The sequence below is a fragment of the Bradyrhizobium sp. CSA112 genome (assembly GCF_029051645.1).
In the GTDB taxonomy this organism is placed as follows: Bacteria; Pseudomonadota; Alphaproteobacteria; order Rhizobiales; family Xanthobacteraceae; genus Bradyrhizobium.
Genome location: NZ_JAACFS010000025.1, coordinates 1 through 57671, shown reverse-complemented (window position 1 = coordinate 57671; position 57671 = coordinate 1). Strand labels below are relative to the sequence as shown.

Sequence of the window (57671 nt, the reverse complement as noted above, 5' to 3'; positions counted from 1 at the left end):
GCATCCGAAAATGCCGCGGCATCCGCGACCAGCCGCATGCCGCGCCCGCCGCCGCCCGCAACCGCCTTGATCATGACAGGGAAGCCGATCTTCCTGGCCTCCGCCAACATCACGGCATCGCTCTGATCCGCACCCTGGTAGCCGGGCACGACAGGTACGCCCGCCTTCTGCATGATGTCCTTGGCACCGGCCTTGTTGCCCATCGCCCGGATCGCTTCCGGCGACGGACCGATGAAAACCAGTCCGGCATCACGGCAGCCTTGCGCGAAATCCTCGTTCTCGGCGAGGAAGCCATAGCCCGGATGCACCGCGCCGGCGCCGCTGGCTTTGGCAGCGCCGATGATCGCATCGATCCGCAAGTACGATTGCGCCGGCAGCGCCTCCCCGATCCGCACGGCCTGATCGGCTTCACGGACATGCAGCGCGTCGCGGTCGGCGTCGGAATAGACGGCCACCACGCCATAGCCGAGCCGGCGCGCGGTGCGCATGATCCGCAGCGCGATCTCGCCGCGGTTGGCGACCAGGATCTTGAAGTACGGCGTCCGCTTCACTGGCGCACTGCTCATGGCCGGGCGACCGAGAATTGCATGCGCTGGGGCGTGCGGGCCTCGGCCTCGCGGCAGATTGCCAGCACCTCGGAAAGCACGCTGCGGGTGTCGCGTGGATCGATCACGCCGTCGTCGAGCACGCGTGCGCTGGTCGAGAACACATCCATCTGGCTATCGAACACGCCGGTGATCTGCGCCTTCATGGCGTCGAGCTTTTCCTTCTCGATCGGCTTGCCGCGCCGCGCAGCGGCGGCCTCGGTCACGATCGCCATGGTTTCCGCCGCCTGCTCGCCGCCCATCACGGCGGTCTTGGCGTTCGGCCAGGAGAAGCAGAAGCGCGGATGGAAGCCGCGTCCGCACATGCCGTAGTTACCGGCGCCGAACGACGCCCCGCAATAGATCGTAATCTGCGGCACGGTCGCCGACGTCACCGCCTGGATCATCTTGGAGCCGTGCTTGATCATGCCGGCTTCCTCGTAAGCTTTCCCGACCATATAGCCCGTGGTGTTGTTCATGTAGAGCAGCGGCGTTCGCGACTGGCAGCAGGCCTGGATGAAGTGCGTCGCCTTGTTGGCGCCGGGCACATCGAGCGGGCCGTTGTTGGTGATGATGCCGATCGCCTGCCCTTCGATGCGGGCATGACCGCACACGGTTGCGGGACCGTAATTCGCGCCGAACTCGGTGAAGTCGGAATCGTCGACAAAGCGCGCGATGGCCTGGCGCATGTCGACGGGACGCTTGTGGTCCATCGGCATGATGCCGAGCAGTTCCTCGGCGTCATAGCGCGGCGGCTTGAAGGACTCGGCCGCAGCCTTTGGTCGATCCCATTCGAGATTGGCCATGATGTCGCGAGCGATGCGCAGCGCGTCGCGATCGTCTTCGGCCAAATAATCGCCGAGGCCTGAAATGGAGGTATGCATCTCGGCGCCGCCGAGTTCCTCCTCCGTCGCAATCTCGCCTGTCGCCGCCTTCAGGAGCGGCGGGCCGGCCAGGAACGCGCGGGTACGGCCGCGGACCATCACGATGTAATCGGAGAGTCCGGTCTGGTAGGCGCCGCCTGCCGTCGACGATCCATGCGTCACCGTGACGACGGGCAGCCCGGCCGCTGACAGCCGCGCCAGGTTTCGAAAGATGTTGCCGCCGCGGATGAAGTCCTCGACGCGGTAGCGCAAAAGATTGGCGCCGGCGCTTTCGACCAGTTGCACATAAGGCAGCTTGTTTTCCAGCGCGAGTTCCTGCACCCGCAACGTCTTGTCGAGGCCGAACGGCTGCAGCGCGCCGGCGTCGATGCCGGAATCATTGGCGCTGACCATGCAGCGGATGCCGGCAACGAAGCCGATGCCCGCGATCACGCCGCCGCCAGGCACGCTCTTCTCCGCATCCGGCACGTCGAACATGTAGCCCGCGAGCGTCGATAGCTCGATGAAGGGCGCGCCGGGATCGAGCACCAGCGCCACGCGCTCGCGCGGCAGCAACTGCCCGCGCTTGTGAAAACGGTCCTTGGCCGCGGCCGATGCGGCGCGTGTGCGATCTTCAAGGACGCGCAGACGTGTGATCAGCGCCAGCATGCCGTCGCGGTTGACCTTGAAGGCAGCGCTGGAGGGAACGATGGTCGATTCGATTACAGCCATAAACTAAATTCACTCCGTCATTCCGGGGCGATGCGCAGCATCGAACCCGGAATCTCGAGATTCCGGGTTCGCTTCGCGCCCCGGAATGACAGCTTCAATGCCTTGTCCCAAATATCTGCCGCGCTTCGGCGGGGCTTGCGATTTCGCGGCCCGCTCGCCGCGCGCAGGCGGCAATGGCTTCAATCAACTGGCCGTTCGAAGTCACCTTCGTGCCATCAGCCAGATAGAACGTGTCCTCGAGGCCAGTACGCAGGTGGCCGCCGAGGTCGGCGCAGCGCTGGTGCAGCGGCCAGATTTCGGCGCGGCCGATCGCGGTGACCTGCCAATGCGCTTCCGGCAGTTTCAGCTTCAACAGAATCGGCAACAGTTCCGGATCGGCCGGCATGCCGGAGGCGACGCCCATCACGAAATTATACTCCAGCGGTCCGGAATACATTCCGGTCTGCCGGTACATGCCGACGCAGCGCACGATGCCGACGTCGAAACATTCGAACTCCGGAATCGTGCCCGCGTCCTTCATCACGTCGAGATAGTCCTGTATCTTCTCGACCGCATTATCGAACATCATCGGCGGCCAGGCCCAAGTGTTGTCGGACTTTACCTTGAGATAGTTCAGCGAGCCGGCGTTGCAGGCCGCGATCTCCGGCTTCGTCTCGCGCACGCAGTCGAGCGCGCCCTGATATTTCGGACCCGACGTGCCCGTGGTGTGATTGATGATGATGCCGGGACAGGCTTCGCGGATCGCCTGCTGAATCTCCTTGCTGATGTTGACGTCCCAGGACGGCAGGTGGCCCTTGTTCGGCTCCTGCTGGCGCAGATGGACGTGCATGATGCTGGCGCCGGCATTGAACGCGGCCTTGGCCTCGCGCGCCATCTGCTCCGGCGTCACAGGCACGTTGTGCTGCTTCGGATCGGTCAGCACGCCGTTCAGCGCGCAGGTGATGACGGCCTTGTCGCCCATGGATCAACCTTCGAAAGCGGGACGCGAGGGATCGCGAAAATACCCAGCGCGATCATGCGTCCCGCATCAGCCGGCTTCTTGCGTCCACCCGCTATTGTCGGCGGCGGCACGGCGGTGGCTATAGATCGCCAGATCGCGCGAACCTGAAAAGATCGCGCGCGGCTTCAAGCCATAGAAGCGACGGATCGAATGGCTGAAATGCGTGGAGTCGGGATAGCCGATATCCTGCGCGAGATGCGCAAGGTTAATGTCCTGGTTGGCGAAGTGCAGCAGATGCCGCGCGCGCTTCCAGGCGCGGAACGAACGGAATGATATTCCGGTCTCTTCCTTGAACAGGTGCAGGAAGCGCGACGGCGACAATCCCGCCTCCGCGGCGCAGCTCGCCGCCGTCACCGGCTCGCCGGAGAACCTTCCGATCTGCACGATCGCACCCGCCACGCGGGGATCGAGTTCGCGCTGCGGCAAGGCCTCGCCAAGACATAGAGAATCGAATTCGGCACTGGAGAAATCATTGCCGGCGTGATGCTCACGCAGTTCGTTATAGGCGGCGCGAATGCGACTGGTAAACGCCGCACCTTCAGGTCCCGCGAGGCGCCTGGCGAGATCCTCGAGCACGCCCGGGCGAACGCTCTCCGGCTCGATCACGACGCTGAGCACCGAACGATAATCGCTGGCGATGGTGTGCCTGATGTTCGGCAACAGGGCGATCATTTCGCCGTGGGTTTCCTGGCCATCGGCGGTAGTGAGCCAGAGACCGCCTTCGAGTGCGACATAGATGTTGAACCCGCCCGAGCAGCGTTGCCGGGGCCGGCCGAGCAGGCCGGCGTAGAACACGCGTTCCGGGGTGATCAGCATCAGATGGCCGGATTTGTGGCCGGTATCGTCCATGGCGCGTCCTCCTCGCGCGGCTCTCTGGCCGCTGCGACGGGGTCAACCATAGCGGAAATTTAGGGACTGACTACGGCGGAATCCGTCATTCCGGGGCGTCCGAAGGACGAACTACGGGGCGCCCTTGCGCCCCTGAGAATCTCGAGATTCCGGGTCTGGTGCTAACGCACCATCTCGGAATGACACACCGCTCAAGCCCGTATCCGCGGCGCCACGTTCTGCTCGACGCCCGCCTTACGTTCCGCCGCAACCGCCCGCTGGTAGCCTTCGCGTTCCTGCAACCGGGCCCAATAGGCGGTGACATTCGGCCCGAAATCCTTGGCCAGGCCGATAGTGCCTGCCAGCCGTAGCGCATAGCCGTTGACGATATCGGCCGCAGTAAACCGCCCGGCGCAGAGGAATTCCGCGTTCGCGGTCGCTGCTTCGACGGCCCGCAGCCGGCCCAGGAACCATTTCGCGTAGTCGCCGGCAACTTGCGGGTTCCGTCGGTCTTCCGGTTCGAGCTGGCTGTATCTCAGCACCAACGTCTGCGGAAAGGTCAGCGTGGCGTCGCTGAAATACATCCAGTTCAGGAAGGCGCCGTAAGCCGGGTCGTCCTGCCCGATAACCAGCGGCGACGGGCCATATTTGGTCCCGAGGTAATAACAGATGCCAGAGGACTCCGTCATCTTGGTCTCGCCGTCGATCATGAACGGAATGGTGCCGAGCGGATTGATCGCGAGATATTCCTTGGCGAATACCCGCGGCGGGAACGGCAGCATCTTGAGCTCGTAGGCCAGGCCCATCTCCTCCAGCATCCAGAGCGGACGGAACGAGCGCGCGCCGTCGCAGTGATAGAGCGTGATCATCAGCCGTTCCTCGTCATTACCCTGATTTCTCTTATTGGATTTTCGGCAGCGTGCCCATCATCTTGCATAGCACCGTCAGCATTACCTCGTCGGCGCCGCCCCCGATCGAGGTGAGGCGGCTGTCGCGATAGGCGCGGCTGACCGGCGTCTCGTTCATGAAGCCCATGCCGCCCCAGAACTGCAGGCAGGCGTCGGTGAGTTCGCGCCCAAGACGCCCCGCCTTGAGCTTGGCCATGGTGGCAAGCCGCGTAACGTCCTCGCCTGCGATCAACGCTTCGGCGGCACGATAGACCAGCGCGCGGAGCAGTTCGACCTCGGTCTGCATCTCCGCGAGCTTGAAATGGACGGTCTGGTTGTCGAGGATCGACTTTCCGAACGCCTTGCGGTTTCGCGTGTATTCGATGGTCTCGCCGATGATGAATTCATGCGCCTTGAGGCAGGCGGCCGCGCCCCACAGCCGCTCCTCCTGGAACTGCACCATCTGATAGGTAAAGCCCTTGCCTTCCTCGCCGATCCGGTTGCGCTTGGGCACCCGGACATTGTCGAAGAAGATCTGCGCCGTATCGGAAGAGCGCATGCCCATCTTGTCGAGCTTGCGCGCGACCTGCACGCCTTTGCTCTTCATCGGCACGCAGATGAGGGACTTGTTGCGATGGACCTGGTCGTCGCTGGTATTGGCGAGCAGGCAGATCCAGTCGGCCTGCACGCCGTTGGTGATCCACATCTTGCCGCCATTGATGACATAGTCGTCGCCGTCGGAACGCGCCTGGGTCTTGATCGAGGCGACGTCGGAGCCTGCGCCCGGCTCCGACACGCCGACGCAGGCCACCGCGTCGCCGGCGATCGCGGGGCCAAGAAACTCGCCGCGCACTTCATCCGATCCGAACCGCGCCAGCGCGGGCGTCGCCATATCGGTCTGCACCCCGATCGCCATCGGCACGCCGCCGCATTTGATGGCGCCTAGCTCTTCGGCCATCATCAGGGCATAGGAGTAATCCAGCCCCTGACCGCCGAATTCGACCGGCTTGTTGAGGCCGAGGAAGCCGAGGCCGCCGAGCTTCTTGAACAGTTCATGCGCCGGGAAGATCTCGTTCTTCTCCCATTCGTCGACGAACGGGTTGATCTCGGCGGCGATGAACTTTTGCAGGATACGGCGGGGTTCGTCGTGGTCGGCGGTGAAGAGCATGTTTTCATCTATCCTTCGTCATTCCGGGACGCGCGCAGCGCGGGCCCGGAATCCATTTCGCTACAGTGCTCGGGGCCCAATAGATTCCGGGCTCGCTCGCTTCGCTCGCGCCCCGGAATGACGCGGGCTAGGAGAAATTGTCACAACCCCATCTGCCGCGAGGCGAGATCCTTCATGATCTCCTCGGTGCCGCCGCCGATGGCGTTGACCTTGACCTCGCGGTAGATGCGCTCGACCTTGACGCCGCGCATGAAGCCGGCGCCGCCGAAGATCTGCACCGCCTCGGAGGCACAGAACGCCATGGTCTGGGTCGCCTGGTTCTTCATCATGCAGATTTCGGCGACCGGGCTCTCGCCCTGCCCGAGTCGCCACGCCAACATTTCCAGCATGGCCTGCGACGCCGCCACCTTCTGCGCCATGTCGACCAGCTTGTGCCGGATCACCTGATGCTGCGCGATCGGCTTGCCGAACGTCCTGCGCTCCTTGGCGTAGGCGATCGCCTCCTCGACGCAGACACGGGCGTAAGCCGTGCAGCTCGCCGCCATGCCCATGCGCTCGCTGTTGAAGTTGTGCATGATGATCTTGAAACCCTGCCCCTCCTCGCCGATCAGGTTCACCACCGGCACCCGGCATTCATCGAAGTGCAGCGTGGCGGTATCCGACGCCCACCAGCCCATTTTCTTCAGCTTCGTCCGCGACAGGCCCGGGGTGTCGCCCTCGATCAGGAGCAGGCTAACCCCGCCCGGTCCCTCGCCGCCGGTACGCACCGCGACCGTCAGATAGTCGGCCCGCATGCCAGACGTGATGAAAGTCTTCTCGCCGCTGACGACATAATGATCGCCATCGCGCCGCGCCTTGGTGCGCAAATTGGCGACGTCGGAGCCGCCGCTCGGCTCGGTAATCGCGAGCGCCGAAATCCTCTCGCCCGACAGCACCTGTGGCAGCACCCGCGCCTTGACCTCGGGCCGCGCGGCCCGCGCGATCGGCGGCGAACCGATGGTGTGGCTCATCAGGCTCGAACTGACCCCGCCGGCGCCGGCGCGCGCCAGCTCCTGCGACGCCACGATTTTCATGAACTGGTCGGCAGCCACCCCGCCGTATTCTTCCGGAAAGCCGAGCCCAAGCAGCCCGATCTCGGACGCTTTGCGATAAAGCTCGCGCGGAAATTCGCCGGCCTCGTCCCATTCATGGGCGTAAGGTTCGATCTCGCGCGCCACGAAGCGGCGCATCACGTCGCAGAACGCTTCATGGTCGGCCGTGTAGAACGGGCTTTGCACTTTCGTTCGCTCCAGCATGGTCTCCTCCCGAGGGATTACGATGCCCCGATTTGGCTCGCTCAACTTGCGTTGAGCGGCTGGCATTACGTTGCAGACAATCTGTTGCACCCACCGTTCCGACGCATGCTGCGTCCAGCAACTGAACGCAAGATCGGCTCAATGAGCATGCCCTATATGGTCGAGTTTCGCGACAACCAGTTCAACGTGATCCGCGAACTGCTGCGCGGCTCGTGAGCTGGCGAGCTGTTCCGATTGTCGGGCGCGCTACTCGGCGAAGCCGTGGCCGCGCACCGGGTCAGCGAATCCCGCCACTTTCGCGGCAAGCTGGTTTTTCTAGTACGTTGAAGCGGCCTTCTTTGGATTGTCGCTCGATTTGGTGGCGCGAGCTTGACAGGCTTCCTTACCAATCTGCGTGGTCGATCTCAAAAATTTGCATCCGCCGATGTGAGCCGGTTCACATCGGCGCCGCACGGTTGGTCCCAGCGTGAACTGGGGCACTTCAATGTGGGAGAGAAAAATGCGTACCCTCTTTCTTGCCCTCGCGGCGTCTGCCACCATCTTCGCAACCAGCGTCGCTCCGGTCGTAGCTAGCGAGTACCGGTATTGCCTGCAGGGCGACGACTATGCTGGCGCGGGCGATTGTGGATTCACTAGCTACCAGCAATGTCAGGCCACCGCATCGGGACGCACGGCCTACTGCGGGGTCAATCCTTATCTTGCGAACGCCGTCATCCTGACAATTCCTGCCAGGCCGCGTCGTCGGTGAAGCCCTCGTGCCTCACGAGCTAATCAGATGGCTTGGTCCGGGATAAATTTCCGCCGAGGCACTAGCTATGCCGGCGGTCTGGTCGCAATTGGAGTGATCTATTTCGCCCTGGCAAAAGCCGGCCTTGCTCTCGCCTCTATTCATCCCAGCGCAACGCCAATTTGGCCACCGACGGGTGTCGCGCTGGCGGCGGTGCTGTTGTGGGGATATCGGACCTGGCCCGCAATTTTCGCGGCGGCGGTGATCGCCAATGCGATGACCGCCGGCTCGGTTGCCACCGCAATTGCGATTGCGACCGGTAATTCTCTTGAAGCGGTTGTTGGCGCTTACCTGATCAATCGATGGTCGAGCGGATGTAATACGTTTTCGACGCCAAATTCTGTCGCGAAGTTTGCTCTGATTTGTTTCGTGATCGCGACACCGATCAGCGCCAGCATTGGACTGACCAGCCTGGCAACCGCCGGGTACATCGAACGGACGAATTTCGCGAACGCCTGGGTCACATGGTGGCTGGGAGATGTGACCGGCGCGCTGGTCATCGCCCCCGTTATCGTGCTTTGGGCGTCAAGCCATTACCATGCTTTCAACCGCAATGAATCTTTGGAGACGGTCGGCGTCCTCGCAACAGCGGCGGCTATTGGACTCATTGCTTTCAGCCCCCTGATCGAGCAAACGCCGAGTCGAGATCCACTGGGTTTTCTTGCGATCCTGCCAATGTTGTGGGCGGCGCTCCGCCGCGGTCCACGTGACACCGCAACGGTTGCGCTGGTGCTTGCGGGCATCACGATTTGGGGGACGCTCACGGGCGGCGGCCCCTTCACGACCGCGGATCTCAACGTTTCATTCCTGCTGGTGTTGATGTTCTTGATCAGTATTACCGTTCCAAGCTTGTTACTGAGCGCCGACGTCGAGGTGCGCAAGAAAGGGGAGGAAAGTCTGCGCCGCGCGCAGATCGAACTCGAACGGAAGGTCGCAGAGCGTACGCAAGAGCTCGAGCTCGCCAATGCAGCAAAATCGCGCTTTCTTGCCATGGCAAGCCATGATTTGCGGCAGCCATTACATGCACTAGGCCTGTTCGTTGCACAGCTGCGCACGCCGCTCAAATCGGGGGAAAGGACAAAGACGCTCGAGCAGGTCGATGCAACGCGCAAAGAAATGGATGAAATGGTCAATTCGCTCCTGGATATTTCCAGGCTCGACGCTGGGATCCTTACACCCAAAATTACCGAATTCCCGATCGCGCGCCTGTTGCAAAAAATTGAGACGACGTTTGATCAGGCAACGCGAGAAAAAGGCTTGCGTCTACGCATTAGGCGAAGTGACGCCTGGGTGCGGAGTGACGTCATGCTGCTCGAACGCATACTGCTCAATCTGGTATGCAATGCTGTGCGCTTTACATTGCGGGGCGGGATCATCGTCGGATGTCGTCGGCGCGGTGAAATGTTGCGTATCGAAGTATGGGATAGCGGTTGCGGCATTCCTGAGGATCAGAAGCAGAATATCTTTGGCGAGTTTTTTCAACTTCCTGCCCCAGAACTTAGCCGGTACGGCGGCCTGGGGCTCGGCTTGGCTATTGTCGACAGGCTTCGCTTGCTTCTCAACCATCAAATCGACTTAGCTTCGACTGTGGGCCGAGGTTCGCGCTTCGCAATCCTGGTTCCGATGGCCGATGAGTGCGTCACGTCCACCGAGCCCGTCGATGCACCTCGCCCAGCGGCCTTTGCGGTCGAAGGCAAGCTAGTTCTTGTTATTGCCGATGCTCCAATTGTGCAGGAAGGAACGGGCGGATTGCTTGGCCGATGGGGATACTCCGTCCTTACCGCCGGATCCGACGAAGCGGCCCTTATCCGATTTGCTGAGCGCCAACAACGCCCCGATCTTATAATTTCGGATTATCATCTTGCGAGCGGAAAGACCGGGATCCACGCAATTGAGCAAATTAATGCCGCGTTTGGTTCATCAATTCCAGCTATTCTCATCAGCGGCGATACGGCAGCTGAACCACTACGTGACGCAAAGGATAGAGGATACATTTTGCTGCACAAGCCTGTCGACCCAATGCGGCTCCGCGCTGTCATGCACGAGCTCTTTAGGGATCATGACGATAACAGAGACACCGGTGCGGCTTTATGACTCAGATTTCGGCGACGATTCCCAGCCCATTTTTCCTACTTTTATTACTGCCTCGGTGCGGCTCGTTACGCCGAGCGCTTTGAGAACGACCGTGATGTGGTTCTTCACTGTCGGCACTGCCATATTGAGGGTCTTGGCAATGACCTTGTTGCTTTTTCCCTTCATCAGCAGCGCAAGCACTTCAATCTGCCGATCGGTCAATCCGAGACCCTTAAGAGAGTCGCGCGCCGCTGGCTTATCTGTAAGCTGCGCAGACGTTGTTTCCTCCAGAATTTCCGAGGGAATGTAAATACCGCCGGAGAAAACCAACTTGATGGCGTTGAGCATGACCTCACGTTCGGTAGTTTTCGGAATGAATCCCAGAGCGCCAAGTTTGAAAGCGCGCTTGACTGTGTCTTGATCACCTGAGGACGAGAGGATGATGATGGCAATGGTCGGATAGCGGTCTCGCAGTTCGCGGAGGACAGAGAAGCCGTCTCGATCAGGCAAATTGATATCAAGTAAAATGAGGCTGATGTCGGGATGTTCCTCGACTATGTGCATTGCCTGACGGCTGTTCGAAGCTTCAAATATGACGGCTTCCGGCTTCAGTTGTTTCAGGACAGCCTGCAACGCCTCGCGAATCAATGCATGGTCGTCGACAATAAGAACTTTCATGAAAAGCTCTCCGTCATCCCATTGCACGGAGATCCAAATAAAAGAAAATCATACACCCACCTTCGGGTCTTTGGCGAGGAAGAGGCTGTCGACCGGCTCCCGAAACCGTCCGGCCTCCATCGTGGGCCCAACCAGCGGTTCACCGTCAGGCACTCAAGGTAGGAGTCGAATGCGGTTGCGTGCTGTAATTGCAATCACCGGGGACTCAGAGTCTCCTTTGCCTATGCGCAATAGTGAAGGTCCATGATGTGTCTGACGGATGGAGATCTGTGCGGTACCTTGATCATAGGACCTAGGAACCTGTCTGTTTGGACCTCCGGCTGATTTACCGCTGTGCCGTTGAAGGATAATCATCAACGGACAGCCTCCTTGCGCCAGGAGGTTCTACCGAGGGCCGCCATATAATCATTATCGCAATAGCTTTCGTGGCCGGGTTCGGCGTGAAGCAGCTCTAGACTGCGGCGTCGTCACGATCCGGCAGTGCGGCGATGTTTTTTGTCAAATTCGGTCCCTCTTGAAGCGTGCTCGCACGCCGGACGGGCAACCAGATGGATTATCGAACTGCCACCCCGAAGCCATTGGCAGGCGCGCTGCCGGAGCTGAAAGGCCAGGGCCGCGACCTGCGAATAGATGCCTGCCGGGGCATTGCGCTCTGGGGCATCTTTCTTGACCACGTCCCCAACAACATCGGGTGCTGGCTGACGCTGCGGAACTACGGCTTCAGCGATGCCGCGGAAGTGTTCATGTTCGTCTCGGGCGTAACCTGCGCGCTGGCCTACGGCAAGGCACAGCGCACCGAGGGCTGGACCGGAGTGATCAGCCGGACGCTGCGGCGGAGCTGGGACATTTATGTCGCATTTCTGCTGCTCACGCTCGCCTGCGCCATCTTGGTTCACCTCACAGGCGGTGGCCGTCTTGCTGACGAGAGCAACACGCGTATCTTGCTGGACCATCCGGGCGCAACGTTCGCGCGCGCGGCGGTCCTGCAATACCGACCCGTCAACACCGACGTGTTGCCGGTCTTCGTGCTTCTTCACCTCCTGTTCGCGCCGCTGCTGTGGCTGCTGCTGCGAGTGCCGAACGTGACGCTTGGCGCCTCACTGGCGCTTTATGTGCTGGTGCATGCCTTCGGCTGGACCGTCCCGGCATGGCCGAACAACCACTGGTTCTTCAATCCGCTGGCCTGGCAGCTGCTGGTCGTGCTTGGCGCGTGGTGGATCATCGAGGGCAAGAGAGCCCGGCCGTGGGTGACCTCGCGCACCGCGCTTGTGGCTGCCGCTCTCTATCTGGTGTTCAGCCTCAGCATCGCATTGAGCTGGCGCATCAAACCGCTGGAGGCGCTGGTCCCGCAGGCGCTGCTGACGCTGCTTTTCCCGTTGGACAAATCGAATCTCGATCCATTGCGACTGATGCATTTTTTGGCCCTTGCGGTCCTGGCGGCATGGTTCGTGCCTCGCAATTGGCGGGGCCTGACGACGCCGGTGATGCGCGGCGCCATTCTCTGTGGCCAGAACTCGCTGCCAATCTACTGCCTCGGCGTTCTCCTGACGTTCGCCAGCCACCTGGCGCTGCTCGACATCTCGGAGGGGCTGACGATGCAGATCGCGCTCAGTGTTGGTGGCGTCCTGGCGATGATCCTGGCGGCGACGCTGCTGAACTTGATCAAGATCAAACCCCGGCAGCAGCCGCACGCGAAGCCCGCCGACCTGCCCGTCGAGCAGCCAACCAAATTTGAGCTGGTCATCAATCTCAAGACAGCCAAAGCGCTCGGCGTTGACATTCCGCCCACGCTGCTTGCCCGTGCCGACGAGGTTGATCGAATAAAGATGCTGTTTGCTCCGGTGCGCAAGTCCGGCTGCGGCTCTGATCCAGTGCCAGTAATCGCGCACGCCTTCGGACCACCAGCGAAAAATGTGGATCAGGATGTGAATTAGATCACAAGGGGGCCATCGTACAGGAGCCAGGCCATGATTTCCCACCCAAGGACCCACAAGGTAACGCTGCTGATCGCGGCGTACGTGATGTTTGCCTGCGTAGCGGCATTACTGTCGGTCAACCTGACATCACCCACCAGCGCGGCGCTCGGCGCTGACTGGCAGTGCAGCCGGTTTGCGCTCGTAGTCACGACCTGCACCCCGGTGCGTGCACACGAGACCGCTTCCACTGGCGTGCGCAAGCGGACCTAGTACACGACAAACCGAACACCGTCCGTTCATGAAACTTCTCGGCCTGACGCGATGTGCTCGGTCGCCTCAACCAATTTCTGATTTTCCGAAATTCGCTTGACGACCGACCCAAATCAGCAATATATCGATTTCGTCCCGTCCCGGTACGAGGGGCGTTTCGCGATCGTCACAAGCGCGGGATGGGATGCGGTGGACGCCGCTGTTGCGACAGACGAGCGTGACAGAAGCGTACGGCGAAGTCGTGTGGTCCTGACGCCCCGATGCTGGCGTCAAGTCGATGGAAGCAATTCCGCCGGCGACGGTGACAACGAGCCCGGCCCGACCGGGGAGAGCACGATATAAGCCGTAAAGCCATTGCGCAGGGAATGTCGGATGCCTCCGCTGCCCTGTATGCTCGTGTGCGCATTTTTTGTACCTATTGCACACGAGACCGCGGGTGCAGCGTGCACCCGGCATTCCCTGCGCCCTCTGTTTGGAGGGTTGAGGAAATTCGGTAGCAAGCCTCGGGCAAATCAGGCCGCGAGAGCGTGAAGGTGTGTCTTCCCCGGCTGTCATCACCCGCGAAGGCGGGTGATCCAGTATTCCAGAGACGCCCGCGATCGAATCGATAGGCCGCGGCGTACTGGATACCCGCCTCCGCGGGTATGACGGTTGGTGTGTAGGTGGGCACCTCAGAAACAACTAACGCCGCTCCGCCCGAACAGTCCCAGCCACTCCACGCAAGACAGCGTCCCCATGTGACCCCTCATCTGCCAGACAGAATGCCATCAAGCAAAGCAGGCGGTGCAAGACCGCTGGACGTGGAGGAAGCATGTCGTCGGTTCGCTATTACGACTGGATCGCGCATTTCGGCCGGCGCACGCCGGACAAGATCGCTGCCATCGACCTCGCCAGCGAACGCCGGCTCTCCTACGCGCAGTTCGATGCGCGGATTTCGCGTCTTGCCACCCATCTGCGCGACAAACTCGGCGTCACGCGCGGCGACCGCGTCGCTGTGCTGGCGCTGAACACGACCGATACGCTCGAGGTGCAGTTCGCCTGCGGCCGGATCGGCGCGGTATTCCTGCCGCTGAACACGCGGCTTACGGTTCCGGAATTGCAGTTCATCGTCGGCGATGCCTCGCCGAAGGTGATGATTCACGACACGGATCTCGCCGAAATCGCGCTATCCGTCGCCAAGCTCTGCAATGTTTCGTCGGCGCTGCTGCTCGGTGCGGGCGGCTCCTACGAAGCGGCGATCGCGGCTTCAAAGCCCCTCGACCGCTTTGAGGACGTCACGCATGACGACATCTCGACCATCATGTACACCTCGGGTACCACGGGCCTGCCCAAGGGCGCGATCATCACGCATGGCATGACGTTCTGGAACTGCGTCAATCTCGGCGGCCCCGCCTATATTTCTCCGTCGAGCGTGCTGCTCACCGTGCTGCCGCTGTTCCATACCGGCGGGCTCAATTGCTACACCAACCCGGTGCTGCATGCCGGCGGCACGGTCCTGATCATGCGCGCGTTCGATCCCGGCGTGGCGCTGCAACTGATCAGCGATCCGTCGTGGGGCATCAACCAATTCTTCGGCGTACCCTCGATCTACCAGTTCATGGCGCAGCACCCTGCTTTTGCCACCTCCGACTTCAGCCGGCTCGTGATCGGCGGCGTCGGCGGTGCGCCGATGCCGGTGCCACTTTTGAAGGTGTGGGAGGAACGCGGCGTCGCCCTGCAGCAGGGATACGGCATGACCGAGACCAGCCCGGCCGTGCTCACGCTCGACAAGGAAGACGCCGTGCGCAAGGCCGGCTCGTCCGGCAAGCCGGTGCTGCATACGGAAGTGCGGATCGTCCGTCCTGACGGAACCGACGCGGATGTCGGCGAACTCGGCGAGCTCTGGGTCAGGGGGCCGAACGTCACGCCGGGCTACTGGAACAGGCCGGACGCCAACCAATCGTCATTCACCGACGGCTGGCTGCACACCGGCGATGCCACGCGCGTCGACGAAGAAGGGTTCTACTATATCGTCGATCGCTGGAAGGACATGTACATTTCCGGCGGCGAGAATGTCTATCCGGCCGAAGTCGAGAGCGTGCTGCATCAGCTCACGGCAATCGCAGAAGCTGCCGTGATCGGCATTCCCGATGAGCAATGGGGCGAGGTCGGCATGGCGATCGTTGCGGTCAAGACAGGCCATACGCTCCGGCCAGAAGAGATCCATGCGCACTGCCAGGCCAATCTGGCGCGGTTCAAATGTCCGCGCCTGATCGAGTTCGTCGATGCCCTGCCGCGCAACGCGACCGGGAAAATCCACAAGCCGACATTGCGAGAGAGATTCAGCGCGCCGAAGCCGACCGACAAAGCGGCCATTGCTTCATGATCGCGCCGGCATGCGACAAACGAAGAGCCCGCCGGTTCATCACCGGCGGGCTCCTGTATCAGAGGCCAATTTGAGGATCCCAGTACATCCGTGGAAATCCCGAAATCGGCAACCTTTAATCGACGCGAAGGTTCTCGGCGCTGGTCTTGCCGCGCATCGGGTCCTTCTTCGCTTCGAACGAGATCTTCTGACCTTCATTGAGCGAGCTCAGACCTGCACGTTCGACGGCGCTGATATGAACGAAAACGTCGGTGCTGCCATCATCGGGCTGAATGAAGCCGAAGCCCTTGGTCGCGTTGAACCACTTAACTGTTCCGGTAGCCATGTAACTATCTCCAAGATGCGCGAAAGCGCTTTTGCCCGCACGACCTCCGCGCAGGCTTGATCCGATTTCAACGATGTCTTGGGGATTAGAGCCGGTTCGGCGTGGTCAACAAGGCAGAGCGATTACTTCGAATAAGAGCCATATAGGCTGCTTCTTCGGGAATGCAAGGCCGGTGGGCCTTACCCCGGCAAGAACAGCGCGAACGGCTCTTCCGTCGTCCGACGCAAATGCTGGCGATATTGCGCGTAGTTGGGATCATCGACTGAGACCCGGCCGAAGGTCGGATCGGCGACCATCTTGATCGGCAAATAGGCGATTGGCGCGGCGATCGGCGTCAACATCGAGCCGCGGCCTGCGAGCAATGTGGTGATGATGCCGTACATCTCGCCCGAAATCGCCAGCCGTGCCACTGTGATCAGGCGATGCTGGCCGTGCCGGTTGGTGACGAGATAGATGTGGCCGGACTGGTTCGGCACCGCCACTTCGCCGAATTGGGTGAAAGCCGCGTCCTGCCGCTCGCTTTCGTGAAACACCAGCGACGATGCCGCCGCGTCCCAGGATATCTCGGTGCGGTAGGCGAAGATCGCGTCCTTGTCGCCGAACGACGGCCGTACCGTGACATAGGTTCCCTCGATCCAGGCCACCGCACGGCGCGAGTAGGCACCCAGTCCATCCGGCGCAACCTCGCCGTTGACGGCGACGGCAGGCGCCGGCGGCGCCTCCGTTGTCTTGCGCAGGGAGACGCCGAGCGCCTGCTCGAGGCGGACGGTGGTGGCAAGGGTGAACGGGCGGCGGCCACCGAGCACTTTTTCCAGCGTCGAAAGGCTGAGCTTGGCGAGCTCCGCCAGCGATTGCCGGGAGATGCGGCGGCGCGCGATCTCCTCGCGAATAGTGTCCGCGATCTGCCGGCTTTGCTCGGCGGAAAGCTGCTTGTCCGGCGTCGGCATCGTCACCCCTGCTTGATCTGCGCCAGTGTACCAGACGCACAACCCATCACAAACCCGCACAAAGCCGCCGCGGCGGTGGTGTGCCGCGCTGGCCGGCGGCTGAATAAGGCCGATCATTCCGCTCGCGCCAAATCACTGATTTCCGCACCCTCACACCATGGCGAAATCGCCGTTCGGGAGTGAGCGACATGACGACATGCGACGAAATTGAGGCCGACAAACGCAGCGAACAGCCCGGCCTGATCAGGCTGGTGCTGTTCTTCGTGATGCAGGGCGTTGCCGTAATCCTGGTCGGGTTTGCGGCATTATTTTTGAGCTTTGAGCCGGTGTGGTCGGCGGAACGCCTATCGGCCAACTATCTCAAGCCGGGCGACGCTCGCTCTGGTTCGCTGCTCATAAAGAATGAGGAAGGTTACGCCGATGCATCGCGCCTCGGCATCGATGTCGATCTCACCGTATCGGGTCCGACGGTCCGCGCCCGCGTCACCCAGATATTCCGCAACCCTACGCAAGACTGGGTCGAGGCTGTCTATGTCTATCCGTTTCCGTCCGGCGGCGCCGTCGATACGCTGAAGATGGTGATCGGCGATCGCGTCGTGGTCGGCGACATCAAGGAGCGGCAACAGGCGAAAATCATCTACGAACAGGCAAAGCAGAACGGGCAGAAGGCGGCGCTGACCGAACAGGAACGGCCGAACATCTTCACCAATTCGGTCGCCAATATCGGCCCCGGCGAAACCGTGCTGGTGCAGATCGAATATCAGGAGCCGGTCCAACAATCCGGCAACGAGTTCTCGCTGCGGGTGCCGATGGTGGTCGCGCCGCGCTATAATCCCGCGCCCGTCGTGCAGAGCGTCGAATTCCGGCCCGATGGCGGAGGTTGGGGAGCCGTCAAATCCGACCCCGTGCCGGATCGCGACCGCATCTCGCCCGAGGTGCTCGACCCCGCGAGCAACGCGCCGGTCAATCCGACCCGCATCACCGTGCGGCTGCAAGCGGGCTTCCCGCTCGGCGAAGTCAAGAGCCTCCATCACGCGATCAAGACCGAAAAACCTGACGCCAACACGAGCATTCTCCGCCTTGCCGAAGGCCCGGTGCCGGCGGACCGCGATTTCGAGCTGACCTGGAAGCCTGCAGCCGAGAAGACGCCGTCGGTAGGGTTGTTCCGCGAGCGCGTCGGCGATTCCGATTATCTGCTGGCGTTCGTCACGCCGCCGGCGGTCGAGCAAGCGCAGCAGAAGCCGCTGCCGCGCGAGGTGATCTTCGTGATCGACAATTCCGGCTCGATGGGCGGCGTCTCGATCATCCAGGCCAAGGCGAGCCTCATCTACGCCCTCGGCCGCCTGCAGCCGAACGACCGCTTCAATGTCATCCGGTTCGATCACACCATGGAAGTGTTGTTCCCGTCAGCCGTGCCGGCCGACAGGGAGCATATCGGCCGCGCCACCTCCTATGTCGGCGCGCTGCAGGCCAGCGGCGGCACCGAGATGGTGCCGGCGATGCGCGCGGCGCTGTCAGACAACGCCGGCGATGCCAACTATATCAGGCAGGTCGTGTTCCTGACCGACGGCGCGATCGGCAATGAGCAGCAATTGTTCGAAACCATCAGCGCGCTGCGCGGCCGCTCGCGCATCTTCATGGTCGGCATCGGTTCAGCCCCGAATACCTACCTGATGACACGCGCCGCCGAACTCGGCCGCGGCACCTTCACCCATATCGGCTCGGTCGAACAGGTCGAGGAGCGCATGCGCGGCCTGTTCGCCAAATTGGAGAATCCAGCGGTGACCAACCTCACTGCAAAATTTTCCGACGCCGCGGCCGACATCACGCCCGTCGCGATCCCTGATGTCTATCGCGACGAGCCGCTGGTTCTAGCGGCAAAGCTCGACAAGCTCGCGGGCTCGGTCGAAATCAAGGGCCGCATCGGCGACCGTCCCTGGGTCGTCACCCTTCCGCTGGCGAACGCCGCCGAAGGCAAGGGCCTGTCCAAGCTCTGGGCACGGCGCAAGATCGCGGATGCCGAGGTTGCGCGCACCACGCGGCAGGCCAATCCAGAAGATGCCGACAAGACCATTTTGGCGCTGGCGCTCGAGCATCAGCTCGTCACGCGGCTGACCAGCCTGGTTGCGGTCGACAAGACTCCGAGCCGCCCCCAAGGCGAACCGCTCAAGGTCTCGGAACTGCCGATCAACCTGCCGGCCGGTTGGGATTTTGAAAAGGTGTTCGGCGAGCGCCCACGCGTTCCGGCAGCGCCGGCCGAACGGCGCGCAGGCGCGGACGAGGCACAGGTTCAAGTCGCAGCGCTGAAGCGGGCACAGCCTGTCACCACCCAAGCGCCCAATACGGTCACGCTGCCGAGGACGGCGACTGACGCCGAACTGAAGATGATCGCAGGCGTGATCCTGCTCACAGTCAGCCTGATCCTGTTGGTGCTCAATCGGCGTCAACGGCGTCAGATGTCACGGCGTTGACGTCGGATGAAAAGAGGAGACCTCCCCGACCTCCTCTTTTCCAGAGCGCGCGCGGCTTCACCCGTCCCCCCAGGGCCGCGCGCGCCGCTTTTTTCTCCTCCGCTGTCATTCCGGGGCGATGCGAAAGCATCGAACCCGGAATCTCGAGATTCCGGGTCTGGTCCTTCGGACCATCCCGGAATGACGGAGTACTCCGATGAGATTGCCCCGCTTCGTCCTTCCCCTTCTCGCCCTTGCCGGTCTCCTCTTGTTCGGCCAGGGCGCCTACATCCACGCCAAGGCGCTGGTTGCGCAGGTCCTGCTCGAACACGCCTTTGAGAAAGCCATCGCCACCGGGCGCGAGACCAAGCCGTGGTCATGGGCCGATACGTGGCCAGTCGCCCGCATCGAAGTGAAGCGGATCCATGCCAGCGCCATCGTGCTCGCGGGCAGCAGCGGCCAGGCGCTCGCCTTTGGCCCGGGCCATGTCGAACGAACGCCCAATGCCGGCGAACGCGGCGTTGCCGTCTATTCGGCGCATCGCGACACGCATTTCGCTTTCCTGAAGAACATCGTCGTCGGTGACGAGATCGAGGTGACGCGAAGCGACGGCAAACACTTCCGCTACCGGGTGGATGCCGCTTCGGTCGTGCACTTCGATGCCTCCGGCATCGATCCGTTCGCGGATGGACATCACCTGGTGCTATCGACCTGCTGGCCGTTCGACGCGCTGACGCAAGGGCCGGAGCGTTATCTTGTGCACGCCACCATGATTGTGTCAGTTCCGGATCTGCACTGAATTCTCCGCGAGCCGGGATATCGTGCGCGGAGCGAATGGCGCTGCTCGCGCAACGCGTGTTGCCACCCTCGCCAAGTCCCAATAGAAAGGCCTCAATCACAAGAAAATCATGACGCGGCGTTCGTCCTCGATCGCCACGGCCAAGGAAGAGTTAAGGGATATCCATGGACGCCCAGGCACGCACCGCATCGCATCAAGCCGAAAAATGGTCGCCCTCGCCTGACGCCAGCGACATCGTCAAGCGTATCCATGCGATGCTCCACCCGCGCAACATCGTGCTGGTCGGCGCCACCGACAAGCCCGGCAACTATGCAGAGCGCATCTGGAACAATCTGATCAAATACAAGTACGAAGGCGGGCTGTTTCCGGTCAACGCCAAGCGCGAAACGATCTGGGGCGTGCCCTGCTACAAGGATTTTGCGAGCCTGCCGGAAAAGCCCGATCATGTGCTGGTGCTGGTGCCGGCGCGTTTCGCCGTGCAGGTGATCCGCGATGCCGCAGCCGCCGGCGCGCGCTCTGCGACCATCGTCACCTCGGGCTTCAGCGAGCTGCAGGACGAGGAAAGCCAGCGGCTGGCCGTTGAATTGAAAGAAGCCGTGGAAGAAACCGGCCTCGCCGTCACCGGCCCGAACTGCCTCGGCAATCTGAGCGCAGGCGAAAAGCTGTTCACCAATATCGACGACCGCATCGTCACCATGGAAGCCGGTCCTGTCGCGATTGTCGGGCAATCCGGCGCGATCGTGATGGCGATCCGCCAGACGCTGGAAGATCGCGGCGTCGGCGTCGGCTACATGGTCACGACCGGCAACGAGACCGGTCTCGAGACGCCCGATTTGATGGCCTATTTCGCAGCCGATCCCTCTATCCGCGTCATCGTGGTCTATCTCGAAGGCGTCCGGAACACGAAAGTGTTTCGCGAAGCCTGCAAGGCCGCACGCGCCGCCGGCAAGCCGGTGATCGCGCTCAAGCTCGGCGCCTCCGAAGGCGGCCGGGCCGCCGCGATGGCGCATACCGGCGCGCTCGCCGGCTCGATCGAAACCTTTGACGCGATCTCGACGCGCGAAGGCGTGATCCGCGTCCGCGGGCTGGACGAGCTGATCGAGACCACCGAATGTTTCGTCCATGCCGATCCGCCGAAAGGCAACCGTATCGCCGCGGTTTCACTGTCTGGCGGCAAGCGTGGCCTTCTGATCGACGCGTTCTATTCGGCCGGCATGAATTTCGCCCCGCTCAGCGCGAATGCAACAGAGCAACTGGCGCAAATGCTCGGCCCCGGCAGCATTGTCGGCAATCCGCTCGATGCGGGCTTTGCCGCTGTGGTCGATCCCTCCGTCTACATCAAGTCGATCAAGATCATGATCGACGACCCCGACACCGATATCGTTATCATCGACGCCGAACTGCCGAAGGCGCCGCACGAATTGCGCGAGCGTAATCTGCGGCTCGTCAACGAGATGGCCGGCGCGGCAAGCAAGCCTGTCGTTTACATCAGCGCGATGTCGATCGGGTTCACTGACTTCACCAAGGCTCTGCGCAAATCGCTGCCGAACGTCGCGGTCATGCAGGGTCTCGACCGGGCGGTCGGCGCGATCAAGTCACTCATCGAGTATGCGTCCCTGCGCAAGGAAGTGCCCGACATCGTGTCGAGCTCGAAAGCTTCCGCGCGCGCGGTGTTGGAAAGGACGCTCAAAGCCGCCAACGGCGCCGCCGCGCTGGACGAAGTGGCATCGAAAAAGCTTCTCAAGGCCTACGGCATTCCCGTCTCCAAGGAAGAAATCGCGCAGACCGCGTCGGAGGCGGTGAAGATCGCCAAGAAGATCGGCTTTCCCGTCGTAGCAAAAGTCGTCAGCGCCGAGATCCTGCACAAATCCGACATCGGCGGCGTGGTGCTGAACCTCAACAGCGCGGCCGATGTGAAAAACGCGTTCAACGACATCACGGCGCGGGTGAAGAAGATCAAGAGTAAGCCGAAACTCGAAGGCATTCTGATCGCGCAGCAGGTCAAGGCCGACCTCGAACTCGTGGTCGGCGCCTCGCTCGACGCCGAGATGGGGCCGGTGGTGCTGTTCGGCACCGGCGGCGTTGATATCGAATTGATGAAGGACGTCGCGCTCGCCGGCGCACCGCTGGATGACGCTGAGGCGAAGCAGCTCATCGGCAAGACCAAGGCCGGCGTGAAAATTAAGGGCTATCGCGGCAAGCCGGCGCTGCACGAGCCTTCCGCCGTGAAGGCGCTGGTCGGCCTGTCCAACCTGATGGCCGATGCGGGCACCCGGATCGCCTCGATCGACGTCAATCCGTTTTTGATCAACAGCAAGGTCGGCGTCGCCGTCGACGGCCTGATCGTGCTCAACAACGCCGCAGCGAACAAGGCGGCGAAGCATTAGCCGGCTGGTTCGGTGGTCATTGTCGTCCCTGAGAACGCAGGGACCCATAGCCACCGATGCACGTTGGTACGAAGACAACTAACCCCATCGCCTTGCCGATGAGCCGCAGCGTATGGGTCCCTGCGTTCGCAGGGACGACGGGATGTAGTTACAGACCTACACCCCATTTCTGCGCCGTCTGCAAAATCCAGTCGCGGTAGAGCGTCAGCGGCGTCACCCCGGTCATGCCGCCGCAGCCCGCCGAACCGTTCGGCCCGGTCGACCAACTCACGACGCCGACGATGACGGGGCCGCCTTGCTTGTCCTCGAAAACAGGCGCGCCGGAATCCCCCGTGCAGGCGCCAAGCCCCTCCCGCGTGCCCTGCCCCACGGGATCGACAAGCCGGATCTGCAACGTCCCCGGCCTGCCCGTCGCAACCAGGCCGGCGACGCGGACGGAGCCGCCGCTCTTGCCGTCGCCGCGCACGGTCACGCCGATGCCCGCGATGGTAAAACGGTTGCCGACGTTGATCGGGATGTTGGGCAATCCGAGCGCGGCCTGCGTCTTTCCCTTAGGCGGCGTCGCCAATTGCAGCAACGCGACATCCGCCGTCGCGCGATGTCCCGACATCGCCTGCATGTTGAAACCGGGATGAATGGCGACGGTCCTGACGTCCTGCAGCGACGGCTGCCGGTCCGCGCTATACTCGACGATCTTATAGTCGGCGCCCGGCTGCACGCAATGCGCTGCCGTCAGCACCAGTTTCGGTGCGATCAATGTGCCGGTGCAGAAATTGCCGCGCGAGCCGACGATGGTGATGATCGAGCGGCCGACGCCTTCCGCCGACGGCGCGCCGCCGCCGACGATGGCGTGCGCGGGAACGGATAGCAGCAAGGCGAGGCTGGCAATCAAGCGAGGCAGGATGTTCATCGCGGCAGCAATAGCCCGCGCCGCGCATATCGCCAAGCGCCGGATCGGGCTGGTTCCAGCGCACATTCCGTGTTAGCCGCTCCCCCAACACATCATTTTCAGGCAGGGAATAATGATCGAGGCAGTGATCTGGGATTTTGGCGGGGTGCTGACTACCTCGCCGTTCGAGGCCTTTACGCGGTTCGAGACCGAGCGCGGATTGCCCGCCGACATCATCCGGCGCACCAATGCCGCCAACCATCTTGAAAACGCCTGGGCGAAGTTTGAGCGTGCCGAAGTCGACATCGAAGCCTTCGACGAATTGTTTGCGGCCGAATCGCTGGCGCTGGGCGCAGCGGTTCGCGGCAAGGACGTGCTACCGCTGCTCTCGGGCGATCTGCGGCCCGAGATGGTCGAGGCGCTCAAGCGCGTGAAGGCACGGTTCAAGACCGGCTGCATCACCAACAACCTTCCCGCCAACGCGATCGGCAGTGCCAGCGGCCGCACGCTCTATGTCGCCGAAGTGATGGCGCTGTTCGACCATGTAATCGAATCCGCAAAAATCGGCCTGCGAAAACCCGACCCGCGCATCTACCGGATGATGGTCGAGACGCTGAAGGTCGACCCCAAAAACTGCGTCTATCTCGACGACCTCGGCGTCAACCTGAAGCCGGCACGCGAGATGGGCATGACCACGATCAAGGTGATTGGCGCCGCGCAGGCGATCACCGAGCTTGAGGCGGCGACCGGGTTGGCATTGCGCTAGGCGGAAAATGCCGGAACTTGCGCGCGCCTTATGCCTAAACGGCGCTTGTTCTTTGCCGGGAACGCAGGCAGAACATTTCGAAATTTACCGAATTCGGAGTTGAAACCCCGTGGCTGATATCAGGCCGTCGGCCTCGATCGAGGCAGTGGAAAGCGGCCTTGCCGCGCAAGGCTATATTGCAAGCCGCCAGATCGCGACCGCGGTCTATCTGGCGCAGCAGATCGAAAAGCCCATCCTTGTTGAGGGCCCCGCCGGCGTCGGCAAAACCGAGCTGGCGAAGGCGATCGCCGCATGGCGCGGCATGAAGATGATCCGCCTGCAATGCTATGAGGGGCTGGACGAAGCGAAGGCGCTCTACGAGTGGAAATACGCCAAGCAGCTTCTGTACACGCAGATCCTCAAGGACAAGCTCGGCGAAGTGCTGGGTGGCGCCCCGACGCTGGAAGCGGCGCTGAATCAGCTTCACGATTTCGGCGACGTGTTCTTCTCCAAGGAATTCGTCGAGCCGCGGCCGCTCTTGCAGGCGCTGGAGCAACCCGCCGGCTGCGTGCTCTTGATCGATGAAATCGACAAGTCGGATGCGGAGTTCGAGTCGCTCTTGCTGGAAATCCTCAGTGATTTCCAGGTGACGATACCGGAACTCGGAACAGTGGTCGCGGTCGCGCCGCCGACGGTGATCCTGACCTCGAACAGCGAGCGCGATCTCGGCGACGCGCTGAAGCGACGCTGCCTCCATCTTCACATCGGCTTCCCCGAGCAGAAGCTGGAGGAACGGATCGTCGAGAGCCGCGTGCCCGGCATCTCGCAAACGCTGCGCCGACAGATGGTGAGCTTCATCCATGAGGTCCGCACGCTCGATTTGAAGAAGCTGCCTTCGGTCAGCGAGACCATCGACTGGGCGCGGGTGCTGGTCTTGCTGCAGGCGCCCGAACTTGGTCATGAGATGGTCAAGGACACGCTCAACGTCCTCCTGAAATACGAGGCGGATATCGAGGCCACCATGCCTCAAGTCTCGACCTTCATCGCCAAGGCCTCGCGTCAAAACGTCTTCGGGTGACGCACGAATGAGGGAGAACCTGCATCGCTTCTTTCGTGCGGCGCGGGGCGCAGGCGTGAGGCTCTCGCCGGCCGAAAGCATCGATGCGATGCGGGCCGTCTCCAAGGTCGGTTTTACCGACCGCACCATCCTGCGTGACACATTTCTGCTGACCCTCGCCAAGACGCAGGACGAGAAGAAGGCGCTCGGCGATTGCTTTGATCTGTTCTTCGATCAGCCGGAACCGCAATCGCCACCCGAGGACGGCAAGGCAGACGAGCAGGACGCAGAAGGATCCAACGGTGCGTCCGATTCACCCGGCGACGCCAGCGGCGGCGACGAGCAGGCCGAGGGGCTCGGCCAGCTCGCCCAGATGCTGCTGGCGCAGGACCGCAACCAGATTTCGGCGGCGATCGCCAACGCAGCGAGCGCGGCCTCGCTGCCCGACATCCGCTATTTCACGCAGCGCGGCATCTTCTCCGGTCGCATCCTCGACCAGATGGGCATCCAGCGCCTGCGCGACGATCTCGACAATCTCGCCGCAACCAACCCTGCCCTAGCGGAGCGGCTGACCAACGCGCTGGACGGGCTGCGCGGCACGGTCCGCGACACCGTCTCGCAGGCCTTGATGCTGTACGGCCGCGAGGAAGCGGAAAACCTGCGCAACGAAATTTTGCGCAATGCGCCGCTTTCGCGGATCGAGCCGCGGCAGGTCGAGCAGATGCGGCATCTGATCCGCCAGATCGCCCGTCGCCTGCGCGAGCGATACTCCAAGCCGCGCAAGCGTCAGCGCCGCGGTCATCTCGACGTGCGCCGAACCATCCGGCGTAACGCCGCCTGGGGCGGCGTGCCGTTCCTCACTGCCTGGAAACGGCGGCACCGCGACAAGCCGAAGATCGTGGCACTCTGCGACGTCTCGGGCTCGGTCGCGCGCGTGTCAGACTTCTTCCTGCTGTTGATCCACAGCCTGCATGAGGTCGTGGACGACGTCCGCTCGTTCGCTTTTTCCGGCCACCTGATCGAGGTCAGCGACGTCCTGGAATCGAAATCGCCGGAAGAGGCGATGGCCGAGATCATGTCCAAGGTCGGCTTCGGCTCGTCCGATTACGGTAATTCCTTCGACGATTTCGAACGCCAGTGGATGAACGCGATCACGCCGCAGACCACCGTAATCGTGCTCGGCGACGCCCGCAGCAACAACCTCGATCCCCGCGCCGACATCCTTCGCCGCATCGCCGAACGGTCGAAGCGGCTAGTATGGCTCAATCCGGAGGGACGCATGGCCTGGGGCTGGGGCGATTCCGAAATGCCGCGCTATTCGACCTTCTGCACTGTGGTCCGCCAATGCGCGACCGCAAAGCAGCTCGAACGCGCGGTGTCCGATATCGTGGCGAGCTACCAGTAGGCGCCTTTACTCACAACTGTCGTCCCGGCCTTGAGCCGGGACCCATAACCACAGATGTCTATGTTGCTCGATGCTGGGGCCGCGGCCTCGTGTAACAGCAAACTTTTGTGGTTATGGGTCCCTGCGTTCGCAGGGACGACGGTGAACTTTCGCAGGGACGACAAGAATTACGCGTCGATCGCCTCCTTGATGCGCTTGCGCGTCAGCGGCAAATTCCGCAACCGCTTTCCCGTGGCATTGGCAATGGCGTTTGCAATCGACGCCGCCGCCGGCCCCTGCCCGGTTTCGCCACTGCCGAGGAACGGCTGCCCCGGCCGGTCGATGATGTGAACCTCGATGCTGTCCGGCACGGCATTGAAACGCAGGATCGGATAGGTCTGCCAGTCGATGCTGGTTATCCTGGTGTCGTCGAAGGTAACGCTTTCATACAATGTCCAGCTCATTGACTGCACGATTGCGCCTTCGATCTGGTTGATCAACCCGTCCGGATTGACCACCTGCCCGCTATCAACCGCCGCCACCGCGCGGACCAGCCGTGGACGGCCGGTCTCCCGATTTACCTCGACCTCGGAAGCAACGGCGCAATAGGCTGCCAGATTCTTGTAGCGCGCAAAGGCAAAGCCGAAGCCGCGATCCTGCGGCGCTTTCTGGCCGCTCTTCCATCCGAAACCCAGCGCCGCCTTTTCGATCACGGCACGGCCACGCTGATCCTCAAGATGTTTCAAACGGAATTCGACCGGGTCAACATCGGCGAGGCCTGCGAGTTCGTCCATAAAGCTCTCGATCGAAAACACGTTGTGATAGGCGCCCAGCGCGCGCAACGCGGAAATTCGGAGCGGCATCGCCGGGATGAAGTGGTGCACCACCTGCGCGTTGGGAAACGTGTAAATTGGGATTGCGTTGCGGTCACCGCCGCCTTCCGGCAGTGGCAACGGCCTGGGAGCAGGCACGGCAAAGGGTTGCGCCATGTGCTGCGCCGCCAGCATCGATCCGGCGCCGCCCGGCCGCATCGAGTGCGTATTGCTCCAGACATCGAAATGCCAGTCGGCGATCTTGCCGTTGCTGTCGAGCGAGGCCTTGAGTTTCGTCACCATCGCCGGGCCGAACGGCTCCCAGGCATGTTCCTGCTCGCGCATCCATTGCACGCGAACCGGGCGGCCGGGCAATGCACGGGCGATCAGCGCGGCGTCAGCCGCGGCATCGTCGGCGCCATTGTGACCGTAACAGCCGGAGCCTTCGACATGGATCAGGCGAACACTGGCCGGCGGCATCCGCAGCATCTCAGCGATGGCCTGACGATCAGGATAGACCCCCTGCGTGTGCGTCCACACCGTCATGGCATCGTCAGCCAATTGCGCTACCGCGCAGGACGGCCCGATCGAGCCATGCAACTGATAGGGCCGCGTGTAGGTCGCTTCGATGGACTCTCCCCAAGAGACGGACGGATCGCTGCGCTGAAAGACGGTAGAATCCTGCGACGGCAAATGCGTCAGCACGTTCAGGAGATCGTCCTGGTTCGGCAGGTTCGCACTTTCTTTCCATTTCGCCGCTGACGACAGCGCGTTCATCGCCTTGATCGACTGAAACTCCTTCTCGGCGACCACAGCCAGGAAACTGCCATCGCGCACCACTTTCACAACGCCGGCCAGTTTTTCGACTGCCGAACTATCGCACTCCGTCAGTTGCGCGCCATAACTCGGCGGCCGCACGACACGGGCGTGCACCATGCCCGGCAGCCGCATGTCCTGCACATAGGCCGCGCCTCCCGTGACTTTTGCAGGGATATCGACGCGTCGCACTGGCTGGCCCATCACCTTGAGGGTCGCAGGGTCCTTGAGCCTTGATTTCGGCTGCGCCTGCACATGCAACATATCGGCGGCGACCAATTCGCCATAGGACAGCCGCCGGCCATCCGGCGAGATCACCGCGCCATTTTCGGTTCGGAGATTTTCCGCCGGCAGATCAAGGCGCTTCGCGGCCTCCGCGACCAGCAATTCACGCACCTGCGCCGCCGCGTTCTTGATCGCGGTACCGCTATCCTGCATCGAGCGGCTTCCGGCCGTGTAGCCCTCGTTCGGCGTAAGTTTCGTGTCGGCGGTGATGACCTTTAACGATTCGAACGGCAGATCGAGTTCTTCCGCAGCGATCTGCTGGAACGCGGTCCTAAATCCTTGGCCGAGTTCGGCCTTGCCGGTGAAGACCGTGATGCTGCCATCGGCATCGATGCGGATCCAGGAGTCCAGGTATGCCGTGGCCGCGAGACTGCCGGGAGGCTTGGGCGGTGGCATCGCTGCCGGAGCCTGGTCTTGCGCGAAAGCGCTCGTGAGCGAGAAGCTGACGATCAGTGCACCCCCGCCCGCAAGCACGCGGCGACGATCGAGAATGAGCGAGGCGTTCATTGCGCGCTCCTGTTGGTTGTCGCAGCCGCATCGGCCGTCTCCATCAACCGCGCCGCACGGCGCACCGCGCGCAGGATGCGCATATGCGTACCACAACGACATAGATGCTGCTCGAGCGCAGCGCGGATTTCTGCATCAGTCGGCTTGGAATTCTTCAGCAACAGTGCCTGCGCCCGCATCATCATGCCGGGAATGCAGTAGCCGCATTGCGCCGCCTGCTCTTCGATGAAGGCACGCTGGATCGGCGCCGGCTCGGATACCGAGCCGAGGCCTTCGAGCGTCGTTACCTGCTTGCCTTCCAGCAAGATCATCGGCGTCACGCAGGAGAGCACGGCCGTGCCGTCGACGATCACGGCACATGAGCCACATTGGCCAAGCCCGCAGCCGAATTTGGCGGCGTTGAGCTTGATATCATCGCGCAGCACATAGAGCAGCGGCGTGTCCGGATCGGCGTCGACCTGATGTTCCCGACCATTGACCTTCAATGTCATCATGGCTTGTCTCGCTGCGTCGGATCGGCCGGAGCACTGCGCGGCCCGGCCGATGTCTGGAGGTAGACTGTCACGGCGCGGCGCGCATCTGCGACGGTCTTTTCAACGCCGGTCCATGCCGGCTGCTTGCTGAAGCGAGCGCGTAGATAGTTCAGCAGCGCTGCCATCTGCGTATCGTTCATGCTATCGGCGAAGCCCGGCATAATCGGGCTGCGTTCGCCTTCGACGGCTGAGACGCCCGACAGCACGACGTTGGCGAGATTGCGGGGATCGGGGCTGGAGACTGCCGTGCTGAGCGCGAGATTGACGCCGCCATAGGGTAAGGGCCGGCTCGTCTCATGGCAGGATGCACAGGCGCCGGCATAGATCGTCGCGCCAGCCAAGTCGGTCTGCGAGGCCTGAGACGGTGATCTGGCTTGCGCGAGCGCGGCCTCGCCTTCTCGTTTGCGATCTGGCGTCGGTGCCCCTGATATGTCGGCCATGTAGATTGCGATGGCGCGGACATCGCTATCCGGCACCGACGACAGGTTGCTGACCACTTGTGCCATAGGCCCGCGCGCCGTGCCGTGATCGGGATGCCAGCCGCTGCGCAAGTACATGTAGAGCGCGTCGGCATCCCATGGCACCGGCGCATGCGAGCGGTCGTTCAGGGCATAGGCGAGCCAATTATCGACGTCGCCGCCGGCGAACTGGGCGTTCACGCGTTCCGCGCCCAGCTTGTTGCGCGGCGTGTGGCAAGCGCCGCAATGTGCAAGGCCGGCGACCAGATAGGCACCGCGATTCCATTCGGCGCTTTTCGCCGCGTCGGGCTGATAGGTATCGCGGCGAAGGAACAACAGTTTCCAACCGGCAATGACTGGCCGCTGATTAAGCGGAAAGAAAATCTGGTTCTCGCGCGCCGGCGCATGGACCGGTTGTCGCGTCATCAGGAAGGCATAGAGCGCCCGGTCGTCCTCATCGGAAACATGGGTGAAATGATCGTATGGAAAGGTCGGATAGAGGTGCTCGCCCTTACGGTTGACCCCGTCGTGCATCGCGCGGCGGAACGCTGCTTCCGACCATTGGCCAATCCCTGTCTCGGCATCCGGTGTGATGTTGGAGGAGTAAATCGTTCCGAACGGCGTCGGCACCGGCAGGCCTCCGGCAAAGTTTTTGCCGCCGCGCACGGTGTGGCATTCGTTGCAATTGCCGATCGCCGCAAGATCGCGGCCGCGCTTGATCAGGGCGGCATCGAACGCGTGCGGCGTCGGGGGATCGATCGCCGGAATGACCGGCCGCCAAACAATCGCAAAAGCCATCGCCCCGCCGACGATCAGCATGACAGCGATACCGCTTGCGATGAGCCGAGACGATCTGGTCATGCTCATGAATTTGAATTTGTTGTTCGACCGTGGTTTAACACGAACATCCCGGCCTCGTTCGCCCGAGACGGCATCGATCACCGCCTGTTGACCCCTTTGAAGCCGATATGGAAGCGAACACAGCCCTCAGTCGCTACTCAGGAACCGCCCGGGACGCGCTTTCCGTACTGAATCACGTATTCGGCCTACCGAGCTTTCGCGGCGCGCAGGAAGAAATCGTTCGCCACGTCACGGATGGCGGCAACTGCCTGGTGCTGATGCCGACCGGCGGCGGCAAGTCGCTGTGTTACCAGTTGCCATCCCTGCTGCGCGAAGGCTGCGGCATCGTGGTATCGCCGCTGATCGCACTGATGCGGGACCAGGTCGCGGGGCTTCTGGAAGCCGGTGTCAATGCGGCCGTGCTGAATTCCACGCTGTCGTTCGAGGAAGCCTCGGAAGTCGAGCGTCGGCTGCTCGCCGGCGACCTCGACCTGCTCTATGTCGCACCGGAACGGCTTCTGACGCCGCGCTGTCTCTCCTTGCTTGGCCAAGCCAAGATCGCGCTGTTTGCGATCGACGAGGCGCATTGCGTGTCGCAATGGGGACACGATTTCCGTCCCGAATATATCGGCCTGTCCGCGCTCGCCGAACGCTTTCCCACCGTGCCGCGCATTGCGCTGACCGCGACTGCCGACGAGATGACGCGCAAGGAGATCGTGACCCGGCTCGGGCTATCCGGCGCGCCGAGCTTCATCTCGAGTTTCGATCGTCCGAACATCCGCTACGAAATCGTCGAAAAGCAAAATGCGCCGGCCCAACTCAAGGCCTTCATCAGCGAGCGTCACGCCGGTGACGCCGGCATCGTCTATTGCCTGTCGCGCGCCAAGGTCGAGGACACCGCGGAAGCGCTGACCAGCGCCGGCATCCCGGCCCTGCCCTATCACGCCGGCCTCGACGGCAGCGTTCGTGCCCGCAACCAGGATCGTTTCATCAACGAGGACGGCGTCGTGATCGTCGCCACCATCGCGTTCGGCATGGGCATCGACAAGCCGGACGTGCGCTTTGTGGCGCATCTCGATCTGCCGAAGAGCATCGAGGCCTATTACCAGGAGACCGGACGCGCCGGGCGCGACGGCAAGCCGTCCAGCGCCTGGATGGCCTATGGCCTGTCCGACATCGTGCAGCAGCGCCGCATGATCGACGAATCCACCGGCTCCGACGCCTTCAAGCGCGTCTCGATCGGCAAGCTCGACGCGCTGGTGGCGCTGGCGGAAACCGCGGGCTGCCGGCGCAGCCGCCTGCTCGGCTATTTCGGCGAGCACGCGACCTCCAGCAATTGCGGCAATTGCGACAACTGCCTGTCGCCGCCGCAGCTTCGCGACGGCAAGGTCGCCGCGCAGAAACTCTTGTCCTGCGCCTACCGCACCGGGCAACGTTTTGGCGCCATGCACCTGATCGACGTGCTGGTCGGCCGCATGACTGAGCGCGTCACGCAATTCGGCCACGACAAGCTGTCCGTGTTCGGCATCGGCACTGATCACAACGAAAAGCAATGGCGCGCCGTGATCCGCCAGTTGGTCGCCATGGGCCATCTCAAGGCTGACAGCGAGGCCTTTGGCGCGCTGAAACTGACGGAAAGCGCACGCGGCGTCCTGAAAGGCGAGACCGAGGTGATGCTGCGCGAAGCGGCACCCGGCACGCGCATCCGTGCCAGCCGCGCCAAATCAAGGCGCGGCGATCTGGCGCCGCGCGTGGAGACCAAGCCCGCCGATGCGCCCCTGCAGGCGGCGCTGCGGGCCTGGCGTGCCGACATCGCGCGCCAGCGCAGCGTGCCGGCCTATGTCGTGCTGCATGATTCGACCATCGACGGCATCGCTGCTGCACGGCCTTCGACGCTCAACGAGCTGCGCAACATCCCGGGCATCGGCGACAAGAAGCTCGAGCATTACGGCGACGAGCTGCTCGCACTGGTGCGGTCGGCCGACGCGTAGACTGTTGGAGCACGCCGACTTCTCCCTCGCCCTGCTCTTGCGGGGAGAGGGGCTGTCTCTACGAGCACCGAAGGTGGCTAGACCTGTACCCCCTCACCCGGATCGCACCGGACGATGCTTCGCATCGCCGAGGCGATCCGACCTCTCCCCGCAAGCGGGGCGAGGTTAGGAGCGCCTGTCTCCGAATCAAACTGGAATTTGCGCCGCCTCATCCATTGCGGAAGGTGTAAGCGTATCCGTTGATCGCCGGCGCGCCGCCGAGATGGGCGTAGAGCACCTTCGATCCCTTCGGAAAATAGCCCTTGTTCACGAGATCGATCATGCCCTGCATGGATTTTCCCTCATAGACGGGATCGGTGATCATGCCTTCGAGGCGCGCGCATAGCCGGATGGCTTCCTTGGTCTCTTCGGAGGGAACGCCATAGGCCGGGTAGGCATAGTCCTCGATCAGCACGACATCATCTTCGACGACCCCCCGACCCAATTCAACGAGGCTGGCGGTGCCACGGGCGATCTCGAGCACCTGGGCCTTGGTCTGGGCCGGCGTGAACGAAGCGTCGATGCCGATCACCTTGCGCGCGCGGCCGTCCTTGGCAAATCCCACCAGCATGCCGGCATGGGTCGAGCCGGTGACCGTGCAGACCACGATGTAATCGAAGGCGAAGCCGAGTTCTTTCTCCTGCGCCCGGACCTCTTCGGCAAAGCCGACATAACCGAGCCCGCCATATTTGTGCACGGAGGCGCCCGCCGGGATCGCATAGGGCTTGCCGCCCTTGGCCTTCACATCCGCGATCGCCTCTTCCCAGCTTTGGCGAATGCCGATGTCGAACCCTTCATCGACCAGCTGCACATCGGCACCCATGACGCGGCTGAGCAGGATGTTGCCGACCCGGTCGTAGACGGCATCCTCGTGCGGCACCCAGCTTTCCTGCACCAGGCGGCACTTCATGCCGATCTTGGCCGCAACCGCCGCGACCATGCGGGTGTGGTTGGACTGCACGCCGCCGATCGAAACCAGCGTGTCCGCATTGGAAGCGATCGCATCAGGAATGATGTATTCGAGCTTGCGCAGCTTGTTGCCGCCGAAGGCAAGCCCCGAATTACAGTCCTCACGCTTGGCGTAGAGCTCGACCTTGCCGCCGAGATGCCGCGACAGCCGCTCCAGTTTTTCGATATGGGTGGGCCCGAAGGTGAGCGGATAGCGTTCGAATTTCTGCAGCATCGTCGTCCCCGTTGATGGTCTGAGATCCGGGGAACGCCCTATCACCCCGCTATGGAAAGGTGCTCTCAAAATTAGCAGTTAATTTGCGTGAATCCCATGTCTTTGTCGGCCTATGCTGTTTATCCTTCCGTAATTATACAAAAATATGAGAGATTATTTCATGGGCGGCAGGCTCGATCGCATCGACCTTAAGATACTGCGTTTGCTGCAGAATAACGGCCGATGGACCAATGCCGAACTGGCCGAAACGGCCGGCGTCAGCGCCGCAACCTGCCACCGACGCACCCAGCGCCTGTTCGACGAAGGCTATATCGCCCAGGTCCGGGCGATGGTGGCGCCGCGCAAGGTCGGCAAGGGGGCGCTCGTCATGGTCGGCGTCGTGCTCGATCGCTCGACGCCGGAGAGCTTTGCCGCCTTCGAGCGGGCGATCGCGCAACTGAAATTCGTGCTCGATTGCCATCTGGTGGCCGGCGATTTCGACTATTTCCTCAAGATCCGCGTCGGCGATATGGAGGGTTTCAACCGCATCCACGGCGAACAATTGATCGCGCTGCCGGGCGTCCGCCAAACCCGAACCTTCTTCGTCATGAAGGAAGTGGTCGACAATGCACCGCTCGATTTCTGACGGCGTTCGGCATCGCAACACCGGGCTACCTTGCCCCGATGGTCTCGCCGGAACCTGGCGAGACTCTGGTCACACAGCGCGCTATGTCCTATCAACCGAGCATGACCATGAAATTTTGCCGGCAGGCTTTCGCCCTTGCCATCATTTTCATTGCAACGCCGGTCCGCGCCTCGGACGAACTTCACCGGCAAGAGCCCGATACCGTCATCTTTGCGATGATGTCCGGCAAGTGCAGCACGCTCAAGGTCGCGGGACGGGACTTTGCCTGCCGGGCCGTTGCCTTCTTCCAGACCGAGGAAGGCCGCGCGAATTTTACCGTCGCGCTCGACGATCCCGACGACACCAGCCACATTATCACATTTTCCGGCGACAACGGGCGAAGGCCGGAGGCCAATCTGTACGAATTACCGATCGACCGGATGCTGCTGAAATCCAAGGACAGGCCGAGGACCGATGGGCTGCCGGTGCCGTCGATCGAATCGACCGCCGGCCTCTGCAAGCAGGTCGGAAACTTCGTGACGCTCGAACTTTCCAGCATCACCTGCACCGCGGTCGACAAGAACGGCAAGAAATACGAGTTGCAGTACCAGTCGGACGGCACGCCGATGGCGGTACGCCGCATCAAGCGGATGCGCGTCGGCAGCCCCGCGGTATCGCCGTTCGACGATCTGAAATGAAAGGCCGCCGGCGGAAAGCCGACGGCGGCCAGTGTCGATCCACGCATGGCTCGCGACTGCGCGGACAAGCTCAGGCTAGTTTGAAATTCCTCCCATGGAGCGGAGCCTATCAGTCAAAGTCGAGCGATTGCCCTCACACGGACTTTACCGTGAACCGCCTCGCTCGCGCCCGCTCCTCGTTGGCAGGATGGAGCTCGCGATGTCGAATGCGATGGCCCATCTCGGCTTTTCTTCCTCTGCGCCAGGCACGTTGATCTGAACACCGCCGCCGTCGCTGACGGTATAGGACGCGGCCAGTACAGCGGCTTCGAGGGCGGCGCCCCGCGAATCGTAGACACCGCCGATCTTGACGTTGTCGGCAAACACCGACCAACCCAGCGGCGCCTTCACGACTTCGAACACCGATCGTTCCATTAGCTCACCTATATCACTTCACCTGTATCGCTTCCGTCCCTCGCCCACGCGGCGAATTCTGACTATGGGAGCGTGGCGCCTGGACGCGAACTTGTCGCCGGAGGTCGTCGCTCGCCCATCGGCAACCCGCAGCCCGGCCAATGATTTCACGGCCGGTGCAAGCGCGATTTCCTTCCGCACAGCATCGACAATTCGATCGAACTCAACTTCGCTCATCGCACGCTCCATTGCGCCGGGCCGGCATTCTGCCGCCAGGACGATATGAGGGACCGCGCTGAGCACAGCTCGCCATGCAAGTTTGTTGTTTGAAGGCTCGCCCGCGGTCGCTTCGATGGCAAAAAAGGGTCGAAATCGGGAACGGCGCGAATCGCGTCATGCGAAACCGGTGGCCTCCGATGACTTACGGCCGCCACCCCTTGGCCCAACTTGCCCGATGCGTGCTAGATTCGGCCACGAATCAGGAGGGTTTGCATGCCGGTAGACAGTGACAGCGCCATTGCGTGGCACCGCGCCCAGCTCAAGAAGCTTCGCGAGACCTTGAAGAACATCGAGACCGCCAGGTTCATGGTGGGCGAGCCTTCCCTATCGAGCAGGACCGGCAAGACACAGAAGACCATTGCCGAACTCGAGCAGAAAATCCGGCAATCGCAGCACATCATCGCCGCCTACGAGCGGCAGACCCGGCGGCCGCTTGCAACCGACCAGCGAAGCCTCGCCAGCGTGAGCTGGAGTAGCTGGAATGCCCAGACCGCGCATAGCCGCAATTCGCGGTAAGCCTGCCGGCCATCTGGCGGGCCCCGCGCCCCAGTTCTCGGGCTAGCGGATCGTTATGGTGGCACGCTGCGGATGCGTTCGCGGCCGAGCGACGTCAGGCGCTCTAATTCCTTACGGTCTCTTTTTCCTTCGCCTTGGCCTTGCAGGAAATCAGATACGTAAACGCCCGCGCGTTGCGCGCGATGTCGGTCGTCTTCAGTTCGGCCTTGGCGTCCGAAATCTGATACGGCACCACGCTGTTATCGAGAAAATCCCGCAAGGCTCCGGTTTTGATGGCGAAATTGATGTTCTCGGGAATGTTGCCCGTTGCCCTCACGAACTTGATGGCATTCAGTTTCGCCGCGACCACGCCGACCACGTCGCCGCTCGAGGCCAAAAGCGGCCCGCCGCTATTGCCGGGCTGAACGGCCGCGCTGATCTGCAGGAAGCGTGTATCGTTCAGGAGGCCGCTGAGCGAGCTCACGATCCCGGTCGTCACCGTGAAATCGGATGTCAGCAGTCCATGAAAGGGGTAGCCGATCGCGACCACGCTGTCGCCGGACTGGATCGCCTTGTCCCTGATCTTGGCGACGTCCCTGAACGAGCCCGTCACCTGCAGCAGCGCAAGATCGTTGGTCTCGTCGCTCGATACCAGGCGCAATTTGGCGGGCGCCTCGCCGGACAGATTGCCCTGAATGTCACCGACACATCCCTGGACGACATGCGCATTGGTCACGAGGTGTCCGTTCGTGCTCACCAGAAAGCCGGTGCCGGTCTGGTCGAACAACCTGTCCGGCCTGGCCGGCGCAGACTCAGACGTCGCCGCTGCGGCGACCGGCTTGGCGGCGGGCAGGACCGAGAAATCGCCGGCACCGGCCAATCCAGATTGCCTGATCTTGGCGACGCAATTCACCAATACCGGCAATAGCTGCCCGGTCTGGTCGAGATTGAACTGGAAGAGCCGTCCTTGCGTATAGGCGGTCATGGCCTTCGCCCGCCGGAACTGGCTGATCAGCGAAGAGTTGCTCGGCATCGGCACGCGAACCAGCTTGTCGGCGATCGGGACGCCATGAACGTTGAACGGTTGCTGGCCATCGAATGTCAGGGTCAGCGGAAAGGCCTCCCCGGTCGTCAGCCTCCATTGTTCATGCATGAAGCCGAGGCTCCACCCGCCGCCGCTGTCGATCATTACGACAAAATAGACGCCGCTGGCATATTGGCGCCTGCAGCACAATGCGAGAATGATCCGGTCTGGTCGTTGGTGTACGCTCCGCCCTTCCAGTTGCCGACGCTGATCGAACCGTAGGGTCCGCGCGCATCCGCATTCGAATTGGCAAATATCGTAAACAGCAAGACTGCGGCCGCAACAGCACGGCATTTCATAAATGTTTTCCCCACACACCCAGGGCGAGCTTATTCACCTTTGCAACCGGAGTCCATTTGGACCGCGCGAGGAGGCCGAAATTTCCTGCCGCTGCTGTTTCCCGTGCTGCTGATCGTGCTGCCGCTTCGTCCCGGCGTTTCCGCCCCAATCCGCGCGCAATAGCCGTTTACGCTCGCTGCGTCCCCGGATTTGCCTCGGCGCAGCCGTTTACTGGAGGCGCCACTGTCTGCGGGAGCGACCAAACGCCCCGGTGCCTGCCCGTTCCGGCCGCTCATTTTGATGGATCATGCGTGGCATCTTGCATACGGTAGGGGCTGGCTACTCTGCCTATTCCGGGCTAACACCGGAACCAGGGAAGCAAAAAATCACCATCGCGCCGCCAATGGCGGGCGCCAATCTGCAATAGCTGGAGGAAAATCCCGTGAAGCCAAGCGTTGTTCGGTGCGTCCTGTTTACAGTTCTGGCGGTCGCATCCGCCGTAGCCGGCCAGGCGCAGGCCCAATCATGGCCGGAGAAGCCGATCACCTTCATCGTCCCGTTCGCGGCCGGCGGCGGCACCGATGCCTTTGCCCGCCCGCTCGCAGCCCAGCTCGACAGCCAGTTGGGAAAACGCGTGCTGATTGAGAACCGCGCCGGCGCGGGCGGCACGGTTGGCGCATCGCTGGCGTCGAAGGCCGCGCCGGATGGCTACACCTTCTTCATGGGCGCAGCGCATCACGCCATTGCACCGTCGCTCTATCCCAATCTCGACTACAATTTCGAGAAGGACTTCGTTGCAGTTGCCCTGGTCGCGCGGCCGCCCCAGGTCGTCGTCGTCAATCCCGAGAAGGTCGCTGCCAAAACGCTGGCTGAATTCATCACCTACGCCAAGGCCAATCCGGGCAAATTGAACTACGGTTCTGCCGGAGCCGGTACCACGCATCACCTAGCGGGCGAGTTGTTCAAGATCCTGACCAAGACCAACATCCAGCACGTCCCCTATCGCGGGGCCGGGCCCGCGATGCAGGACCTCATCGCCGGCCACGTGCCGGTCGTGTTTGACGGGCTCGGTTCGTCGGCCGGGCCCGTCAGGGCCGGGCAGTTGCGCGCGCTTGCGGTCGCCGCGCCGAAACGCGTGGCTGCATTCCCCGATCTTCCGACCGCCGCGGAAGCAGGCCTGCCCGGTTATGAAGTGTCGACCTGGTACGGCCTGTTCGCACCCAAGAACACGCCGCCGGCAATCGTCCAGCAGATGGCCAAGGAAGTGCAGAAGGCCATGCAGACGACCGCCATCAAGGAAGCCTGGGAGCGCAACGGCTCCGACGTCCCCGATGTCACGGGTCCTGCGTTCGCGAAAATGGTTTCATCGGAAATCGAGCGCTGGCGTAAGGTCGTGACCGAGGCGAACGTGAAGCTGGATTAGCCTAGTAGCGCAGGCGCGGCACCCGCTTTCATGGCGAGTTCGCCGCGCCGTGCGCGCTGATCAGTTATCCGCGCGCACGCCATAGCGCATGAAGTCGTCTTCGATTCCGGCCTGGATCGTCCTTGCCGCGGAAATATCGGCATCACCACCAGCCTTATCGCCGCTCTTGAGCCTGGCGAGCCCGCGCCCATAGAGCGCACCCGCCAGCTTCGGATCTACCCGCAGTGCGGAACTGAAATCGTCGATCGCCGCGGCAGCTTGTCCCATCTTCAGGTGGATCAGTCCACGCGAGTCATACGTGGCGACGTCGTTCGGCCATGACTGAAGCACCTTGTTGCAGTCCTCAAGCGCAGCTTGCAACGAGCCAAGGATGGCCCGGGTCCAGCAGCGTCCGCTCCACGCGGCTTCCAGATTGGGCTCAAGGCGAATTGCCTCGTCGTAGTCCCGCGCCGCGCGATCATACTCGTTCTTTTTCAGGTAGACTCCGGCACGGTTGACGAAAGCTCTGCCGTAGTTCGGATTCAGCCTGATCGCTTCATTGAAAGCTTTGAGGGCGAGGTCGTATTCGCCTTTCCTCAAATAAGCCGCGCCGCGATTGTTGAAGGGTTTTGCGTAAGTCGGATCGAGCTTGATCGATTGATCGAAGTCAGGGATGGCGCGGTCAATGTCTCCATTCGCCGTATGGGCATTGCCACGATTGTTATAGGCAATCGCAAGCGCCGTCGCCGTACCCTGACCCGAATCGATGAACGCCGTGCAACCATTGATTCGGGCTGCAAACGACGCGCGATCCGAGCCATTGCACAACGTAATGTTCTCCAGATTGCCGCCCTTCTTGGGATTCTGCGCGGCAGCCGGCGAACCGAGCAGCAGCAAGGCAAAAGCAGGCGCAAGGCCCTGAATGACGCGCCCGCTCGCTGTGCATTTCATATCAGGCTCTCCGATCCTGGCACTCGCGCTGCCGTCGATTTGAGCTCCCGAGACCTCGTTCGCTGACAGGTCTTTCACAACGCGAATGGGCCTAGCATCCCCGACAGATGTTCAGATTTGATTTTGGATAGGGCTTTTGGTCCGGTTGCTGTGCTGCTGGTGCGCCCGGCTTTGGCGTGACCCTGCTTTTGCCTTCTTCGATGAGGGTGGAAAATCTGACTGTCCCGTCATCCGAAATTTCGATGCGCGGCGTGGTGCCTCGAACGCCCATGGTCGCGACCGGCGTGTCGACTTTCATATCGCCGGTCTTCGCTACTTTGCCCGCGACAAAGGTGAAGGTTCCCTTGGTTAGGCTGAACAAGGTCGAGTTGGATAGACTATTTGGATCGTACACGAACTCGTTCAATGCCATGCGCGCGTTGTTCGACAGGTTGAACGACGTGCCGTCGGTGAAGTTGATACCGACCCGGCCGTCGGCGCCGGTCGCAACGACATCGCCCTGATAGACGAGATCACCTACCTTCGCCTGACCGGCTTGACCTGAGGTGCTGGCCTGAACGACCATCGCACTCGCGCGTTCAAGTGTGACCGAACCCGTGGCGACAACAATTTTTCCGATTGGTTTTGACGCGAGATCCTGAACGGCGGGCCTGACTTGCGCGTGAGCCGGCCCGGCGAAAAAGCCGGCTGTCGCCAGAACGAAGCCTGTCATCAATGCAGCAATAGCATGCGTCCACATGATCCCCCCTTCCTGAGAAGATCTTGTCCGAGAGAGCGCTCACGGTCGCTTTGAACCGTCGGCCAAGGCGACATTAGCCCCAACATTAGACCCGATGTCGGGGGAAGGCATTATTCTATCACTGCTCAAAAGTATTACTCCTTTTGAGCCTAAAGCCTACCGGCCATGGATTGGGGTAGCTTGGAGTCTTGGCGGCTAGCCTTCGGCTGGCCGCGCTAAGCTATTTTGACCTGAATATTTTGACCTCATGGGCTGGGCAAAGCCAGACTACGAAAATTTCGCACGAGGGGCGGGGGTTGAAGCCATGCTTGTCGGGTCCCACGCCGAGACTGGGGACGAACGTAAGGCCGCGGCTGCTCCGCTTCCCCAAATTATCGGCAACGTTCAGACCGCGGCCGGTTCAGGCCCCCTCGGGCGTGCGACCTGCACGGCCGCTCAAGTTCCGGGCGGCGGTCCTCGCAGCCGGGCTCATGCCGGCAGGTTCGGCATGCTGTGGCTCACGGCACTGACCTTCTCGCTTACGAAGAAGGTCCAGGCCGCCGACCCGGGCGTCACATTCCTGGACGATGGCAACATCACATACAAGGACCTCGAGCACGGCTCATTCGAGCTGGTCACCAAGGAGGTGATCCCGCGACACTTCGTCGTTGATGATCCTGGACAGACTATCGTCCTGCGTTCGCAGGGGTCCTCAGTCAGCGTCAGTCAGAGCACAAACTCCGCTGCGCGAATGGCTGAACTGCAGGCGGCCCAGCAGGAGGCGCTCGCCATCTACGAGAAGGGACTGGGGTCGACGGGATCGAGCACGCCTCCTCCCCTCGAGCGGCTACCGGTGCAACCGATCAATTTCATTCAGATTGATGACTCTACCCCGGAGCAGGAACTGCCTGCTTTGCCCGCGGTGATCCTCGCATCAAGCCCGGAGATGATTATCGGACAACTGCCGCCTCCGCCGCCGACGCCGCCGACGCTGAATGCCGTGGTCGGGCCGACCGAAATCGACACCACGGTCTTTGACGTGTTCACCACGACAAGCGGCACTTTCCTTGCCAGTAGCCCCAACAGCGACGCTACCCTGACCTTCGGCATCAGCGGGGGAAACCCCAGCAGCACCGTCATCGACGGGGTGACGTACGATGTATCGAACGCTGGTCCCTACGGCACGCTTTACGTCGACAGCACGACCGGCGCCTATACGTTCGTTCCGGACAATGACGCGATCAATGCGCTGACCGAGCCCACCACCACGGACTTCATGGTCACCGTATCCGACGGCACGCTCTCGGCCAATCAACCCTTTACGATCGCCATCAACGGCAGCAACGACGCGGCCATCATCTCCGGCGCCACCGATGGCACGGCGATTGAGGCCAGCGGCGTCGCTAACGTCGCGCTCGCCACGCTGAGCGCCACCGGGACGCTCACCAGCGCCGACGTCGACGACGCGCCCAATACTTTTATGACGGTTGACACTCCGACCGCGAGCGCGCAGGGCTTTGGCACCTTCACGATGACGGCGGCTGGTGTATGGACTTACACGGTCAACGACTCCAACGGCGCGGTGCAGGCACTCAATGTCGGCGATAAACTGACCGACTCCTTCACGGTGACCACGATCGACGGCACCCCCCAGGTCGTGACAGTCACCATCAACGGCACCAACGACGCAGCAGTCATTTCCGGCACCACGACCGGCTCCGTGACCGAGGACGGCGGCACCAAGTGCGATCTGCCGACCGCGACCGGCACGCTGACCGCTACCGATGTCGACAACGCGTCCGGTTTTACGGCGGTCAATTGCCCGACGGCTAGCGACGCCGGCTATGGCACCTTCACGATAACGCCGGACGGCGTGTGGATCTACATGCTCGACGACAGCAATTGCGCGGTGCAGGCACTTAATGTCGGAGACACGTTGATCGACACTTTCAAGGTGACCGCCCTGGATGGTACCGAGCAACTGGTGACGGTTACCATAAACGGTACCAACGACGCCGCGATCATTTGCGGAACCAAGCAAGGCTCGGTCATCGAGGCTGGCGGCGTGGCCAATTCGGTATCTTGCAAGCCAACCGCGACCGGCACGCTCACTGATACTGATGTCGACAACGCTCCCAACACCTTTACGGCGATCGCTTCGCCGAAGCCAAGCGATGGCGGCTATGGCACTTTCACCATGACGACGGATGGCGTCTGGACCTACACGCTCGACAACACCAATTGCGAAGTGCAAGCGCTCAACGATTGCGACACGCTAACCGACTGCTTTACAGTGACCACCATCGACGGCACCCCGCAGGTGGTGACAATCACCATCAACGGCGCCAACGACGCCGCCGTCATTTGCGGCGCCACGACCGGTTCAGTAACCGAAGCTGGCGCTTGCACATACGGTACGCCGATCACGACCGGCACGCTCACCGATACCGACGTAGACAACACGCCCAATACGTTCACGGAGGTGTGCTGGCCGAAGGCGAGCGATGGCGGCTATGGCACCTTCACAATGACGGCGGATGGCGTCTGGATCTACAAGCTCGACAACGCCAATTGCGACGTGCAGGCACTGAACGACTGCGACACGTTGACCGACACCTTCACGGTAACCACCATCGACGGCACCGCCCAGGAAGTGACGATCACGATCAACGGCGCCGACGACACGTTTCACTTCAAGGACAAGATGTCCGACGTCAAAACTTCTGACGTCATCGACCTTTCCCCCGAAGACGCTTCAGGAGCCAGTGTACCGCCGGCGACGACAGAGACAGCCCAAACGATCGAACTGTCTGCACAATGGTCCGACGGTTTCAGTTGGAACCAGCCGGGTATCGCTGTCACTACCCAAGCGCCGCACGATCTGCTCGTGTGATGGAGCTGCGCCAGTTTAAGCGCAGCCCTTCCATGCCGCCCTACTTCGCTTCGCTCGCCTTGATTCCCGAGCTTTCAACGAGCTTGGCCACCCGCGTCAGATCGCTGGCGAACAGGCGCGCGTGTGCCTCGGGCGACAGCTCGTTTTCGGGAAATGGCAGGGTTCCGAGCTGCTTCAGCTTCTCCAATAGCTCTGGCTCGGAGAGTGCCGCGCGGAGCGCCGAATTCAGCGCATTGATGGTCTCCTTGGGCGTACCCTTTGCCACATAGAGCCCATGCCACATCGAGTAGCTGACCTCGGGCATGCCGAGCTCGGCGGTGGTCGGCACGTCCTTCAACTGTTCGAGACGTTTTGACGACGTAATGGCGATGCCGTGAAGTGTTCCGGCCTGAATCTGCGGCAGCGCGTTGGTCACCTGATCCCACAGCAGATCGATCTGCCCCGCCAGGAGGTCGGAGATCGCGGGGGCTGATCCGCGATAAGCCACGACCGTCGGCTTGAAGCCGAGCACATTGCCCATCATCACGGCGCACAAATGACTGTTTGTCCCGAGACCACCATGCGCGAAGTTCGCCTTGTCGCCTTGCGCCTTGATCCAGGCGACATGGTCCTTCGGGCCCTCGCCGGGGATCGACTTGCGGCCGATCAGGACCATCGGCGCGTTGTTGACGAGGCCGACGGGCTCGAACGCCGTTTTCGTATCATACCGCAGGTTGGTGAACAGGCTGGGCGCCGCGAGCAACGCGACATGATTGATCAGGATTGTCGAACCGTCAGGCGCCGACCGGGCAACGCGATCATTGGCCAGCGTGCTGCCGCCTCCGACCACGTTCTCGATGATGACGGTCTGGCCGAGCGTGCGCGACATTCGCTCGCCAATGAGGCGAGCGACGGTATCTGTGCCGCCGCCGGCCGCAAAAGGCACCACCAGCGTCACGGTCTTAGACGATTGCGCGTGGGCCTGCGGCGAAAGCGCCGCAATCAGGAGACCAACGCCCATGAGGGCGCTTCTAAATGGAAGATTGATCACGACGGTGTCCTCCAAAGTCTTTGCTTTTTGTTGTTATGCCGCATTGTTGCGGACGTGCGCTCGTTGGCGAAGCCGCGCCGCTGAAAACAGCGTGGCGCCGCATGACTTCGGATCATGCTGATTGCCGTTCTGCAAATCAATTGTAAAGCGAGCGTAGCTCGCCGGCAGACCGGCGTGATACGATGTCCTTGAGGCGCAGATGGCATCGGGACCGAGTTGAAAATGAGCGAGGCTGCATACGTCGCGGTCGATTGGGGCACGAGCAGTTTCCGGCTTTGGCTCGTCGATCGGGGCGGCAACGTCCTTAGGGAACGGCGCAGCCACGAGGGCATGATGGCAGCGGGCAAGCTTGGCTTTCCCACCGTGCTGCAATCGCATCTGCAGGCCGTCAGCGCCGCGGATGGGCTGCCTGTTATCGTATGCGGCATGGCCGGCGCCCGGCAGGGCTGGGCTGAAGCCGGATATGTCGACACGCCGGCGCCGCTTGCATCGATCCTGAAGCATGCCGTCCCGGTGCGGGGACAGAACCGCGACATCCGGATCCTTCCAGGAATCGCACAACGCGACCCCAAGGCGCCGGATGTCATGCGGGGCGAGGAAACCCAGCTATTAGGTGCCCTGGGTTTAGACGCGGCAGGTGACGCGGTCGTCTGCATGCCGGGCACCCATTCCAAGTGGGTCAGGGCGCGTGGGGCGACCGTCGAACGCTTCGCCACGTTCATGACGGGCGAGCTGTTTAGCGTCGCGTCGCGCGAAACGATCCTGTCCCACGCGGTAGCCGGCGCCGATGAAGCGGAAGACATCGACGCCTTCAAGTCGGCAGTCATGGCCGCCTTTGAGACGCCTGCGTTCGCCGCCAATCTGCTGTTCCAGGTGCGATCGGGGCAGCTCCTCTACGGCGGCAAGCCAGCCTCGGCCCGCGAGAGAATATCCGGCACCCTGATCGGCCTTGAACTTGCGGCCGGGCTCGCCGGAGACGTCCCCAGGACCGGCATCACGCTGGTGGCGTCAGGGCGGCTTCAGATGCTTTACCAAGTGGCGTTTGATACGGTTTCCGTCTCCGTCCGGTCAATCGGTGCCGAGGATGCGGTCCGTCGCGGCCTCTCGATGGCCGCTGAGTCGATTTGGAGTGTATGAATGAGCGTTGTCCCGTTCCCCCCGATGAAGCGTCCGTTGGTCGCGATCCTGCGCGGCGTCCGGCCCGAGGAAGCGGCGGATATTGTCAGCGTGCTGATCGACAGCGGCATGACGGCGATCGAGATCCCGCTCAACTCGCCGGATCCGTTCCGCTCCATCGAGATCGCCGTCAAGAAGGCCACCACCGAAATTCTGGTTGGTGCGGGCACCGTATTGACGCTGGAAGCGGTCGAGCGGCTCCATGACGTCGGCGGCCGGCTCCTGGTCACCCCCAACGTCGATCCCGAAATCATTGCCCGAGCCCGGGCATGCGACATGGTCACGATGCCGGGCGTCTTTACCCCGACGGAAGCGCTGCTTGCTGCCAAGGCCGGCGCCTCCAGCCTCAAATTCTTTCCTGCGAGCGTGCTTGGAGCCGCGGGAATTGCCGCCATTCGCGCCGTTCTTCCCGCCGACCTGATGATCGCCGCCGTGGGCGGCGTCTCCGACGCCAACTTCGCGGACTATACGAGGGCCGGCATTCTTGCATTCGGACTCGGCAGCAGCCTCTACAAGCCCGGCATGACAGCGGCGGAAGTAGCTATTCGCGCCAAGGCGACGATCGACGCGTACGAAAGGGCGATTCAACAGGCGCGGTAGGCAGCGAGGCGGCTTGCCGCGCCGAAGCATCAGCGAAGGCGGCTGGCGGAGAGAGTGTCAGTCAATCCACATTGAAAGATCAAGAATTTTCGACCTTTCCAGACCAAAACCCACGATTTGAGCAACAGCGTGAAAAGCCTACGCGCCTTCCGGACGGCGCCATCGCGCCCGGTCGCCACGGCTCCACCAAAATGTCGAAAACAACCCCATGCAAAGTAGCCGGCGGCCGCCGCAACCGAAGGTTTGGACCGAAAACTTGACACGTCGGGCAAATCAGCGGCACAATTTCATCATCCCAGAATTCGCTAAACGACTGCGTGTGCGCAATATCGGTGCGATCATGTTCCGCGTGGCTGGACCGTTGAGGACACGCCGCTGTCGCTTGCGCGAGGATGCAGAAACCGCGAAAATCCGGGCTGTTTCAGAACTTGTCAGGGGAATTCGGCACAGATGCAGTTTGATGACGTTATTCTCGGTCGCCGGAGTATCCGCGGTTACAAACCTGATCCAGTACCCAAAGCGCTGATTGCGGAAATCGTTGGTTTGGCGATGCGCGCGCCGTCGTCGATGAACACCCAACCCTGGAATTTCTACGTCATATCAGGCGAACCGCTGGACCGGATCCGCGCCGGCAACACCGAGCGGATGGTGGCGGGCATCCCGCAGTCGCGCGAGTTCCGCACCGGTCAGGCCTTTGCAGGCAAGCACCGCGACCGGCAGGTCGGCGTCGCCAAGCAATTGTTCTCCGCGATGGGAATCGAGCGCGACAACAAGGACAAGCGCCAGGACTGGGTGCTGCGCGGCTTTCGCCAATTCGACGCGCCCGTCTGCGTGATCATTACCTATGACCGCGTGCTCGACGGCAGCGACGATACGCCGTTCGACTGCGGCGCCGTGGCGACCGCCCTGGTCAATGCCGCCTGGTCGCGCGGGCTCGGCGCCGTGATCAACAGCCAGGGCATCATGCAATCCCCCGTGGTGCGCGAGCACGCAGGGATCGCCGACGATCAGGTCATCATGAAAAGCATCGCGCTGGGCTGGCCGGATGAAACTTTTCCGGCGAATGCGGTGGTGTCGGAGCGGAGGTCCGTCGAGGAGGCCACGGTGTTTGTCGGGTTCGAGAATTAGCGGCGCGCGCGGGCGGAAGGTACAGCAGTGATCCGCGCCATGGTCCGACGTGCACTTGTGCTGACGGCGGCCTTTGCCGCGGCGTTGACGCCGGTCACGTGCCGTGGCGAAAGCAGCAATGCGTTGCCGGCCAAGGCAACAAGGGAATTACCTCCCGAGCTGCTCTCGCTGCTCCAACAGAAGAAGATGGAAAAAAATTCACCTATCGTCGTGCGCCTGTTCAAGGAAGAGGCGGAGCTTGAAGTCTGGAAACAGAACTCTGCCGGCCGTTTCCAGATCCTCAAGACCTATCCGATCTGTCGGTGGTCGGGCGATCTCGGGCCGAAATTGCATGAGGGCGACCGTCAAGCCCCAGAGGGGTTTTATACAGTTACACCTGACTTGATGAATCCCAACTCAAACTTCCATCTTTCGATCAACCTCGGCTACCCCAACAAATTCGACAGGGCTAACAAGCGCGACGGCAGCTTCCTCATGATTCACGGCGACTGCTGGTCGAGCGGTTGCTATGCCATGACAGACGAACAGATAAGCGAGATCTATTCGCTGGCGCGTGACTCATTCCTCGGCGGCCGGCCGTCGTTCCAGGTCCAGGCCTATCCGTTCCGCTTGACGCCAGCGAATCTGGCGCGGCATCGAAATAATCCGAACCTCTCCTTCTGGAAAATGCTCAAGATCGGCAACGATCATTTCGAGACGACGCAACTCGAACCGAGGGTGGATGTGTGCAACCGCCGCTATGTATTCGATGCGCAACCTCCCCCGAATTCGCCGTCCCCTCTTGTGTTCAACCCTGCCGAAAAATGTCCCCCCTTCGTCGTCAATCCGCAAATCGCTCGGCGGGCGCTGGAGAAGAGGCGCGCCGACGAGCTCGAATACGCGCGATTGCTTGAAGACAATTTGCCGGCTGCCCCGATCTACAGCGGACTGGACGGCGGAATGAACAAGGCGTTCCTCGCACAGTTTCCGGGCAGAGTGACGCTTGCGAAAGTAATGCCGTATGCATCCTATCTGCCGCAATTGCCCCCGATCCCCTGGATCGACAACGATGGCTCGTTGACCAGCAAATGGTTTGGCACCTCGTTCTCCAAACCGGTTGTGTGTGATGCGGCTCGTGCCAGCTTCCCGTCGGGCCGGTGCTAAGCTCTTGTCCGACGTCAGCGATGGGGTCATCAGCAGACCACGCTTGGCATCGACATTTCGTCGGCTCATCAGGGTCAAGCGCGACAACAAGGACAAGCGCCAGGACTAGGCGCTGCGCGGCTTCCGTCAATTCGACGCGCCCGTATGCGTGATCGTGACCTATGACCGCGTGCTGCACGGCAGCGACGATACGCCCTTCGATTGCGGCGCCCTGGCGACCGCCTTGGAACCTCAGAATTTGCCTCAGCGAGCGGCCGCCGCCACGAAGGCCGATGTGAAGAGCAGATGGATAACCAGAAATAGCTTGGCGATGTCCCGCGCTTCACCGCTGGCGACGCCCCAAATGTCGTTAGCCGCGACGGCGCCGAAGCCGACGATGTTCGCGAGCAGGACGACACGGAGCGTGGAGGGCTCGGCATTTCTCGACAGCCAGTTAAGCACGGCGATGCCGAGAAACGGTCCGCCGAGAAGCCGCAGCAGCGCAAGCAGTTCGGGTGCAGCATCCGTCGGCACGGCATCCCGGCCGAACTGTATCGGAAAGAACATCAGCGCCAGGCCAACAAGGGCCAAGTAAAGCGCGGATAGGGTAAGCGTCAGTTTCGTCATTGGGCCCCCTTCGGCCGGACATCAGCTCAAGCGTAATGGATATGGCAAACCTGGCGGGATCGTCGTGCCCGCGGTCGCAATATCAGATCGCTCGCGCGCGGCGATCGCCGGTCCCAGCGAGCTTCGGTCCACGTCGGCGATACTCGTTCGCCGCGCGCGAGCGCTCCTCCCATCGATCAGCCTGGCGGTAATCCGTCCGAACACCTCCGCGACCGGCCGGCGGATCAGCATTTCGGCGTTGGCGACAAGTTCTGCCATCAGCCAATAACCAAACTCCGGAATTACGGGTTCCGACAGACGAGGAGACGTTTGCAGGGCACATAGTTGGCTGGCGGAGAGAGTGGGATTCGAACCCACGGTACGGTTTCCCGCACACACGCTTTCCAAGCGTGCGCCTTAAGCCACTCGGCCATCTCTCCGGAGGCCCTCTCTTGAAGGGGCAGGACTGATTTTGCAAGGGACGCTGGGCGCAGCCGCTAAAATTTCCCCAACTGGTTGAATTTATTTGGCAATTCGGCGCGGTTGGCATCGAATGATCGGCGTTCGCCGGGCGCTTGAACCGGAATCCGGCCATGATCGACGACGATATTGGCACCGCAATCGGTGGAGACTGGCACGATGATCACACGGACGCTCCTGCTCTTGATCCTGATCCCGGCATTGGCAGCGGCCGCGGCCGGCCCGGCAATGGCGCAGGCTTGCACCCGGCAGGGCGTGGATGTGAGTTGCGACGACGGCCGGCGCGGCATCTTCGCGGGCGACGCCATCGTCTGGGCCGATGGCTCGCGATCGAGGCTGGCCTCGCCGCATCCGAGCGTTATCATCGGCAACAAATCGTCCGTCGTCATCGGCCCCGGCGTATTCGCCGGCTCCGGCTCAGGCAAGGGCATGGTGCCGATGGAAAATCCGAGCGCGCCCAACAAGGCGCGCTGTCCGGTGCTCGATGGCGTGTCGTATTGCTATTAGGCGCGATCACTTAGATTGCCAGTGCCCGTCTCCGCCCCTCATGGTGAGGAGCGCGAAGCGCGTCTCCGGACGATGCTTCGCATCGCCGGGCGAACCATGAGGCCACAGTCGGGCCTCATCCTTCGAGACGCGGCGAAGGCGCCGCTCCTCAGGGCGACGGGAAATAGCTTGCAGACTCTAGTGGTACCGCGCGCCGCCATTGGTGGCGGAGCGGAGCGGCCATAGGGCGGGCTCGGGCATGACAGGTGCCAACTCGTTCCTGTCAAGCTGGCATTCGCGCAACGCCTCGACAAAGTCGGCGAACCATTGCTGGATCGTATGGCCGCGCAGCTTTGCCATCATTGCTTCCCAGCGCATCCGCCGTTCGGTCAATGGCATCGATAGCGCGATCGCGATGGTGCGCGCCATGCCGTCGATATCATGCGGATTGACCAGCAACGCAGTGTCGAGCTCGTTGGCGGCGCCGGCAAATTTCGACAGCACCAGCACACCGGGATCGACCGGGTTTTGTGCCGCGACATATTCCTTGGCGACGAGATTCATGCCGTCCTGCAACGGCGTCACTACGCCGACCTGCGCGGTGCGATAGAGGCCCGCGAGCACGGCCTGGCCGTAGCCCTTGTTGAGATAGCGGATCGGCGTCCAATCGACTTCGCCATGCATGCCGTTGACGTCGCTGACGAGCTTGGCGACCTCGCTCTGCAGGTTGCCGTAGGCCTCGATTGCACCGCGCGAGGGCGTTGCGATCTGCAGCAGCGACACCGTGCGCGCCAGCGATGGATGCAGGGTCCACATCTGGTCGAAAGCCTTGATGCGGTTGATCAGGCCCTTGGAATAATCCAGCCGGTCGACGCCGATCGCGAGCTTCTCGCCGTTCAGGCTGCGCCGCAGCCGCGAGACATCAGGATGGGTCGACGCCTTCGTCGCCAACTGGGCGAATTGCTGCGGATCGATGCCGATCGGAAATACCGCGGCGCGCGTCCGGCCGTGGCGCGAAATGATGACGCCGTCATGCACGACAAGGCCGAGGTCGGACTGCGCGTAGGACAGGAAGTTCTCGCAATCCTCCTCGGTCTGAAAACCGATCAGATCATAGGCCAGCATCGCCTCGATCAGCTCGCGATGATGCGGCACGCCTGATATCACCGAACGCGCCGGCCACGGCGTATGCAGGAAGAAGCCGATCGGCTCCGATACGCCGAGATCGCGCAGTTCGGCGCCGAGCGCGAGGAAATGGTAGTCCTGAATCCAGAACGCGGCATCCGCTTTTCGGAATCGCAGGAGCGCACGCGCCATGAAGGCGTTCACCTCGCGATAGCTGAGATAGTCCTCCTGCGAGGCGCGGATCAGATCGGCGCGCGAATGCAGCGCCGGCCACAATGCGGAATTCGCAAAACCCTCGTAATAGCCGCCGTAATGCGCGGCCGGCAGATCCAGCATCGCCAGCGCGCCGGCGCCAAGGGCCTCGATTTCGGCGAACGGTTCCTTCTGGTTCCCGTCACGGACCCTTCCGCTGGAACCCACCCAGATAGCACCGGACTTCTCGACGATCGGCAATAAAGCCGCCGCGAGTCCCCCCGTCATGGGTTCGTTGGGTTTTCCGCGGGAAACGCGGTTAGAAACGACGACGAGGTTCAAAGGTCCCCTCCCGTTGGTACGCTCGCGTTAACAACCGTTCATCAATATGGTTCCTGATCACCCTTTCAACGAATTGAAACCAAATTCGGGCTGCTCAGTGCCGGAACTCACCGGAACTCACGAAAAATAAAATTTGCCGCGAACCTCGGCGTGAAGCGTGAGAATCTGTGTTCGAAACCGGTCGAGACGAAAAACATTATGGCAGTGATGCGTCCCTTTCGTCGTCAAGCAGATGCGCGAGGAACTCACGCACGTCGCTCGGCGCGTCGAAATGCCCGGCCACGCCCTTGGCGCGACGGCCGACCGAGAAGGCGAGGCCATCAAGGTCAGGCATGATCGCAAAGACGGTCTCGTCGGTGACGTCGTCGCCGATGAAGAACGGACGGCGGCCCTTGAAAGGTTCGCGCGTCATCAATTCGCGCACGCCGCTCGCCTTGGTGAAGCCGGAATGCTTGATCTCGCAGACGCATTTGCCGGGCAGCACTTCGATCGGCGCGTTGGGAAGATCCGCCCTGATCAGCGACACCGCGGCATAGATCGCCTTCTCGGCGTGCGGCGCGAGACGGTAGTGCAGCGCCAGCGAGTAGCCCTTGTCTTCCAGCAATATTCCAGGACTGAGCTTTGCAATCGCCGCCAGCCGTCGTTTCAATTCCTTGTCCATCGGCGGCGCGTGGGCGGCCACCGCCTCGCTGTCCGGCTCGATCCGCATCTCGGCGCCATGGCCGCCGACTGCCGGGAATAGATCGGGCGCGAAAATCAGGTCGATGTCGTTGAGCGAGCGGCCGCTGACCAGTGCCAGCGCGCCGTTGGTTCGCACCAGCAGGCGATTCAAGGTCTTCGCCAAGCCTGGCGGCACCCAGACTTCGCGCGGCGTCGGCATCAGATCAAGCAGCGTGCCGTCGATGTCGAGCAGGATGGCGGTTTCGCTTAAGTGCGGCACCAGCGAGCGCGGTACCGGAACGGTTTCCGCCACGGCCTCTTCTTCACGGACGATATCATCTTCCAATGGCATTTCGGCCAGATCCTCGTTCATTTCATCCTACTCCACACATGCTAGCGGCCGTGCGACAGATTCGAGCGATTTTCGCTCGGCCGCAACGGCATATCGCCACGCGACGGCCGCGGCCACGATCATCAATGCCGACCCTAACAGGTAGCCGGCGAAAACGCTGTTGCGCGATCCGGTATCGATCAGGGCGCCGAACAGCGCCGGTCCTACCACGCCGCCAATGCCCGTTCCGATCGCATAGAACAGCGCAATGGCGAGCGCGCGCACCTCCAGCGGAAACGTCTCGCTGACGGTGAGATAGGCAGCGCTCGCCGCCGGCGAGGCAAAGAAGAAAATCACCATCCAGGCGATGGTCTGGGTCTGCGCGCTCAGAGCGCCGATCGAGAACAGATAGCCCGATAGCGCGAGCAGGACACCCGACACGCCATAGGTGGTCGCGATCATCGTGCGACGGCCGAGGGTATCGAACAGCCGCCCGAGCAGCAGCGGCCCCAGGAAATTGCCTGCCGCAAAGGGCAGAATGTACCAGCCGACATCGTTGGAGGGGATACCGAAGAAGTCGGTCAGCACCAGCGCGAAGGTGAAGAAGATGGCGTTGTAGAAGAACGCCTGCGAGGCCATCAGCACCAGCCCGACCAGCGAGCGTTGCCGATAGGTCGTGAACAACGTCCGGGCCACCTCACCCAGCGGCGTGTGGCTGCGCATCTTCAGTCTGATCTTCGGGAACACCTCATCGGCCGCATGATCCGAATGTCTCGTCGACGACCTCTCGATGCCGTCGACGATCGCGTGCGCCTCCTCGGGACGACCATGGACCATCAGCCAGCGCGGGCTTTCCGGAATCCACATCCGCATCACGAAGACGATCAGGCCGAGAGCGGCGCCGATGAAATAGGCCGCCCGCCAGCCGAGATCCGGAGCCAGCAGGTTGGGATCGAGCAGCACGATGGCGGCGACCGCGCCCATCGCAGCCCCGATCCAGAAGCTGCCATTGATCACGAGATCGGTCCAGCCGCGATAACGCGCCGGTACCAATTCCTGAATCGTCGAATTGATCGCGGTATATTCGCCGCCGATGCCGGCCCCGGTCAGGAAGCGAAACAGCGCGTAACTTGCCACGTTCCACGACAGCGCGGTGGCTGCGGTGGCGGTGAGATAGAGCGCGAGCGTAATGAAGAACAGCTTCCTACGCCCGATCCGGTCCGTCAGCCAGCCGAAACCGAGCGCGCCGAGCACGGCGCCGGCGAGATAGGCGCTATTGGCAAGACCAACATCGAAATTCGAAAACTGCAGCGTCGGGCTTTCCTTCAGCGCGCCCGACAAAGCGCCCGCAAGCGTGACCTCCAACCCGTCAAGAATCCAGGTGATGCCGAGCGCGGTGACGACACGGGTATGAAAGCCGCCCCAGCGCAAGCAATCGAGCCGCGCAGGGATGCTGGTCTCGACAACGCCCTCGTTATCCTGCTTCAGCCGTGCGGAAATGGAGGCGCTCTCATCCACCGCCGCACCATGCCTTATCACTTTCGCAACTCACTTTCGCAACCATCCGATTGGACCAACGAAAAAACACCCCGGAACGCCCCAGCCCCAGGGTTTTCACGTCAAATTGCGGCAAACATGATGCCCGACACCGAGATAACTCCCTCGGAGGACTGGGGTTCCGGGAGTATTTGGGTGGCGAAATTGCATAGCTGTTGTCATGATCTGCGCGTGTGTGGGAGTCGCCGAGCGTTCCCTCGCGTCATTGCGAGCGCAGCGAAGCAATCCATCGCGCGGCAAGCGGAAGCATGGATTGCTTCGCGCAGCCTGTCATCGGGCGCATTCGCGGCGCAGCGACTTGTAAATGCACTGTTGCCGTCATTCGAAGAACGACGAGGAACCGAACGATCGGGCGGCCGTTCTCGGCAAAACAGCAGATGGAGCTGAACATGGCCGAACGACGCAAGACCACCCGCCCACGAAAGACCGCGGCCCGAAAAAGCAGCCGCACGACAACCGCAAAGAAATCATCGCCGAAGCGATGGTCGCAACGGGTCACCCGTGAAAGCGACGCGCTCGATCTGAAACGCGGTGTCTTCAAGCTGACCAGCGCAAAGAAGATCGCGGCGTCGCTCAAGCGATCCGCCGAGCACAGCTCGCGCCGCAAGTCGGGCGCGTATCGATCGGCGCTGTCGATGCTGACTTTCTACATCAACCGTGCCGGCAAGACCTTACCAAAAACGCAGCGTACGCGGCTGGAGCGCGCGAAGGTCGAACTGAAGCATCAGTTCGGGCGGGAGTAACTCTGCGTCGTCCCTGCGAACGCGGAGGGCACGCGGATGTCACTTAATTCGTAGCCCGGATGGAGCGAAGCGCAATCCGGGGTCAGTGCATCCGCGACATCGCTCCCGGATTTCGCTTCGCTCCATCCGGGCTACTCGCTCAGGCCGCTCTCTCAGCACATCGCTCTGCTTGGAGCGACAATCGAAAATCACGCCGCCCTGATATTCGCCATGAAGCGATCGAGCTCTTCGCGCAGGCGCGTGCTTTCGCGCGACAGCGTGCGCGCCGAATTCAGCACCTCCTCGGAGGCCGCGCCGGTTTCGGTCGCGCCGCGGTTGACGTGCATGACGTTGGCGGCGGCCTCCTGCGTGCCTTGCGCGACGTTCTGGACACTGCGCGCAATTTCCTGCGTCGCCGAGCTTTGCTGCTCGACGGCGCTGGCGATGGTCGAGGCAATGTCGGAGATCCTGCCGATGGTGCCGCCGATCTCCTTGATCGCGGCGACCGATTCCTGCGTCGCGCCCTGCATGCCCGAGATGTGATTGGAAATCTCGTCGGTCGCTTTCGCAGTCTGGCTGGCGAGCGATTTGACCTCGGACGCAACCACGGCGAAGCCGCGGCCGGCATCGCCCGCGCGGGCGGCCTCGATGGTGGCGTTCAGCGCCAGCAAATTGGTCTGCTCGGCAATCGCGGTGATCAGCTTGACGACGTCGCCGATCTCCTGTGCGGCACGCGACAGCTTGCCGATCCGCCCGTCGGTCTGTTCGGCCTGACGGACGGCGGCTTCCGCAATCTGGCTGGATTCCTTGACGCGCCGTCCGATCTCGTCGACAGACGCCGACAATTCCTCGGTTGCTGATGCCACCGACTGCATGTTGCTGGAAGCTTCTTCCGATGTGCTGGCGACCTGGCTTGACAGGCTCTGGGTAGTTTCTGCCGTCCGGGTCAGCTTGCCGGCGGAGCCTTCGAGCTGCACGGCCGACGACGATACGTTGGAGACGATGGCGCCGACCGCAGCTTCGAACTCGTCGGCGAAGCGAATGAGTTCGGCGCGGCGCGCGGCGCTCGCCGCCTTGTTCTGCGCTTCCTGGGTGGCGGCGTCGCGCTCGGCCCGGGCGATGGCCTGGACCTTGAACTCCTCGACCGCACTCGCCATCTCGCCGAGCTCGTCGTTGCGGCCGAGGCCGGGCAGCACGACTTCGAAATTGCCCGCAGCGAGCTTGCGCATCGCGTTGCACATCGCCGTCATCGGCTTGGAAATACCCTTGCCGAGCAGGAATGCCCAGACGCAGCCAAGCAGGAAGCCGCCGGCGGCGAGGATCAGGATCAGCCGCTCGGTCTCGCCGATGGTCGCATCCGATTCAGCCTCTAGCCGCTTCTGGTCGGCCAGCAAGTCCGATTTCATGGCGCCTGAGCCCTTGTTGATGGCGGCGGCCGACTCCGTCATTTCCAGCGTCAGCTCATCGATCTCTTTGGCATTATCGACCAGCTTGGTGAGCGACTGCCGGTATTCCTCCAGCATTCCCCCGACTTCCTTGATCCCCTCGAGGATCTTTTCATTTTTCGACGAAATCGCCTTCAGCGAGTTCTCGACGAATTTCAGGCGCGCCAGCGCACTGGCTGCGACCGCCTTGTCCGAATTGACGACGAACGTGTTGGCGAGCGCCGTGACCGCTTGAAACTGCTCGGTCACCTTCTTCGTGCCGAGCGTGATCACCGGCATTTCGTCATCGTCGGCATTGCTCGGGAGATCATCGAGCTTGTAGCGCAGCGAGTTGCCGGTGCGCGTGAGCTGGTTTTGCGTGATGCGCGCGCTCTCGTCCTTGACCTTGAGGATGTCGGCGAAAATCTTGGTGAAGGCGCGGAACTCGCGCTCCAGCTTGACGACCTGCTCGAGCCGTGTCGGGTTGGTAGTCCCCTTCATCGAGGCAATGATCGCGTCCTTCAGCCCGGTTTCGGCTGTTAGCGCCGCCTTGCCGTCCTCTTCCTTGCCGGTCGCAACGAAATAGCGGGCGAGCGAGCGATAGGAGATCAGTTCGCGGTCGATGTCGCGCGACAGGTCAGCCTCCTGCACGCTGCGCCGGTAGGAATCGACGCCGGCGGAAACGCGCTCGAATCCAAGATAGGCAAAACCCATGCTGGCGGCCGAGATCGCCAGCACGACGGCAAAGCCGAGCATGATTTTGGCGCGGAACCGCAGGGTTGGGAGCTTGAGAGACGAGCCGCTACGTTTCAGGAATCGCACGTCACACCCCGTTTTCGTTCTGAAAAACAGGCATCGGGAGGCCCAGCCCCCAATCCGGTGCGCAAAGTTAAGGCAGAATGGATAAGGGTGCGTAAATCCGGGCAAAATTAGCAAGGGGGAGCTGGGTGACCGTAGTTCACCCTCCCCTGGAGGGGGAGGGTCGCCGCGTAGCGGCGGGG

Annotated in this window: 50 protein-coding genes, 1 tRNA gene and 1 pseudogene (1 of these 52 running past the window's edge); 24 read left to right on the top strand and 28 right to left on the bottom strand. The window is 62.1% G+C overall.

What is annotated here, in order from left to right; genetic code table 11:
- The 7 genes from GWE18_RS29760 to GWE18_RS29730 all read right to left on the bottom strand — a co-directional run.
- A protein-coding gene (locus GWE18_RS29760) for an acetyl-CoA carboxylase biotin carboxylase subunit (RefSeq protein WP_275189287.1) crosses the window boundary here: on the bottom strand, positions 1–566 show its start. 1414 nt of this gene lie to the left of the window's left edge; 566 of the gene's 1980 nt are visible here — the first part of the coding sequence; its start codon is at positions 564–566; the stop codon falls past the left edge of the window.
- Entirely contained in the window at positions 563–2179 is a 1617-nt protein-coding gene (locus tag GWE18_RS29755; RefSeq protein WP_275189286.1) for an acyl-CoA carboxylase subunit beta, read from the bottom strand. The genes GWE18_RS29760 and GWE18_RS29755 overlap by 4 nt, the downstream gene beginning before the upstream one ends.
- Positions 2180–2273: 94 nt before the next feature.
- Positions 2274–3140: a 3-keto-5-aminohexanoate cleavage protein gene (locus GWE18_RS29750; protein ID WP_275189285.1), complete on the bottom strand. Its 867-nt coding sequence runs from the start codon at positions 3138–3140 to the stop codon at positions 2274–2276.
- Between the two features lie 66 nt (positions 3141–3206).
- Positions 3207–4028, bottom strand: a complete 822-nt coding sequence (locus GWE18_RS29745) for an AraC family transcriptional regulator (RefSeq protein ID WP_275189284.1) — start codon at positions 4026–4028, stop codon at positions 3207–3209.
- A 191-nt stretch (positions 4029–4219) separates the two neighbouring features.
- Positions 4220–4876 (bottom strand): glutathione S-transferase family protein, encoded by a 657-nt coding sequence (locus tag GWE18_RS29740; protein WP_275189283.1) that lies wholly within the window; start codon positions 4874–4876, stop codon positions 4220–4222.
- Between the two features lie 31 nt (positions 4877–4907).
- A complete protein-coding gene (locus GWE18_RS29735) occupies positions 4908–6062 on the bottom strand; it encodes an acyl-CoA dehydrogenase family protein (RefSeq protein WP_275189282.1) in 1155 nt (384 codons plus the stop codon).
- A 140-nt stretch (positions 6063–6202) separates the two neighbouring features.
- Positions 6203–7357 (bottom strand): acyl-CoA dehydrogenase family protein, encoded by a 1155-nt coding sequence (locus GWE18_RS29730; protein WP_275189281.1) that lies wholly within the window; start codon positions 7355–7357, stop codon positions 6203–6205.
- Positions 7358–7856: 499 nt separating this feature from the next.
- Between GWE18_RS29730 and GWE18_RS29725 the strand changes: the two genes are divergently transcribed.
- Together GWE18_RS29725 and GWE18_RS29720 are read left to right on the top strand one after the other, a co-directional pair.
- Complete coding sequence (locus GWE18_RS29725) at positions 7857–8105, top strand: DUF3551 domain-containing protein (protein ID WP_275189280.1); 249 nt, start codon at positions 7857–7859, stop codon at positions 8103–8105.
- Positions 8106–8132: 27 nt separating this feature from the next.
- A complete protein-coding gene (locus GWE18_RS29720; protein ID WP_275189279.1) occupies positions 8133–10238 on the top strand; it encodes an MASE1 domain-containing protein in 2106 nt (701 codons plus the stop codon).
- Here the strand turns inward: GWE18_RS29720 and GWE18_RS29715 are convergent.
- Positions 10233–10895, bottom strand: a complete 663-nt coding sequence (locus tag GWE18_RS29715) for a response regulator transcription factor (RefSeq protein ID WP_275189278.1) — start codon at positions 10893–10895, stop codon at positions 10233–10235. The genes GWE18_RS29720 and GWE18_RS29715 overlap by 6 nt on opposite strands.
- Before the next feature lie 578 nt (positions 10896–11473).
- On the opposite strand from GWE18_RS29715, the gene opgC reads away from it, so the two are divergent.
- The 3 genes from opgC (at position 11474) to GWE18_RS29700 (ending at position 15446) form a co-directional block, all read left to right on the top strand.
- Positions 11474–12829, top strand: a complete 1356-nt coding sequence (gene opgC / locus GWE18_RS29710) for an OpgC domain-containing protein (RefSeq protein WP_275189277.1) — start codon at positions 11474–11476, stop codon at positions 12827–12829.
- A gap of 33 nt (positions 12830–12862) precedes the next feature.
- Positions 12863–13081 (top strand): hypothetical protein, encoded by a 219-nt coding sequence (locus tag GWE18_RS29705; RefSeq protein WP_275189276.1) that lies wholly within the window; start codon positions 12863–12865, stop codon positions 13079–13081.
- 811 nt (positions 13082–13892) lie between these two features.
- Positions 13893–15446, top strand: coding sequence for a long-chain fatty acid--CoA ligase (locus tag GWE18_RS29700; protein WP_275189275.1), 1554 nt, complete (start codon positions 13893–13895; stop codon positions 15444–15446).
- Between the two features lie 115 nt (positions 15447–15561).
- Here the strand turns inward: GWE18_RS29700 and GWE18_RS29695 are convergent, their stop codons facing one another.
- Entirely contained in the window at positions 15562–15771 is a 210-nt protein-coding gene (locus GWE18_RS29695) for a cold-shock protein (protein ID WP_057841312.1), read from the bottom strand.
- Between the two features lie 179 nt (positions 15772–15950).
- Entirely contained in the window at positions 15951–16718 is a 768-nt protein-coding gene (locus tag GWE18_RS29690) for a helix-turn-helix transcriptional regulator (RefSeq protein WP_275189327.1), read from the bottom strand.
- Between the two features lie 188 nt (positions 16719–16906).
- On the opposite strand from GWE18_RS29690, the gene GWE18_RS29685 reads away from it, so the two are divergent.
- The 3 genes from GWE18_RS29685 (at position 16907) to GWE18_RS29675 (ending at position 22354) form a co-directional block, all read left to right on the top strand.
- Complete coding sequence (locus GWE18_RS29685; protein WP_275189274.1) at positions 16907–19189, top strand: marine proteobacterial sortase target protein; 2283 nt, start codon at positions 16907–16909, stop codon at positions 19187–19189.
- 202 nt (positions 19190–19391) lie between these two features.
- The gene (locus GWE18_RS29680; protein WP_275189326.1) at positions 19392–19967 is read left to right on the top strand and encodes a class GN sortase; all 576 of its coding nucleotides are present in this window, start codon (positions 19392–19394) and stop codon (positions 19965–19967) included.
- A 164-nt stretch (positions 19968–20131) separates the two neighbouring features.
- The gene (locus GWE18_RS29675) at positions 20132–22354 is read left to right on the top strand and encodes an acetate--CoA ligase family protein (protein WP_275189273.1); all 2223 of its coding nucleotides are present in this window, start codon (positions 20132–20134) and stop codon (positions 22352–22354) included.
- A 148-nt stretch (positions 22355–22502) separates the two neighbouring features.
- Here the strand turns inward: GWE18_RS29675 and GWE18_RS29670 are convergent, their stop codons facing one another.
- Positions 22503–23264 carry a trypsin-like serine protease gene (locus GWE18_RS29670; RefSeq protein WP_275189272.1) on the bottom strand — a complete coding sequence of 254 codons (762 nt, stop codon included), beginning with the start codon at positions 23262–23264 and terminating at the stop codon, positions 22503–22505.
- A gap of 112 nt (positions 23265–23376) precedes the next feature.
- Between GWE18_RS29670 and GWE18_RS29665 the strand changes: the two genes are divergently transcribed.
- The 3 genes from GWE18_RS29665 (at position 23377) to GWE18_RS29655 (ending at position 26450) form a co-directional block, all read left to right on the top strand.
- Positions 23377–24009: an HAD-IA family hydrolase gene (locus tag GWE18_RS29665; protein ID WP_275189271.1), complete on the top strand. Its 633-nt coding sequence runs from the start codon at positions 23377–23379 to the stop codon at positions 24007–24009.
- A 109-nt stretch (positions 24010–24118) separates the two neighbouring features.
- Positions 24119–25066, top strand: coding sequence for a MoxR family ATPase (locus tag GWE18_RS29660; protein WP_065747735.1), 948 nt, complete (start codon positions 24119–24121; stop codon positions 25064–25066).
- Positions 25067–25073: 7 nt separating this feature from the next.
- A complete protein-coding gene (locus GWE18_RS29655; protein ID WP_275189270.1) occupies positions 25074–26450 on the top strand; it encodes a VWA domain-containing protein in 1377 nt (458 codons plus the stop codon).
- Positions 26451–26617: 167 nt separating this feature from the next.
- On the opposite strand, the gene GWE18_RS29650 is transcribed toward GWE18_RS29655, so the two are convergent.
- The 3 genes from GWE18_RS29650 to GWE18_RS29640 are packed head-to-tail and all read right to left on the bottom strand — an operon-like array spanning position 26618 to position 30701.
- The gene (locus tag GWE18_RS29650) at positions 26618–28849 is read right to left on the bottom strand and encodes a molybdopterin cofactor-binding domain-containing protein (protein WP_275189269.1); all 2232 of its coding nucleotides are present in this window, start codon (positions 28847–28849) and stop codon (positions 26618–26620) included.
- The gene (locus GWE18_RS29645) at positions 28846–29343 is read right to left on the bottom strand and encodes a (2Fe-2S)-binding protein (protein ID WP_275189268.1); all 498 of its coding nucleotides are present in this window, start codon (positions 29341–29343) and stop codon (positions 28846–28848) included. Before GWE18_RS29645 ends, GWE18_RS29650 begins: the two co-directional genes overlap by 4 nt.
- Positions 29340–30701, bottom strand: a complete 1362-nt coding sequence (locus GWE18_RS29640) for a cytochrome c (RefSeq protein ID WP_275189267.1) — start codon at positions 30699–30701, stop codon at positions 29340–29342. Before GWE18_RS29640 ends, GWE18_RS29645 begins: the two co-directional genes overlap by 4 nt.
- 107 nt (positions 30702–30808) lie before the next feature.
- Between GWE18_RS29640 and recQ the strand changes: the two genes are divergently transcribed.
- Positions 30809–32671, top strand: coding sequence for a DNA helicase RecQ (gene recQ / locus GWE18_RS29635; protein WP_275189266.1), 1863 nt, complete (start codon positions 30809–30811; stop codon positions 32669–32671).
- A gap of 208 nt (positions 32672–32879) precedes the next feature.
- Here recQ and GWE18_RS29630 read toward each other — a convergent pair whose 3' ends face one another.
- Entirely contained in the window at positions 32880–33893 is a 1014-nt protein-coding gene (locus tag GWE18_RS29630; RefSeq protein WP_275189265.1) for a 1-aminocyclopropane-1-carboxylate deaminase, read from the bottom strand.
- Between the two features lie 160 nt (positions 33894–34053).
- On the opposite strand from GWE18_RS29630, the gene GWE18_RS29625 reads away from it, so the two are divergent.
- Together GWE18_RS29625 and GWE18_RS29620 are read left to right on the top strand one after the other, a co-directional pair.
- Positions 34054–34518, top strand: a complete 465-nt coding sequence (locus tag GWE18_RS29625) for an Lrp/AsnC ligand binding domain-containing protein (protein WP_275189264.1) — start codon at positions 34054–34056, stop codon at positions 34516–34518.
- A 101-nt stretch (positions 34519–34619) separates the two neighbouring features.
- Positions 34620–35195, top strand: coding sequence for a hypothetical protein (locus GWE18_RS29620; protein ID WP_275189263.1), 576 nt, complete (start codon positions 34620–34622; stop codon positions 35193–35195).
- A gap of 144 nt (positions 35196–35339) precedes the next feature.
- On the opposite strand, the gene GWE18_RS29615 is transcribed toward GWE18_RS29620, so the two are convergent.
- Positions 35340–35609: a hypothetical protein gene (locus tag GWE18_RS29615; protein WP_275189262.1), complete on the bottom strand. Its 270-nt coding sequence runs from the start codon at positions 35607–35609 to the stop codon at positions 35340–35342.
- A 471-nt stretch (positions 35610–36080) separates the two neighbouring features.
- Here GWE18_RS29615 and GWE18_RS29610 point away from each other — a divergent pair, with 471 nt between their 5' ends.
- Positions 36081–36383 (top strand): hypothetical protein, encoded by a 303-nt coding sequence (locus GWE18_RS29610; RefSeq protein WP_275189261.1) that lies wholly within the window; start codon positions 36081–36083, stop codon positions 36381–36383.
- 103 nt (positions 36384–36486) lie between these two features.
- Here GWE18_RS29610 and GWE18_RS29605 read toward each other — a convergent pair whose 3' ends face one another.
- Complete coding sequence (locus GWE18_RS29605) at positions 36487–37515, bottom strand: trypsin-like peptidase domain-containing protein (protein ID WP_342804309.1); 1029 nt, start codon at positions 37513–37515, stop codon at positions 36487–36489.
- A 652-nt stretch (positions 37516–38167) separates the two neighbouring features.
- Here GWE18_RS29605 and GWE18_RS29600 point away from each other — a divergent pair.
- Positions 38168–39148, top strand: a complete 981-nt coding sequence (locus tag GWE18_RS29600) for a tripartite tricarboxylate transporter substrate binding protein (protein ID WP_275189260.1) — start codon at positions 38168–38170, stop codon at positions 39146–39148.
- 60 nt (positions 39149–39208) lie between these two features.
- Here the strand turns inward: GWE18_RS29600 and GWE18_RS29595 are convergent, their stop codons facing one another.
- The gene (locus GWE18_RS29595; protein ID WP_275189259.1) at positions 39209–40078 is read right to left on the bottom strand and encodes a tetratricopeptide repeat protein; all 870 of its coding nucleotides are present in this window, start codon (positions 40076–40078) and stop codon (positions 39209–39211) included.
- Positions 40079–40169: 91 nt separating this feature from the next.
- Complete coding sequence (locus tag GWE18_RS29590) at positions 40170–40817, bottom strand: FecR family protein (protein WP_275189258.1); 648 nt, start codon at positions 40815–40817, stop codon at positions 40170–40172.
- Positions 40818–41064: 247 nt separating this feature from the next.
- Between GWE18_RS29590 and GWE18_RS29585 the strand changes: the two genes are divergently transcribed.
- Positions 41065–43689, top strand: a complete 2625-nt coding sequence (locus GWE18_RS29585; RefSeq protein ID WP_275189257.1) for a VCBS domain-containing protein — start codon at positions 41065–41067, stop codon at positions 43687–43689.
- Between the two features lie 40 nt (positions 43690–43729).
- Here the strand turns inward: GWE18_RS29585 and GWE18_RS29580 are convergent, their stop codons facing one another.
- Positions 43730–44689: a tripartite tricarboxylate transporter substrate-binding protein gene (locus GWE18_RS29580; protein WP_275189256.1), complete on the bottom strand. Its 960-nt coding sequence runs from the start codon at positions 44687–44689 to the stop codon at positions 43730–43732.
- A 252-nt stretch (positions 44690–44941) separates the two neighbouring features.
- Between GWE18_RS29580 and GWE18_RS29575 the strand changes: the two genes are divergently transcribed.
- From GWE18_RS29575 to GWE18_RS29555, 5 genes and pseudogenes are all read left to right on the top strand, one after another.
- Positions 44942–45856, top strand: a complete 915-nt coding sequence (locus GWE18_RS29575; RefSeq protein WP_275189255.1) for a 2-dehydro-3-deoxygalactonokinase — start codon at positions 44942–44944, stop codon at positions 45854–45856.
- Entirely contained in the window at positions 45857–46495 is a 639-nt protein-coding gene (locus GWE18_RS29570) for a 2-dehydro-3-deoxy-6-phosphogalactonate aldolase (RefSeq protein ID WP_275189254.1), read from the top strand.
- A gap of 450 nt (positions 46496–46945) precedes the next feature.
- Positions 46946–47623 (top strand): nitroreductase, encoded by a 678-nt coding sequence (locus GWE18_RS29565; protein WP_275189253.1) that lies wholly within the window; start codon positions 46946–46948, stop codon positions 47621–47623.
- A 27-nt stretch (positions 47624–47650) separates the two neighbouring features.
- On the top strand, positions 47651–48766 hold the full coding sequence (locus GWE18_RS29560; RefSeq protein WP_275189252.1) for a murein L,D-transpeptidase family protein: 1116 nt from the start codon (positions 47651–47653) through the stop codon (positions 48764–48766).
- A gap of 67 nt (positions 48767–48833) precedes the next feature.
- Positions 48834–48992: pseudogene (locus GWE18_RS29555) on the top strand (nitroreductase); the annotation flags it as partial.
- A gap of 17 nt (positions 48993–49009) precedes the next feature.
- Here GWE18_RS29555 and GWE18_RS29550 read toward each other — a convergent pair.
- From GWE18_RS29550 to GWE18_RS29535, 4 genes are all read right to left on the bottom strand, one after another.
- Positions 49010–49372, bottom strand: a complete 363-nt coding sequence (locus GWE18_RS29550; RefSeq protein ID WP_275189333.1) for a hypothetical protein — start codon at positions 49370–49372, stop codon at positions 49010–49012.
- Between the two features lie 21 nt (positions 49373–49393).
- Positions 49394–49630 (bottom strand): hypothetical protein, encoded by a 237-nt coding sequence (locus GWE18_RS29545; protein WP_275189251.1) that lies wholly within the window; start codon positions 49628–49630, stop codon positions 49394–49396.
- A gap of 71 nt (positions 49631–49701) precedes the next feature.
- A tRNA-Ser gene (locus GWE18_RS29540) sits at positions 49702–49791 on the bottom strand.
- Between the two features lie 57 nt (positions 49792–49848).
- Positions 49849–49998 carry a hypothetical protein gene (locus GWE18_RS29535; protein WP_275189250.1) on the bottom strand — a complete coding sequence of 50 codons (150 nt, stop codon included), beginning with the start codon at positions 49996–49998 and terminating at the stop codon, positions 49849–49851.
- On the opposite strand from GWE18_RS29535, the gene GWE18_RS29530 reads away from it, so the two are divergent.
- Complete coding sequence (locus GWE18_RS29530; protein ID WP_275189249.1) at positions 49991–50338, top strand: hypothetical protein; 348 nt, start codon at positions 49991–49993, stop codon at positions 50336–50338. The genes GWE18_RS29535 and GWE18_RS29530 overlap by 8 nt on opposite strands.
- Positions 50339–50515: 177 nt before the next feature.
- On the opposite strand, the gene GWE18_RS29525 is transcribed toward GWE18_RS29530, so the two are convergent.
- From GWE18_RS29525 to GWE18_RS29515, 3 genes are all read right to left on the bottom strand, one after another.
- Complete coding sequence (locus GWE18_RS29525) at positions 50516–51976, bottom strand: trehalose-6-phosphate synthase (RefSeq protein ID WP_275189248.1); 1461 nt, start codon at positions 51974–51976, stop codon at positions 50516–50518.
- 196 nt (positions 51977–52172) lie between these two features.
- Positions 52173–53009 (bottom strand): trehalose-phosphatase, encoded by an 837-nt coding sequence (otsB, locus tag GWE18_RS29520; protein ID WP_275189247.1) that lies wholly within the window; start codon positions 53007–53009, stop codon positions 52173–52175.
- A gap of 6 nt (positions 53010–53015) precedes the next feature.
- Positions 53016–54485 carry an MFS transporter gene (locus GWE18_RS29515; RefSeq protein WP_275189325.1) on the bottom strand — a complete coding sequence of 490 codons (1470 nt, stop codon included), beginning with the start codon at positions 54483–54485 and terminating at the stop codon, positions 53016–53018.
- 428 nt (positions 54486–54913) lie between these two features.
- On the opposite strand from GWE18_RS29515, the gene GWE18_RS29510 reads away from it, so the two are divergent.
- A complete protein-coding gene (locus tag GWE18_RS29510; protein ID WP_275189246.1) occupies positions 54914–55267 on the top strand; it encodes a DUF3175 domain-containing protein in 354 nt (117 codons plus the stop codon).
- 188 nt (positions 55268–55455) lie between these two features.
- Here GWE18_RS29510 and GWE18_RS29505 read toward each other — a convergent pair whose 3' ends face one another.
- Positions 55456–57426, bottom strand: coding sequence for a HAMP domain-containing methyl-accepting chemotaxis protein (locus GWE18_RS29505; RefSeq protein WP_275189324.1), 1971 nt, complete (start codon positions 57424–57426; stop codon positions 55456–55458).
- Positions 57427–57671 lie beyond the last annotated feature (245 nt).

What these genes read in the sequence shown, in the direction of transcription:
- GWE18_RS29625 (WP_275189264.1), top strand. Translation starts at nt 34,054, where the DNA reads ATGGGCGGCAGGCTCGATCGCATCGACCTTAAGATACTGCGTTTGCTG.
- GWE18_RS29545 (WP_275189251.1), bottom strand. Translation starts at nt 49,630, where the DNA reads ATGGCAGAACTTGTCGCCAACGCCGAAATGCTGATCCGCCGGCCGGTC.
- GWE18_RS29590 (WP_275189258.1), bottom strand. Translation starts at nt 40,817, where the DNA reads ATGTGGACGCATGCTATTGCTGCATTGATGACAGGCTTCGTTCTGGCG.
- GWE18_RS29610 (WP_275189261.1), top strand. Translation starts at nt 36,081, where the DNA reads ATGCCGGTAGACAGTGACAGCGCCATTGCGTGGCACCGCGCCCAGCTC.
- GWE18_RS29720 (WP_275189279.1), top strand. Translation starts at nt 8,133, where the DNA reads ATGGCTTGGTCCGGGATAAATTTCCGCCGAGGCACTAGCTATGCCGGC.
- GWE18_RS29580 (WP_275189256.1), bottom strand. Translation starts at nt 44,689, where the DNA reads ATGGGCGTTGGTCTCCTGATTGCGGCGCTTTCGCCGCAGGCCCACGCG.
- GWE18_RS29505 (WP_275189324.1), bottom strand. Translation starts at nt 57,426, where the DNA reads ATGCTCGGCTTTGCCGTCGTGCTGGCGATCTCGGCCGCCAGCATGGGT.
- GWE18_RS29650 (WP_275189269.1), bottom strand. Translation starts at nt 28,849, where the DNA reads ATGAACGCCTCGCTCATTCTCGATCGTCGCCGCGTGCTTGCGGGCGGG.
- GWE18_RS29690 (WP_275189327.1), bottom strand. Translation starts at nt 16,718, where the DNA reads ATGCCGACGCCGGACAAGCAGCTTTCCGCCGAGCAAAGCCGGCAGATC.
- GWE18_RS29685 (WP_275189274.1), top strand. Translation starts at nt 16,907, where the DNA reads ATGACGACATGCGACGAAATTGAGGCCGACAAACGCAGCGAACAGCCC.
- GWE18_RS29735 (WP_275189282.1), bottom strand. Translation starts at nt 6,062, where the DNA reads ATGCTCTTCACCGCCGACCACGACGAACCCCGCCGTATCCTGCAAAAG.
- GWE18_RS29725 (WP_275189280.1), top strand. Translation starts at nt 7,857, where the DNA reads ATGCGTACCCTCTTTCTTGCCCTCGCGGCGTCTGCCACCATCTTCGCA.
- GWE18_RS29745 (WP_275189284.1), bottom strand. Translation starts at nt 4,028, where the DNA reads ATGGACGATACCGGCCACAAATCCGGCCATCTGATGCTGATCACCCCG.
- GWE18_RS29585 (WP_275189257.1), top strand. Translation starts at nt 41,065, where the DNA reads ATGGGCTGGGCAAAGCCAGACTACGAAAATTTCGCACGAGGGGCGGGG.
- GWE18_RS29570 (WP_275189254.1), top strand. Translation starts at nt 45,857, where the DNA reads ATGAGCGTTGTCCCGTTCCCCCCGATGAAGCGTCCGTTGGTCGCGATC.
- GWE18_RS29620 (WP_275189263.1), top strand. Translation starts at nt 34,620, where the DNA reads ATGACCATGAAATTTTGCCGGCAGGCTTTCGCCCTTGCCATCATTTTC.
- GWE18_RS29715 (WP_275189278.1), bottom strand. Translation starts at nt 10,895, where the DNA reads ATGAAAGTTCTTATTGTCGACGACCATGCATTGATTCGCGAGGCGTTG.
- GWE18_RS29615 (WP_275189262.1), bottom strand. Translation starts at nt 35,609, where the DNA reads ATGGAACGATCGGTGTTCGAAGTCGTGAAGGCGCCGCTGGGTTGGTCG.
- GWE18_RS29550 (WP_275189333.1), bottom strand. Translation starts at nt 49,372, where the DNA reads ATGACGAAACTGACGCTTACCCTATCCGCGCTTTACTTGGCCCTTGTT.
- GWE18_RS29755 (WP_275189286.1), bottom strand. Translation starts at nt 2,179, where the DNA reads ATGGCTGTAATCGAATCGACCATCGTTCCCTCCAGCGCTGCCTTCAAG.
- GWE18_RS29630 (WP_275189265.1), bottom strand. Translation starts at nt 33,893, where the DNA reads ATGCTGCAGAAATTCGAACGCTATCCGCTCACCTTCGGGCCCACCCAT.
- GWE18_RS29705 (WP_275189276.1), top strand. Translation starts at nt 12,863, where the DNA reads ATGATTTCCCACCCAAGGACCCACAAGGTAACGCTGCTGATCGCGGCG.
- GWE18_RS29575 (WP_275189255.1), top strand. Translation starts at nt 44,942, where the DNA reads ATGAGCGAGGCTGCATACGTCGCGGTCGATTGGGGCACGAGCAGTTTC.
- GWE18_RS29640 (WP_275189267.1), bottom strand. Translation starts at nt 30,701, where the DNA reads ATGACCAGATCGTCTCGGCTCATCGCAAGCGGTATCGCTGTCATGCTG.
- GWE18_RS29700 (WP_275189275.1), top strand. Translation starts at nt 13,893, where the DNA reads ATGTCGTCGGTTCGCTATTACGACTGGATCGCGCATTTCGGCCGGCGC.
- GWE18_RS29670 (WP_275189272.1), bottom strand. Translation starts at nt 23,264, where the DNA reads ATGAACATCCTGCCTCGCTTGATTGCCAGCCTCGCCTTGCTGCTATCC.
- GWE18_RS29530 (WP_275189249.1), top strand. Translation starts at nt 49,991, where the DNA reads ATGATCACACGGACGCTCCTGCTCTTGATCCTGATCCCGGCATTGGCA.
- GWE18_RS29605 (WP_342804309.1), bottom strand. Translation starts at nt 37,515, where the DNA reads ATGCATGAACAATGGAGGCTGACGACCGGGGAGGCCTTTCCGCTGACC.
- GWE18_RS29595 (WP_275189259.1), bottom strand. Translation starts at nt 40,078, where the DNA reads ATGAAATGCACAGCGAGCGGGCGCGTCATTCAGGGCCTTGCGCCTGCT.
- GWE18_RS29730 (WP_275189281.1), bottom strand. Translation starts at nt 7,357, where the DNA reads ATGCTGGAGCGAACGAAAGTGCAAAGCCCGTTCTACACGGCCGACCAT.
- recQ (WP_275189266.1), top strand. Translation starts at nt 30,809, where the DNA reads ATGGAAGCGAACACAGCCCTCAGTCGCTACTCAGGAACCGCCCGGGAC.
- GWE18_RS29510 (WP_275189246.1), top strand. Translation starts at nt 54,914, where the DNA reads ATGGCCGAACGACGCAAGACCACCCGCCCACGAAAGACCGCGGCCCGA.
- GWE18_RS29655 (WP_275189270.1), top strand. Translation starts at nt 25,074, where the DNA reads ATGAGGGAGAACCTGCATCGCTTCTTTCGTGCGGCGCGGGGCGCAGGC.
- GWE18_RS29565 (WP_275189253.1), top strand. Translation starts at nt 46,946, where the DNA reads ATGCAGTTTGATGACGTTATTCTCGGTCGCCGGAGTATCCGCGGTTAC.
- GWE18_RS29750 (WP_275189285.1), bottom strand. Translation starts at nt 3,140, where the DNA reads ATGGGCGACAAGGCCGTCATCACCTGCGCGCTGAACGGCGTGCTGACC.
- GWE18_RS29675 (WP_275189273.1), top strand. Translation starts at nt 20,132, where the DNA reads ATGGACGCCCAGGCACGCACCGCATCGCATCAAGCCGAAAAATGGTCG.
- GWE18_RS29665 (WP_275189271.1), top strand. Translation starts at nt 23,377, where the DNA reads ATGATCGAGGCAGTGATCTGGGATTTTGGCGGGGTGCTGACTACCTCG.
- GWE18_RS29645 (WP_275189268.1), bottom strand. Translation starts at nt 29,343, where the DNA reads ATGATGACATTGAAGGTCAATGGTCGGGAACATCAGGTCGACGCCGAT.
- otsB (WP_275189247.1), bottom strand. Translation starts at nt 53,009, where the DNA reads ATGAACGAGGATCTGGCCGAAATGCCATTGGAAGATGATATCGTCCGT.
- GWE18_RS29695 (WP_057841312.1), bottom strand. Translation starts at nt 15,771, where the DNA reads ATGGCTACCGGAACAGTTAAGTGGTTCAACGCGACCAAGGGCTTCGGC.
- GWE18_RS29740 (WP_275189283.1), bottom strand. Translation starts at nt 4,876, where the DNA reads ATGATCACGCTCTATCACTGCGACGGCGCGCGCTCGTTCCGTCCGCTC.